This window comes from Rhizobium sp. CB3171, assembly GCF_029714265.1.
In the GTDB taxonomy this organism is placed as follows: domain Bacteria; phylum Pseudomonadota; class Alphaproteobacteria; order Rhizobiales; family Rhizobiaceae; genus Rhizobium.
This window is the reverse complement of sequence record NZ_CP121652.1, coordinates 2,049,898-2,106,013: the sequence shown is the minus strand read 5'-3', so window position 1 is coordinate 2,106,013 and position 56,116 is coordinate 2,049,898. Positions and strand designations below refer to the sequence as shown.

Genomic DNA, 56,116 nt, shown 5'->3' with positions numbered 1-56,116 from the left:
GCTGCTGGATACGGTCGGCCGCAGCCTTCATGCCCTGTTCCTGTATGAGCACGGCTTGCGCAAGGAAATAGGGCGCATAGGGCTGCTCGCGAACCGATTGATTGATGAAGGCTTCCGCATCGGCATCGCGCTGGGTGCTCGCCGTAGTGCGGACGCGATCGAAGAGGGAAGCGAGCATTTGACGTTCTTCAGGCGACATGATGGCCTCCTTGGCGATCTGTTGCTGCAAATTCCGGGCGCGATTCTCGTCGCGCCCACCTGACGTAGGATGGAATTCCGGCTTTTTCAAAGCCTCTTCAAGTTACAATTCGGTAATCCGCAACCATAACGCCATGCTTTCCCTGGCTATTCACGCCTTGCCTTTTTCCGGCATTGTTTTACGCATGGAGTCGCATTATGTGCGGTAGGATACATCTGCTGGAGACTTGCGAATGAACGACGAAGACGAACAGGAAGAAAAGACGAAAGAGCTGCCCTTGGGCAAGGACGCGGAGGCGAATCTTTTCAAATCGCGCTCGATCTTCATCTATGGCGGCATTACGCAGGAACTGGCGCAGAAGGTCTGCTCGCAGCTCGTGGCACTCGCGGCCGCCAGCGATGAGGATATCCGTATCTACGTGAATTCGCCCGGCGGCCACGTCGAATCCGGCGATTCCATTCACGATATGATCAAGTTCATCAAGCCGAAGGTCTGGATGATCGGTTCCGGCTGGGTCGCTTCCGCGGGTGCACTGATTTACGTCGCCGCCCCCAAGGAGCGCCGCATCTGCCTGCCGAACACCCGCTTCCTGCTGCACCAACCGTCCGGCGGTACCCGCGGCATGGCCTCCGACATCGAAATTCAGGCTCGCGAGATCATCAAGATGAACGAGCGCCTGAACAAGATCTTCTCGGAAGCCACCGGCCAGCCGGTCGAGCGCATCGCCAAGGACACGGACCGCGACTACTGGCTGTCTGCGGAAGAGGCCAAGGCTTATGGCCTGGTTTCGCGGATCGTGACGTCGCAGGCCGAGATTTGATCTGACGGCTCTTTGCTCAGTCAAAGCGCCCTCGTTTGCCCAAAGGCAGGCGAGGGCGCTTTTGTGTTGGCGCTATTTCTCGTCCCGCGATACCAGCGGCGCGCCGGGTAAATAAAGCGAAATCGGCCTGATCTCATAGACTGCCGTCGGATTGACGCGTCGGAGGTCGCGCGCGGCTGCGACCGCTGCCTCTAGCGTTGGAAAATCCACGACATAGAAGCCCAGCAATTGCTCCTTGGTTTCAGCAAAGGGGCCGTCCGTGACGATGCCGGCACCCTTGCCCCGCAGCGTCACGGCGCGTTCGGTCGGGCCAAGCCGCGCGGCCGGTCCCAGAGACTTTTCCTGAACGAGGCGATCATTCACCTGGAGGAGTTCGGTCATCAACGCCGCATCCTCCTCCTCGGTCCAGGATTCGACCACTCCCTCTTCGTGATAGGCCAGGATAGCGTAATACATGAATCGTTCCCCCTTTACGCATCTATCGATTTCAGCCGACTGAAATTCAGAAACCTAGATGCGTTTGACTACACAAGTTTGATGTTTCGTGCGCAATACCTATTCAAGCTCTTCTGCCAATCGAGGGGCGCTCTCTGGCCCGGATTGCCCTGGCGAAAATCGCCGCAATCCGTCCGCTCGAAATGCGGCTGCCCCCGTGCGTTGCCTGACACGGCTGCATTCTTTCGTCAAACTGCACTTGCACGACCGCCGCTTGTGATGCTCCATGCGCTTTCCACCGCATCCACGAGTCTCCAGCCGCCGTCATGCTCAAAGATTTTTCCGCCCAAAGCCTGTTCATGGGCTGCCTTACCGCCTTTGTCGGCTTTGCCAGCTCCTTCGCGGTCGTGCTGCATGGGTTGCAGGCGGTCGGCGCCACGGATGCGCAGGCCGCGTCCGGGCTGACGGCCCTGTCGATCGCGATGGGGCTCTGCGCCATCGTGCTCAGCCTGGCAACAAGGCTGCCGGTCAGCATTGCCTGGTCGACGCCGGGGGCAGCACTTCTGGCGAGTGCGGGCGCCATCGAGGGCGGCTTTCCGGTGGCGGTCGGCGCCTTTTTGATCTGTGCGGTGCTGATCGTGATTGCTGGCCTGTTCCGGCCGCTCGGGCACGCCGTCGCAGCTATTCCGGCGGCGCTGGCGAACGCCATGCTTGCCGGCGTCCTGCTCGGGCTTTGCTTTGCGCCTGTGAAGGCCATCGCCTTCGATCCAGTGCTTGGCCTGCCCATCATCATCGCCTGGATCGTGGTTGGGGCCTTCAAACGGCTTTGGGCCGTTCCGGCGGCGCTTGCCGCTTTTGCGCTGGTGCTGGCTTTCGGCGTGAAGGTGCCCGATGGAGCGCTGGCATCGCTTGAGCATTCGCTGATGCCGAGCCTCGAACTGGTGAAGCCGACCTTCACGGTCGCCGGCCTCGTCTCCATCGCGCTGCCGCTTTTCATCGTCACCATGGCGTCGCAGAATATTCCGGGCATCGCGGTGCTGAAGGTCCACCACTATGATCCGAAGCCCGGCCCGCTCTTTGCCGTGACCGGCCTGTTTTCGCTGTTGAGCGCACCCTTCGGCGGCCATGCCGTCAATCTTGCCGCGATCACCGCCGCCATGTGCGCCGGGCAGGACGCCCATGCCGATCCAAAGCGGCGCTATTGGGCGGCAATCACCGCGGGGGTCGTCTACATCATCCTCGGATTGCTGGCAGGCGCCGTTACCGCCTTCGTGGCACTGGCGCCGCCGATCCTGATCGAAGCTGTCGCCGGCCTGGCGCTGGTCGGCGCTTTGTCCAACTCTGCCATGAATGCTTTTCAAAAGGCGGAATCGCGCGAGGCGGCCGCGATCACCTTCCTCGTCACGGCATCAGGCGTTTCCTTCGGGGGCATCTCGGGCGCCTTCTGGGGGCTGATCGCCGGCGGATTGATGATGGCGCTGTCGCATGGGGTGCAAGTGCTCAAACGGTGAGTAAGGGGTTGCTTCTTTTTTATGGCGCGGCTATAAGCGCGACCATGAAGACGACTGGCGCAAAGATTTCCGAACAGATTGCACGTGGGCGCGTTGCCCTGCGTGACAATACGCGCGCCCTTACTTCGCTTCTTCTTCTCGGCCTTACGCGCGGTTGCCGGGTCCTTTGAGGAGCGCTCGGCGGCCGTAGAGCCCGCCCGGCCATTTGCTCCTCGCGACATATCCCCAAAATCGACAGGATACCCCGTAGCGGGTCCGTATTTGTCATCGCCAAGCCGCGTACGATCGGCTAAGACGCGGGGCAAATGACGGGAAAGGAAGAGACGAAACATGGACGCGAACAGCCATTCCCCCAAAGGCATGCCCGAGGCAGCGGTGAAATACCGCGCTTACCCGCAGATCAATATTCCCGATCGAACCTGGCCTTCGAAAACCATCACCAAGGCGCCGATCTGGTGCTCCGTCGATTTGCGCGACGGCAACCAGGCGCTGGTCGATCCGATGGGCCACGACCGCAAGGCCCGCATGTTCCATCTGTTGCTGGAGATGGGCTTCAAGGAAATCGAGATCGGTTTCCCGTCGGCATCGCAGACCGATTTTGATTTCGCCCGCTGGTGCATCGAGCACGGCAATGTGCCGGCCGACGTGTCGCTGCAGGTTCTCGTGCAGTGCCGCCCGGAGCTGATCACCCGCACCTTCGAGGCGCTGGAAGGCGCCAATAAGCCGATCGTGCATTTCTACAATTCTACCAGCGAATTGCAGCGCCGCGTGGTGTTCGCCAAGGATGTGAAGGGCATCAAGGAGATCGCGGTCGATGCGGCCAAGATGATCACCGACATGGCGGCCAAAGCGGGCGGGGGCTATCGCTTCGAATACTCACCGGAAAGCTTTACCGGCACCGAGCTGGAGGTAGCGCTGGAAATTTGCAACGCCGTCATCGAGGTGGTGAAGCCGACGCCGGACAACAAGCTGATTATCAACCTGCCGTCGACCGTCGAAATGGCAACACCGAACATCTATGCCGACCAGATCGAGTGGATGTGCCGCAATCTCGACAATCGCGAAAACCTGATCATTTCGCTGCATCCGCACAATGACCGCGGCACTGGTATTGCCGCTGCCGAACTGGCCTTGATGGCCGGCGCCGACCGTGTTGAAGGTACGCTGTTCGGCAATGGCGAGCGCACCGGCAATGTCGATGTCGTCACCATGGCGCTGAACATGTTCACGCAGGGCGTCGATCCCGAGCTCGATTGCTCGAACATCGAGCGCATGAAGGAAGTCTTCGAATATTCCAATCAGATGGCGATCAGCGAGCGTCACCCTTATGTCGGCGAGCTGGTCTACACCGCCTTTTCCGGCTCGCACCAGGATGCGATCAACAAGGGCATGAAGGCGGCGAAGGTCGCCAACCATCCGGTTTGGGAAGTGCCGTATCTGCCGATTGATCCGCAGGATGTCGGCCGTACCTACGAGGCGATTATCCGCATCAACTCGCAGTCGGGCAAGGGCGGCATCGCCTATATCCTGCAACAGGATTACGGGCTCAACCTGCCGCGCAATCTGCAGGTGGAATATCGCGAGGAGATCCAGCGCATCACCGATGAAGAGGGCAAGGAGCTGCCGTCGAGGCGCATCTACGATCACTTCATCGAACGTTACGTGACGCAGTCCGACGCTCGCATCCGCTTCGTCGATCACCACACCTTCGCCGATCCCGCGCATAAGGGCGAGCGTATCGTCGCGGCGGAGATCACCGACAATGGCGAGGTGAAGCGCATCGAAGGCCGCGGCAACGGCCCGATCGACGGCTTCATCAATGCCCTCTCGATCTATCTCGGCATTCCGATGTCGGTCGAGGATTATTCCGAGCATTCGCTGCAGCACGGCTCCAATGCCGCGGCAATCTCCTATGTCGAGACCTCCTATCCCGGCGGCAAGCTCTTCGGTGCAGGGATCAATACCAACATCGTCGCCGCTTCTCTCGAGGCGATCGTCTCGGCGGCGAACCGCGTGCTCGATATTCAGGCGAAAAAGGGCTGACTTTCAGCCGTTAGTAAGCGCCGTGAAGACAAAATCCCCTCGATATGGTCGAGGGGATTTTTTGTTTTGCCGTTCAGCGGGCTGGCCGCTGCAAACGCCGAGCTGGCCGCTATCCAGGCGCGCGCCCGAACCTAGCCACTGAGTACGAAATAGTCAGAGCGTCGATAGGACTTAGCCTAGCCATTGGTATGGCTTCGTCTAACCAAATGCAGTGCGCGGACAAACACTGCGCAGAATTGGCCGGCTCATCTCGAATTGGTACCTCTTGGTTATTGGGAACCTGACAACTAGAAGGTGAACGATCATGGACGTATATGAGGCGGTCAAGAGTCGACGGGCGGTGCGCAAGTTCACCGACCGGGATATCCCGAAGGCGGTGCTGGAGCGTGTGCTGCTTGCCGCGGCTTGGGCTCCTTCCGGATCGAACATCCAGCCATGGAACACCTACGTAATGACCGGAGAGCCGCTTGCCGAGCTCAAGAAGCGCGCGGGGAAACGCGTGGCGGCAGGCGACCCCTGGGACGAGCGGGAATACGAAATGTACCCGCACACACTGAAGTCTCCGTACCGCGAGCGTCGCTCTGCCTTCGGCCATGAACGCTACCATGCGCTCGGCATTGCGGACGGCGACTGGGAGGCAAGTCAGAGAGCTGCTTCCGCAAATTGGAATTGTTTCGGCGCGCCCGCCGCCCTGTTCTGCTATATCGACCGCGACTTGGGTGTACCCCAATGGGCCGATGTCGGCATGTACCTTCAGACCGTCATGCTGCTGCTGCGCGGCGAGGGGTTGCACAGTTGCACCCAAATGGCGTGGTCGGTGTACCGCAAGACCGTCGCGGAGATCCTGTCACCGCGCGAAGGGCTCATCCTGTTCTGCGGCATGTCGATTGGGTACGAGGACGTCACTGAGCCTTACGCCCGCACCGGCCGGGCGCCGCTCGATGAAACCGTCACGTTCGTCGATTCGACTTCGCAACGATGGGCGCAAACAGTGCGAGACGATGCATTGCTGGGTGTATGAAACGATGCCCGCACTCTGCGAAGGCTTTTGCCCGAAGCATTCGAAGTCGAAACGAAATCATGCCAACGCGCATCTACGCTTCAACAACCAAGGGGATTACGACGATGAAGTCAATTTTTCTAGGACTATTTGTGTCGGCTACGGTTTGCCTCCTCGGCACGATGTCGGCTGCGGCTGACAACACTGCACACGTCACATCGCTCATGAAAAAGGACCTTCCAAATTATCCTGGCAAGGAGGGGCTGATGATATCAGTCGAATACGGGCCAGGAGGTTCCGATCCTATTCACAAACATGACGCAAATGCATTCGTCTATGTTCTGGAGGGCTCGATCGTGATGCAGGTCAAGGGGGAAAAAGAAGTCACCCTGTCGCCTGGCGAGACCTTCTATGAAGGTCCGTCCGACATTCACGTGGTCAGCCGCAACGCAAGCAAGACCAAACCCGCAAAATTCATCGTTGTGCTGCTCAAGAACAAGGATGCTCCGACTGTCATACCCGTGAAATGACATCGGGTACCAGAGAGAAGCTCCAATGCCACCTTATTGTGCTGAGGAGTTGGCGTGAGGCGACCATTGATGATGGTCGCCTTCGTATTCTGGGTGCCGGACGGAGGCTACGGCGCGTCGACCGGCTACCCGGCATGATCCAATTAGACATCGTCGCCGATGAAGCCGCCGGATTGGTGTGCCCACAATGCGGCATAGATGCCGTTTTGCGCGAGCAGATCGTCGTGGCTACCGTCTTCGACGATCCGCCCTTCATCGAGGACGACGATGCGATCCATGCGGGCGATGGTCGACAGGCGGTGGGCGATCGCGATGACAGTTTTGCCATCCATGACACCATAGAGCGTATCCTGGATGGCGGCCTCCACCTCCGAGTCGAGAGCCGACGTCGCCTCGTCGAGCACCAGGATCGGCGCGTCTTTCAGGATGGCGCGGGCAAGCGCGATGCGTTGCCTCTGTCCGCCCGATAGCTGGACGCCGCGCTCGCCGACATGGGCGTCGTAGCCGGTGCGGCCTTCGCGATCCCGGAGAGTTGCGATGAAGCCGCTTGCGGCCGCCTTGTCCGCCGCTGTTGCAATCGCGCTGTCGGAGAAGCGGGGGTCGCCATGGGCGATGTTGTCGCGAACCGAGCGGTGGAGCAGGGCAGCGTCCTGGGTCACCATTCCGATTTGTCTGCGCAGGCTCTCCTGGGCGATCCCGCGGATATTCTGTCCGTCGATTTCGATGGAGCCTGCTTCCGGATCGAAGAACCGCAGAAGCAAGTTGACGAGCGTCGACTTGCCGGTGCCTGAGCGGCCGACAAGGCCGACCTTTTCGCCGGGTTCGATCTGCAGTGAAACGCCGTTCAGACCGCCATTGCCCTTGCCGTAATGATGCGTCACGGAGTTGAAGGTGATGGCGCCGCCGCTGACCATGAGCTGGCGAGCATCGGGTTCATCCGTAATGGCGAGCGGTTGCGCCATGGTCAGCAGCGATTGCCGCATGGCGCCGAGATGGCCGAACAGGGACGAGACGGCGTCGAGCATCCATTCCGCCATGCCAGTGATGCGGAAGCTCAAGGCGAGCGAAGCAGCAATCAGGCCGAGCGGCGCGCTGCCGGCCTGCCAAAGGATGACGGCATAGCCGACCAGGCCGACGATAAGAAAGCTGCCCAGGAACAGCATGCTCGAATTCACCATGACTTCGAGCTTTTGCACGCGCACAAACTTCCTGCGGGCAGCGGCGAAGCGCTCCCGCCCTTCACGGTCTTCTTCGGCCGCATTGGCAAAGAGCTTTATGACATCGATATTGGCGTAGGTATCGACCAGCATGCCCGTCAGGGAGGCATAGGCGCCTTGAAACTCCTCGGACGCCCGGCGGAGCCGCGGTATGACAAATGCCATCAGACCCAGGTAGCAGCAGATCCAGACGAGCAACGGCCAGATGAGACGCAGATCGATCGAAGCCATGAGCCATAGCGAGCCGGCGACATAGATCGTGACGAACGACAGCGTATGCAGCACCGCATAAGCCGCTCCGGTCGCAGAGTTGCCGATGTCGCGCACCTGGCTGGCGATGCGTCCGGAAAAGTCCTGGCGGAACCAGCCGACGGATTGCCGCAGGACATGGCGATGTGCCCGCCAGCGGAACAGGGTCTCAGCATTCGGCCGAAACGCGATGTCGTCGAGGCTTTCCCTGACATAGCCGGCGAACGGCCGCCCGATCAGCACAAGGGCGGCGGCGGCCAGCAATTCGGTGCCGTGGGACGCCCAAAGTTGATCCGGGCGAGCGGCCGCGAGAATGTCCACGAGCTGGCTGGTATAGCCGATGAGCCAGATCTCGATCGCCGCACCGATGACGGTCAGGGCAAGGCTCATTGCCATGACGAAGCGGAACGGGCGCAGGTTGCTTTTAAGATACCGCCATGAATCCGACGGCGGGTTCAGATCATCATAATACTGGAATGGATCGACGAGCTTTTCAAAGCGACGAAACATGAGTGCCCTCCAGGGGCGGGAGACAACAATTTGATGGATGGGCCGAATAAGCAGCCCTTCACGGCACTGCTTTTCAGCGGTGGTTTCCTGTGCCGTGAGTTCTCATCAAACGCTCTCCTTTGAAGTCGCTTGGCGGTTCTATAACGCATGATGGTGCTGATGTCAGCAGAAATGGCGGAGAAATCCATACGGGCGCCTCTCCGTGAAACTCGCGAAGCAGTTGACCCGCTATTGTCCATTAAGCTGAATTTCGGGGAGGCTGAGTGACGTGATATTTTAGACGACCGGCAATCCTATCGGGGGGAAGTCATGCCACGTCTTGCCAATCTCTATTTCAAGACAGCCATCATCTTTCTGATCATCGGAATTGGAATAGGCCTGAAAATGGCAATCACCGAGGATCACAGCGTCATCGGCGCTCATGCGCATGCCAACCTTCTCGGCTGGGTGACCATGGCGCTCTTCGGCGGCTACCACGCACTGAACCCGCAAAAGGCGGAAAGACGGCTGGCGATGATCCAATATTACATCTACACGGCCGGCGTCGCAGTCCTTGTGCCGGCACTGTATCTCATGCTTCTCGGCAATATGGCGATGGAGCCGATCGTTGCAGCAGCGTCGATCGTGATCTTCATTGGCGTTCTGTTGTTCGCCTTCATCATCTTTTCAAGCGAGCAAGCCACCAGGACGATTTCGCCGGCGCCGTCTCGCTGATCTTGCGAACGAGAGACGGCAGGGGAAATCAGCGCCGCCGTCTCTTCGCCGTCAGGATTTTTGCCCGGAAAGTTCCTCGCGCCGCTTCAACAGGCGTTCGAGCTCCTCTTCCTGTTCGGCAATGCGCTCCGATGCGAGCTCCTCGTCCGCTGCGCCGGAATATGCGGCGGCCTGTTCGATCAACTCGCGAAGATTTTCTCTTATTGCCGCGATGCGCTCGTCAATCTCCGGGATGGTCAGCAGAATGTCGGACATGATCGATCTCCAGAATGCGCCCCATCGGACGAAGCCTCCGGGTACGATTGGCGGATGGATTGTATTCCCGGCTGAACGGAAGTCGCAAGCAGCGCCAGCGGATCAGCTCAAATTTCCGACGATACCCGGTCAGCGATCTGGTCGAGCATCGCGTCGGAGGAGGGGCCTACGACGGCATAAGCGGTACCGCTGCGATGCCAGGATACGATGCTCACGTCATCCTTGATGGTCTCGTCAAAATTGCCGTCGCCGGCGACGCCTTCATCCTTCATGAAACAGATGGCGACGACATCGCCGTCGAGGTCTTTATAGATCAACTGGCCGACCGGTTTGCCGTTGGCAATGAACATGCGTGCGCCTTGGAAGACCAACCCGTCGGCGGCAAGATCTGGTATATTGAATTTCACGCCCACAGTGCCCGTTAGCCATTTGCTGATCTCGTCGACCTCGGTTGCCTGTACTTCGACGATATGGCGGGGTTGATGCGCATAGATGCGGTGATAGGCGGCGATATCGTCGAGCCATGTGCGGTTCGGCGCTGGTGAGGCCGGGGCCGCAGCGGGTGCGCCGGACGGCTGCATGCCGACGAGATAGCCGATGCCGCCGCCGACCACGAAGAGGATAAGGGCGGCAGCGAGCGCCTGGCGACCGGTCGGAGCAAGCTTCAGGGATGGCCGGGAAAGGCGAGGGGCGGGCTCACGCGCCTTCGGTGCCTGCGCGCTTTTGATGGAGCGTACCAGCGCCAGCGGCACCGGCTCCTTCAGCACCTCGTCAAAAGCCTTGCGGCCGACATCGGAACCGTGCTTCAGCTCATCGAAAATCCGCCGCGCTTCCGGATCGGAGGCGATGAGCCGTTCCAGCTCCTCCTTCTCCTCGCGACTCGTCTCGCCGTCCATAAAGGCGGACAGGCGAGTTTCGAGTGGCATTTTTTTCATATCCTGCAATGCTAAAACCTTCGCGGCGAGCGGCTGTGACCTTGAGTAGCGAGGCGAAGGCGGGCACCGGAAAGCCGGGACGCTACCGTCGACACGGAAATGCCAAGAATGTCGGCCGTCTGCTTGTAGCTATGCCCTTCGACATCGACGAGCAGGAAGACACTGGCAAGTCCTTCGGGCAAAGATGTGACCATCTGATGCGCTTCGCTTGCTTCGACCGGATTGGCGCGCATGCCCGGCGCTGCCAGTTCGCCTTGTTCCAGCGCGCCACCCTTGGTGGCAGACCGCAGCCGATGGCGTCGGGCCTCATCCACCCATTGATGGCGGGCCATGGTGTAGAGCCAGCTTTCGAGCCGGCCGTCATTGTTCCACAGATGGAATTTCGCAATGCCGCGTTGGCAAACGCTCTGCACGAGTTCGTCGGCGTCGGTCAGATCGCCGGCCAGTGTCAAGGCGAAGCGCCGGAGCTTCGGCAGAAGGCCGACCAGATCTCGTCTGATGTCGATGGCGGCTACCGGCGTAGGCATTGTCTTTCCACGGAGACGTTGGGGGTTGGAGAGCTGCAGGCGTCATCCGGCAAAAGACGGCTTTTCTTTCGAAAAAAGCTAACTGAGCCGAAGGATCGTTCTGTGTTGGTATGAACCATTTTCGTGCCGTTTCGCAAGTCTTCAAAAAGTGGTTGTGCGCTTCATCTCCACTTCTCACGCGATCTTGAGGAATGGAGTGCGCGCACCTCTCAATAGCTGATTTGACCATTCAGCGATTGCAGCAGCGAGCGATAGGCCCAGGTGTTCTCACCGCCGCGATCGCGGATTTCAACAAGTTGCACGCGCGCCGCCTGAACATCGCCCTGCTCGAGCAGCGCCTGGCCCATGTAGGAGCGCGCGAGGATGTAATTCTCATCGCGCTGCAGGGCCTTGCGATAATACGTCATGCCGAGCTCCATGCGGCCGGCCTTGCGGTTGGAATAACCGAGATAGTTGAGAATGCGGGGATCGTCCTGGTTCTTGGCAAGCTTCAGGACGGTGATGGCGTTGTCATACTGGCCGGCATAGGCGAACTCGCGTGCTGCCTGGAAAAGCTGATCGTCGTTAAAACCGCTTTTCTGCGGTTTCACGCATTCCTTTTTATCCTTGTCCCAGACTTTGCCATCCGTGCATTTGGTCGTGGTTTTGGTCTTCGGCGGCGGTGCTGTCTCGTCGCTCTCTGAGCCGGCGGCGAGGGCCTGCAGGCTGGCGCCAAACAGAAATCCCACGGCAAGCGCGGTCACGGCGGAACTCTTCATCGCTACACCAAAGCCCATCATATCCCTCCCGAAATTCGATGAGAGAATTGTAGCTCCGGATATTCGAAAACGCCACCGAAACGACAAAGTGGCATTCACAAAATGCCACAGATTATCACGCCAGGATATTGACGCCTTGGTCCTCTACATCGTCACCCCGGCCATTGAGACTGAAGCGCTCGGCCTTGAGCTCCCAGGCGCCAGGATGGCCATCAATGGTGAAGAGATTGTAGGCAGCGGCCGGCTTCAGCCCGCCGGGACCTTGCGAGGCCGATGCAATACCGACGACCGGCACCGGGCCGGTGTGCCCCCTCAGCCAATGCAGCGTGTTGAGATGCGTGTGGCCATGCAGGACCAGTTCGGCGCCGCCTGTCGAGACGACGGCGGCAAAACGGCGTATGCCGATCATGCGCTTATAGAAGCTGGTGGCGCCGCGGATCGGCGGGTGGTGGATCATCACCACGCGAAAAAGGCCGGCCTCGCCGGCGGCGCGCAGCATATTCACCGTTTCGCGCGCCTGCCGGGCCGAATAGAAGCCGCTGGCCGCAAAGGGAGGCGTTGCCACTGCCGTCGAGCAGCCGATCAACGCGACACGGTCGCGAATACGCAAATAGGGGAAAATGCGCCGGTCTTCCTGCCATTCGGCAGGCGCATGGTCGCCCTGGACATAAGGATACCAGGCGCGCATGGCCTTTTCGTAGGAGCCGGGCACATAGGCATCGTGGTTGCCGGGCACGACGGAGGTGAAGGCAGGATCACCAAGCGTCTTCAGCCATTCCGCGGCGGTGCGGATCTCGATGCCGCTGGCGAGATTGACGAGATCGCCGGTCACGGCAAGATGATCGGCCTGCTTCGACTTGATGTCCTCGAGCAGAAGATCGAGCGTCCCGCCAAAAAGATGCTTGCGCCGGTTCCGGTGCCAGTTCACAAATCCGGTAATGCGTTTGGAGGCCAGTTCTCTGATCGAAAGCCGTGGCAAGGGGCCCAGGTGAACGTCGGAAATATGCGCGAGCTTGAACATGAGATGAGACATAGCTCAGTCTATTGTCAAAACAAATACATCGGTTTTTCGGTGGTGGATCACAACGCCGGAGCCGGGGCATGAAGGACAGCAATGCTCCCGACGAAGCCCGCAATTGGCGGGCCAAGCTGTTCGGCAGAATGCTGCACAGCTATTTCGTGCTCACCCGCAGCATGACCATGGGCGTGCGTGCGGCCTGTTTCGACAGGGAGGGACGGATTTTCCTGGTGCGGCATTCCTATGTCGCCGGCTGGCACATGCCGGGCGGCGGTGTCGAGCGCCACGAGACAGTGGAGCAGGCGCTGGCGAAGGAATTGCGGGAAGAGGGCAATCTGGTGATATCGGGCCGGCCCCAGCTGTTCCACGTCTATTTCAACAACCACATCAGCAAGCGCGATCACGTCGTCTTCTACCGTGTAGAGGTCGAGCAGACCGTGCCGCGCAAGCCGAATCTCGAGATCGTCGAAAGCGGCTTCTTCTCGCTCGACGCCTTGCCGCCGGGGACGACCAAGGCAACCTATCGGCGGCTGAAGGAGCTGGAGGGCGACGCGCCGCCCTCGAACTATTGGTAGCCTTGCCTCAAGCTGCCTTTGCCAGCCGTTCGCGAGCATGCGGGCGGTCGAGATCGAGGTCGGGACCTACGGGGACGATTCCGGTGGGGTTGATCGCCCTGTGGCTGCGATAATAGTGGGTCTTGATGTGCGCAAGATTGGTCGTCTCGGCGACGCCGGGGACCTGGTAGAGGTCACGCAGATAGCCCGAGAGATTGCGATAATCCTCGATGCGGCGGATATTGCATTTGAAGTGGCCGACATAGACGGCGTCGAAGCGGGCGAGCGTGGTGAATAGCCGCCAGTCGGCCTCGGTCGGCCGGTCGCCGAAGAGGTAGCGGCTTCCTTCTAAGCGCTTGTCGAGCATGTCGAGGGTTTCGAACAGGCGTCGGACATTTTCCTCATAGGCTTCCTGCGTAGTGGCGAAACCAGATTTGTAGACGCCGTTGTTGACCGTGTCGTAGACGATATCGTTCAAAGCATCGATGTCGCTGCGAAGATCCATCGGATAGAAATCACTCTTCGAGCCCGTCAATCCATCGAAGGCGCTGTTGAACATGCGGATGATTTCGGCTGATTCGTTGTTGACGATCGTGCCGGTCTGCTTGTCCCAAAGGACGGGAACGGTAACACGGCCGGAATAATGCGGATCGGCCTTGACGTAGACTTCCCAGAGCGTCTTTGCGCCGAAGAGGTGATCGACAGTACCACCATCCGGGCCTTTGAACTCCCAGCCATTTTCCAGCATCAGCGGATCGACGATGGAAACAGAGATCAGGTTTTCGAGCTTCTTCAGCTTGCGGAAGATCAAGGTGCGGTGCGCCCATGGGCAGGCGAGCGACACATAGAGATGATAGCGGCCGGCCTCGGCCTTGAAGCCGCCCGTGCCGCTCGGACCGGGCGCGCCATCTGCGGTAACCCAGTTGCGAAACTGCGAAGCTGCGCGCTTGAAATGACCCTTCGTTTCCTTCGTGTCGTACCAGATGTCATGCCAGACGCCGTCAACCAACATGCCCATTTACTCTATCCTTTCGGAGATCCTGTCGAAGAACTTGATCCGGAAGATACGGTATGGCCGCGGAATTTCGAGACGGCAAACGATGAACAGTGCGTTACAGACATGATGCGGAGAGTGCGAAGCGGCTTTCGGATAAGATCATGCGTCAATATCCAGGCGCTCGCATTTTGCATTGGACGAGGCGGGCATTTCCTGCTATCGGGCTTGTCACACTTTGAGGACCACTTGCCATGGAAGCAATCAGAAGCCTGCGACGACGCCGATGATCCCGAACGCTCGACAAGCGTTTTCGAGAACCATCCCGTATGTCCATCTGGTTTCTTTGGTCTAATGCACAAGCACGAACTGGTCTACCTCACTGAGGACGCGTCGCATGACGCTGTCATCGAACACATCAACGAAGAAGCATTCGGCCCCGGCCGGTTCACCCGCGCCGCAGCGCGGATTCGCGAGCAGGGGCCGCATGACCGCTCGCTCTCCTTCATCTGCGCCGATGACGGCGAGACGATCGCTTCTGTCCGGATGACGCCGGTGCTGGCCGGTTCGGTCAAGGGGCATCTGCTCGGACCGCTCGCCGTCCGGCCCTCGCACAAGAACCAGGGTATCGGCCGCGAACTCGTGCGGATCGCCGTCGAAGCCGCCAAACGCAAGGGGTCGGAAGCCGTGATCCTGGTGGGCGATCCGCCCTATTACGGTCCGCTCGGCTTCGAGAAGGTCGCTTACAATGCGCTCGCCTTTCCGGGGCCGGTCGATCCCAACCGGGTTCTCGTCGTGCCGATCGCCGCCGATACGCATGCGCGACTGGCGGGCACGATCGCCTGGCGTGAGGCGGATATCCCGGTTGCTGTCTCCGATGAGATGGATGACGACGAAGATTTGCCGCTGACGGCAATCGCGGTTTAAGCTTCTACAAAAACAAAGCCTACCGCCTCGTTTCCATCAGCGGGGCGATAGCTTTTTCTGCAAAAAGTAACGGCTGCGGCCGATAGGAAATTCCGGCAGTTCGCCGAAGATGGTGTAGCCCTGCCGCTGATAAGCCCGTAGCGCTTGCGGATTGAAGGTGTCGATCCAGGCGCCTTGGCACCCGCGGGCGATCGCCTCCGTCTCCGCTGCTTCCAGCAGCTTTCCCGCCATGCCTTGACCGCGCAGCGTTTCCGGCACGAACAGCCAGGCCGTGAACAGCCAGCCCCAGGCCGTATAGCCCGAGATGCCGCCTATGGTCTTGCCGCTTTCGTCGCGGATCAGGACGGCGAGCGCGCGGCGCCTGGAAGGGCCGACATCGGCGGCGTTGAAGGCCGTCAATCCTTCGCCGATTGCCGCAAGTTCGCTTTCTGACGGAGTATCGGTCACATCGAGTTGCGGCATCTATATTCACCGTCCTTCGCGCCACCACATGGCGGAGAAGGCGAAGAGGAGGGCGGAAAGACCAGCGAAGCCCGCAAAGAGCGGCAGGTTATTGACGCCCTTCAAGACGGTTTCATCGGTCATGCGGATGGTCAGGCGTTGGTTATCGGCGATGCGAACGGCGCCGCGCACCGGCAGAATCGGCGGCACCGTGACGCCGCCTCCGGTGCTCGCAACCCGAGCGACAAGCCCCTTGGTCTTTTCCGCCAAGGGCTTCAACGTTTCCGTGGTCGAGATCATCGCCTTGAATTCCGGCGCATCGACAGCGCCGACATGCACCAGCGTCGAGAGATTGCCGCTGGTGATTTGGTAAAGGCCGATTTCGTCCATGTGCTTCTGGGCCTGGTAAAGACCCGGCTGTGCCTGTTTCAACTGCAGGGTCTGCGTCTTGCCGGAGGGTGCTTTGACGGTGACGGGGCCGGGATCGTCGCCGATCGTCTGGCGGGTAACTTCCAGCACGCGGCCGGCGGCGCTTGCCGTCAGGGCCTCTTCCTCCAGGGCCGGTTCCTTCAGCAGCCAATGGGCGATGCGGCGATAGAGCGACACATGCGGTCCGCCACCTTCGTAGCCGCGGGCCCAGAGCCAGCCTTCATCGGAGAGCAGCATGGCGACGCGGCCCTGGCCGACGCGGTTCAGAACCAGCAGCGGGTGGTTGTCGGCGCCGACCATCACGGTCTGGCCCTGTGGCTTCTCGACATCGACGCTGCGGAACCAGCGTCCCCAATGCGGCGGCTCGGTGTCCGATCCATCCAGACCGCGCGTGACCGGATGCTTGCGGCCCTGTTCCGACAGGCGCGGATAGAAGGGCTTCTCGATCATCTGACCGGTCGGCTCGGCTGGGAGCACGGAGGACAGCGGTGTGAGCGCGATCGAATTGCCGGCTGCGTGCTCGGGGCCAGCAGCAACCAGCAACGCGCCGCCGTTTTCGACATATTGGGCCATGTAGTCGTAATAGATCGTCGGCAGGACGTTGGGGCGGTCCTGGTAACGGTCGAAGATGATCAGGTCGAAAGAGGTGATCTTGTCGACGAAGAGTTCGCGCGTCGGGAAAGCAATCAGCGACAACTCGTTGATCGGCGTGCCATCCTGCTTATCCGGCGGACGCAGGATGGTGAAATGGACGAGGTCGACGGAGGCATCCGACTTCAGAAGATTGCGCCAGGCGCGCTCGCCGGCATGCGGTTCGCCGGAGACGAGCAGCACGCGCATGTTCTGGCGGATGCCCTCGATCAGTTGAACGGTGCGGTTGTTGATGGGCGTCACTTCGCCCGGCACTTCGGCGACGGCGAATTCCAGCACACTGTTACCGGCGCGCGGCACCTTGAAGCTGAAGGGTGTGTCCTGGCCGGGCGTCGCCTGCAGCGTGGCGATCTCGTCGCCGTTCATTCTCACGGTGACGGCCGCGGTGCCGCCGGGGCTCTTGCCATCATCGACGACACGCAGCACGAGCTGCTGCTCGTCGTTGACGATGCCGAAGCGAGGCGCGCGCACCACCTCTATGCGCCGATCGAACTCATCCGGCTTGCCGGTGATCAGCCCGTGGATCGGCGCGTCGAAGCCGAGTGCCTGATTGACGCCGGGGATATCGTGGATCTGACCGTCGGTCAGGAAAATAGCGCCGCCCACGCGTGCGGGTGGCACATCGGCGATCGCCGAGGACAGCGCCGCGAAGAGCCGTGTTGAAGGTGACTCGGATTCGGCCGGTTCACGCACCTCGACAATACGAGGCTCGATGCGCGGGAATTGCGCCAGCCGGTCTTTCAGTGCCTCCAGAGCATCGTCGGTCATCTTGATGCGTTCCGGCGTTTCCTGGCTCGGACTGCGGTCCACGATGACGGGGACGATGGTGGAGAGCTGGTCGCGATCCTCCTGCATCAGCACGGGATTGGCAAGGGCGGCCAGCAAGGCGAATGCCGCCAGCGCACGGATCCAACTGCCGCGCATGCGCCGGTAGATCGCGAGTGCGGCGATGCCAAGCGTCAGCACCGCAAGGGCGGCGAGAACGGGCCAGGGCAGGAAAGGGGCGAAACCAATATTCATCTTACTGCCCCAACCGTTCCAAAATGTCCGGGATGTGCACCTGATCAGACTTATAGTTGCCGGTCAGCATGTACATCATGATGTTGACGCCGGTGCGGTAGGCATATTCGCGCTGTGTCTCGTCCGGCGGCACGGTCGGCAGCAATGGAATGCCGTTGTCGTCGGTCGCCCAGGCGCCGGCAAAGTCGTTGCCGGTGATCATGATCGGGGTCACTCCGTCCGAGGAGGAGACCGCATTGCCGTCGCCGCGCGTATCCTGCCGCGCCTCGATCCAGAGCGGGCTGTCGGCATAGCGGCCGGGAAAGCTGGACAGCAGATAGAAGGATTTGGTGAGCACGTGACCTGCGGGCACCGGCTCCAGCGCCGGAATGTCGAGATTGGCGAGGATCGCCTGCAGCCGCTGGCCATTCGGGCTCGGCGTCGTGTTGTCGCCCATCGTGTCGATGGCGTCGCGCGTGTCGAAAAGCACGGTGCCGCCATTGCGCATATAGGCGTCGATACGGTTGATGGCATCGTTGGACGGCATCGGCGCGGTGGCGGAAATCGGCCAATAGATGATGGGATAGAAGGCGAGCTCGTCCTTGGCGAGATCCAGGCCGACAGGCGGTCCCGGCTCCAGAGTCGTGCGGTAGGTGAGGAAATCGGAGAGGCCGGCAAGTCCGCGCTCGGATGTATGATCGACGTCGGATTCGCCGGTGACGACATAGGCAAGATGGGTCTTGTCGAGCCGCGAATAGATGGTCTCGTCGCCGGGTTTGGAATCGTCGGCCCAGGAATTCGTTGGATGCAGGAAGGCGGCGGCCGAGATTGCCAGCAACAGCACGGCGGCACCGCCGGCGATCGTCTTCGGTGATTTCCGAAGGCGCGGGAAGGCACCGTTCATGAAGAGCACGATGAGGCTGTCAGCCAGAAGCACCAGGAAAGCGATGGTGAAGAGGATCGGCTTGGCCGACCAAGCCTCGCCGCCGATCAGCCCCTCGCGCGCCACGGATACGCTCGCGCCGGAGGCATTCAGCGGCCGGAGTTCTGCGCCGTCGGGTAGGACGTTGAGCGCGGTAAAGCCTTCCTCCGAACCGTAGAGGCCGGGCGGGTTGTCGAAGTTGGCAGCGATTGCGCCTTTGTTGTTCGGATCGAGCGGGCGGGCGTTGCCGGTCTCGCTGGTCAGAACGCCCTTGGCGGTCAGCAGCCGGAATGGCGGCAGGGCTTCGCTGGTCTTCGGCGCGCTTTCGGTCGAGGTGACGCCGCCGGAGCGCGAAAGCTGCACGATACGACGCAGCATCTCGACAAAATCACCTGAGATCGGCAGATCGGACCATTGCGGTTCAGCGCTGACATGGAAGAGGACGACGCGACCGGCCTGCATCTGCTTTTCGGTCACCAGCGGTGTTCCGTCGGCGAGGCTTGCCCAGGTGCGTTCGGCAAGATCGGGTGTCGGCTCGGCCAGCACCTGCCGCTTGATGAGGACGTTGGTCGGCTTCGGCATGCCGGCGAAGGGGCCGAAGGAGGGAAAGTCGGCAAGGGGCTGCGGTTCGGCCCAGGAGAGTGCGCCGCCGAAGGTGCGTTCGCCCTGGCGCAACGTCACCGGCACCAGCGGGTCCTCGGCGGGAGCGGCGGCAAGGCGCGGTCCGGCGAAGCGCACCAGCGTGCCGCCATTCTGGATCCATCGCTGCAATGGCGCGTAGCTTTCCTGCGGCAGGCGGCCGACATCGGCCATGATCATGACGGAGGGATTGCCGGCAAGCAGCTCGGGGATCGATTTTGCCACATCCGCGCTATTCGGCTGGATCAGATCGGCGTAGGGCTGCAGGGCGCGCTGGATGTAATAAAGCGGCGACAGGATCGGCTGGAATTCGTCGGCGGTCTGCCCGGACAGCAGCGCCACGTGGCGGCGCTTGAAACCATCGTCGAGCAGATGCACGGCGCCGGCGCTTGCGTGGCGGTCGATACTAATACGGGCAAAATCATTGCGCATTTCGAAGGGGGCGGCGATGGTGCCTGTTGCGACCGTCTGGCCACCGGCGAAATTCAGCGAACCGGCCGCGATCGGCCGTCCCTGATTGTCGAGTGCGCTGAGCCCCAGCCGGAGCGGGCTGCTGCCGTTCAGCCGCGTTGCCGTGACAGTCATGTTGTCGGCGGCGTTGGTGGCGCCGGTGATGGCCAGCACTTCGCTGCCATCGCCTTCGATCAGGCGCAATTCGCTGGGCTCCAGGGCGGCGAGCTGGTTGACAATATCGTCCTTGTTCTTGCTTTCGGTGCCGTCGGAAAGGAAGGCGATCGTGCCCGGCTTGGTGCCGTTCAAAGCAGCCTTGATCGCCTGGGCGACGCGTTGGCGATCCGGCACCAGCGGCCTTGCATTGGCCGCGTGCAGCTTGTCACGGGCGGCGGTGGCAGCGCCAGGCGTCGTGTCGTTGCTCTTGTCTGCGGTGAAGGCGATGGAGACGGGGATGCCCTTGGCGTCGGCGTCGTCGATCAACGCGTCGGCCGTCTGCACACGGCGCTCCCAGTCGGCAGCGCTCGCCCAGCTATTGTCGATGACCAATACCAACGGTCCGTCGCTCGACAGCGTATTGGTGCGCGGATTGAACATCGGATTGGCGATGGCGAGGATGACCAGAGTGGCAAGCACCATACGCAGCAGGGTCAACCACCAGGGGCTGCGCGCCGGCGTTTCCTCGCGCTTCAGGATCGTTGCCAGAATACGCAGCGGCGGAAAGACTTCCGCTCTTGGATGCGGCGGTGTCAGGCGCAGCAGCCACCAGATCGCCGGAAGCAGGATCAATGCGCCAAGGATAGCCGGGGAGGCGAAAGCGAAGGAGAGCGCGCTCATGGCTGCCCCCCAAGCGTCGCCTTGGCGGGCATGCCGGAGAGATACATATGCACGGCGACCAGCGCTTCCGATGTCAGCCGGTCGGTGCGGTGGCTGACGAAAGTCCAACCGAGATGGCGCAGTGATTGGCCGAGATTTTCGCGGCGAGCGAGATAGGCGCGCTGGTAATCTTCCCGCAGGTTTTCCGCCCGGCCCGCCACTAGCTTCGTGCCGTTTTCCGGGTCGGTGAATTCGGTGCGGCCGCTATAGGGGAAGACCTCTTCGGCCGGGTCGGCGACCTCGACCACATGGCCGCGCAATCCGCGGCGAGCCAGAGGCCCGATCCGGCCCATGACGGTGTCGGCATCGTCCAGAAAATCGCCGATCAGGACGATATCGCTCCAGCCACGGATCATGCTGGTCTGCGGCAGACCGCCTTCGAGCGGGGTGTGCATCAGGGCCGCTGCCAGGCGCTCGGCGGCGTTGCGGGTCGCAACCGGCTCCATGATGCCGGGGCAGCCGATGCGTTCGCCGGACCGGGAAAGAATTTCCGCCAGCGCGAGCATGAGGACGAGCGCGCGGCCTTCCTTCGAAACATGGCCGTAGGTCGATTTATACATCATGGAAGGCGAGAGATCGGCCCAGAGCCAGATCGTGTGAGCGGCCTCCCATTCATGATCGCGGATATAGGTATGATCGTCGCGGGCCGAGCGGCGCCAGTCGATACGAGACAGGCTCTCGCCTTCGGTATAGGGGCGGAACTGCCAGAAATTTTCGCCGATGCCGCGCTTGCGCCGGCCATGCCAGCCGGCAATCACGGTATTGGCGATGCGCTTGGCTTCGACAAGGCAATCCGGCACGAGGGCAGCACGGCTGCGGGCTCGGGAGAGGGCATCATTGCCTGGGGTCGGGCTGACGATCTGTCCGATGGATGCCACGCGCTATACTCTCCTCGACACCCTGGTTACGATCTCGACCGCTTGACCAGCCCTGCAATCACATCCCGCACCGACATGCCTTCCGCACGGGCGGCGAAGGTCAGAGCCATGCGATGTTCCAGCACAGGCTCGGCCAGGGCCTGCACGTCGTCGAGCGACGGCGCAAGCCGGCCTTCATACAGCGCGCGGGCGCGGGCGCAGAGCATCATTGCCTGGCCGGCGCGCGGGCCAGGGCCCCAGGCGACGTGCTTGTCAGTCGTTTCATTGCCTTGGCCGGGGCGCGCGGAACGCACCAGCGACAGAATGGCGTCGACGACGCCGTCGCTGACCGGCATCTGGCGGATCAATTTCTGGATTTCCATCAGGCGCGTGGCATCGATCACGGCACGCGGCGTCGCTTCGCTGAGGCCGGTGGTTTCCAGCAGGATCTTGCGTTCGTCGGCAAGCTCCGGATAATCGACATCGACCTGCAGCAGGAAGCGGTCGAGCTGTGCTTCCGGCAGCGGATAGGTGCCTTCCTGCTCCAGCGGGTTCTGGGTTGCGAGAACGTGGAACGGCGCAGGCAAATCGTAACGCTGCCCGGCGATGGTGACATGATACTCCTGCATCGACTGCAGCAGCGCCGATTGCGTGCGCGGCGAAGCGCGATTGATCTCGTCAGCCATCAGCAATTGCGCGAAAACCGGGCCCTTGACGAAGCGGAAGGAGCGGCGGCCGGTCTCATCCTGGTCCATGACTTCCGAACCGAGAATATCCGATGGCATCAGGTCCGGCGTAAACTGGACGCGATTGGCGGCAAGGCCGAGAACGGCACCGAGCGTGGTCACCAGCTTGGTCTTGGCGAGGCCCGGCACGCCGACGAGCAGCGCATGGCCGCCGGCCAGCACGGCAAGCAGCGTATTCTCCACAACGCTCTCCTGGCCGAAGATGACCTTGGAGACCTCGGCACGGATGGAGGCGATATCTTTCAGCGCCTGTTCGGCGGATGCAATGATGGCCTGGTCGTCGAGGCTCGTTTCGGTCGATTTGATCATGCCCATTTGCATCTCCAACGGCAGAAAAACGGTACGCGCGATTCGCAGACCTTACACATTTGCCCCATAATCAATAGAACCTATCGTTATGAAGACGGCTGACAAGCGCGTTTCGAATGACTATCTCGTGAGAGAGGGCCGTATTCGTAACTAAGCACAAACCGGGACGGAAGAATGGCAACCGAGGAAATCAGAGGGGCGAGCGATGCGGCAAGTTTGGCTGCGCTGATTTCGCGCGCGGCCGGCGATGCCGGCGCACGCAAGAAGAGCCTGCCGCCCGTCGATCGCTGGGAGCCCCCGTTTTGCGGCGATATCGACATGGAAATCCGTGGCGACGGCACCTGGTTCTATATGGGAACGCCGATCGGCCGTGCACCGCTGGTCCGGCTGTTTTCAACGGTGCTGCGCAAGGATGCGGATGAAAAGACCTATCTCGTCACGCCGGTGGAAAAGGTCGGTATCCGCGTCGTCGATGCGCCGTTCATCGCTGTCGAAATGAGCGTGACCGAGCGCGAAGGCAAGCGGGTACTGACATTTCGAACCAATGTCGGCGACGTTGTCGAGGCGGGCAGGGAACATCCGATCCGTTTCGTCATCCGTGGCGAGAATGACGAGTTGAAACCCTATCTTCACGTCCGCGGGCGGCTGGAGGCGCTGGTGACGCGCGCGGTGATGTATGATCTCGTCGAACTCGGCGAGACCGTTGTGATCGCCGGGCGCGAGATGTTCTGCGTGCGCTCGGGCGGTACGATCTTCCCGGTCATGCCGGTTGCCGAACTGGATGCCTTAACGCGATGAGCGAATTTCCGCTTTATTCCGCCGCCGAATTCCGGCGCCGCGCGCTCAATCAGAGCGGCGGTCCGGTCGAGCTTGCCTGGCGCGACCATGGCGACCACGCGCTCAATCCGGATACTACCTTGCAAGTCGAAGGCCTGAAGCTGCGCGACGCTGCGGTGCTGGTGCCCGTGGTGGACGATGGCGACGACGCCAGTGTCATCTTCACGCTGCGCACCTCGACATTGCGCAAGCATTCCGGCCAGATCGCCTTTCCCGGTGGTACTATCGATCCGGAGGATGCGTCGCCGGAAATGGCAGCGGTTCGTGAGGCAGGTGAAGAGATCGGATTGGCGGACGTCTTCATCGAGCCCGTGGCTCGATTGCCGCATTATCTGGCTGCGACCGGTTTCCGCATCACGCCAATCCTCGCCGTGGTCAAGCCTGGCTTCGAACTGGCGCTCAATCCCACAGAGGTGGAGGATGCTTTCGAAGTCCCGCTCTCCTTCCTTATGAATCCCGGCCATCACGTGACCGACAGCATGGTTTGGCAGGGGATGGAGCGGCATTTCTATCGCATGCCCTATGGTCCGCGCATGATCTGGGGCATTACCGCCGGCATTGTCCGCACGCTTTACGAAAGGCTTTATTCATGACCTCCATTGCCGGCGAGGCCTGGTTCCAGGACGGAGCGCTGCAGCGGGTGCTGGCGTTGTTGAACGGCGATGGCGGCGAGGGGCGTGTCGTCGGCGGGGCAGTGCGCAACAGCCTGCTCGGGCTGCCTGTTGCCGATATCGATATCGCCACGACTCTGCTGCCCGAGGCTGTCGTCGAGAGGGCCGTTGCCGCCGGCATCAAGGCAGTGCCGACGGGCATCGCACATGGGACTGTGACGCTGGTCGTCGATGGAAAGCCTTTCGAAACCACGACCTTGCGGCGCGATATTGAAACCGACGGCCGGCGTGCCCTGGTGGCATTCAGCGATGATTGGCAGGCCGACGCCGAGCGGCGCGATCTCACGATCAACGCGCTCTATGCTTCGGCCGATGGCGAAGTCGTCGATATGGTCGGCGGGCTCGCCGATCTGGAGCGCCGCAATATCCGCTTCATCGGTGATGCGGCGACGCGGATTGCCGAGGATCATTTGCGGATCCTACGTTTCTTCCGCTTTTTCGCGCATTACGGCAGTGGAAGACCGGATGCGGGCGGACTTCGCGCCTGCGCGGCCGCGCGGTCGAAGATCGCGACGCTTTCTGCCGAGCGTGTCTGGTCGGAGATGAAAAAGCTGCTTGCGGCCAAGGATCCAGGCCGAGCGCTGCTCTGGATGCGGCAGGTCGGAGTTTTGACCGAGGTGCTGCCGGAGACCGAGAAGTGGGGCATCGACGCCATTCCCGCACTCGTCGCCACGGAACAGGCACTCGGCTGGGCGCTCGATCCGCTGCTGCGGTTGGCAGCCATCGTGCCGCCGGATGCCGCGCGGCTGGCAAAGCTTGGCGAACGACTGCGGCTGTCGAAGGCGGAAGCGGCCTATTTGCAGGACTGGGCGAATGCGCCCGGCATCAAGGACGATGTATCCGAAGCGGCCTTCGATCGCCTGCTCTACCGCCACGATGCATCCGGCATTGCCACCCGGCTGAAGCTGGCGCTTGCAGTTGCACGGGGCAAGGCGGAAGGCGATTTCGGGGAGATGGCGCGCGCCGCACGGCTCGGCAAGTTGCTGGAGCGGACGGCCCGGTGGAAGAAGCCGGTCTTTCCGGTCAATGGCGGGGATGCGCTGGCCGCAGGCGTGAGCGCAGGGCCTCGGGTCGGCGAGATCCTGGGTAAACTTGAGCAACAATGGCTCGACGGCAATTTCGCCATGAACCGGGCGGCTCTTCTCGCCCGGCTCAAGGAATTGACCGAGTCCTGATGTCTGTTGATCAGGCGGCGCTCGCCTCGTCGCGAATGCGGGCCTTGATGTTGTCGACCATATTTTCGCGGATGATCGTCTCGCCATGGGCGTTGCGCATGTGCTCGACAGCGCGGCGAACCACTTCGGCATCGTCATTGGCGCGCGTGTGCCAGTCACAGCCAGGTACAAGTGTACCACATTCGAACAGTCGCATATCTGCCTCCTGATATTTTGACGCCATGAAAGACTTCCAGCCGAACGGCGGCTTGAAGGTCAAAACGCAAAAGGTGGGGAAAGGTTTCGGACGTCCGGCAGGGCCTCCACCCTGCCGGACGATTACTTCCCGGATATCAATCCGGCATGGCCCAGGATTTGAAGCAATCCGAAGATTGATACTTCGGAACGGGCGCTTGCTTTGCTGGGCGGTCGGATACGATGCGTGCCACATCGCTTGGCGACTTGCCAGCCAACTGCATTCTGACCTGCTCGATGAAGCAGGAGAGTGGCAGATCCGACCCGCTTCTAACCCTCATGTCCTCAGCCAGCCGGACGACGAAATCCGGCGTATCGACTGTGCGCGAAAGCTTTTGTTCCTTCGCGGCTTCTGCCACTTGATTCTGTACTGCCATTACAACCTCCTCCGATTGAAACGAGCATTACCTAACCTCGGTACTCCTCCGAACTAATTCAAGATTTTTCTGATTTAGCATTTGCCATTCTATGGCCAGCGCACGACGGGTGGCAAGGACGATAAGATCGACTCCACGTTGCCTCCTGTCTTTAGCCCGAATATTGTACCCCTATCGTAAAGTAAATTGAACTCCACATAGCGCCCGCGACGAATTAATTGTTCGTCACGATCTTCTTCGGACCACACGTCATTGAAATTCGAGCGCACGATCCGTGGGTAGACCATGGAAAATGCGCGCCCGACATCCCGCGTGAAGGCGAAATCCGCGTCCCAACCGCCTGCCTCCTCCCCAGAGTGCAGCCAGTCAAAGAAAATGCCGCCGATGCCGCGCGGTTCATTGCGATGCTTCAAATAGAAGTAATCGTCGCACCAAGTCTTGTATCGCGGGTAGTCTGCAACCGTATGACGGTCGCAAACAATCTGCATGGCGCGATGGAAGAGGACGCTGTCGGGGTCTTCCTGTGTGCGCCGCCGGTTGAGCACGGGCGTCAGGTCGGCGCCGCCGCCAAACCAATGGCTGGTCGTCACCACCATGCGCGTGTTCATGTGCACGGTCGGTACGTTCGGGTTGACGGGGTGGGCGATCAGCGACAGGCCGGAGGCCCAGAAGCGCGGATCTTCCTCTGCACCCGGAATCTGGCTGCGGAAATCGGGCGAGAATTCGCCATAGACGGTGGACGTATGAATGCCGACCTTTTCGAAGACGCGGCCCTCCATGATCGACATACGTCCGCCGCCGCCTTCGCCGTTCTCTCTCAGCCAGTCCTTGGCGACGAAACGCCCCGGCTCCTGGTCCGAGAGGGGGCCGGCAAGCTCGTCCTCCAACTGTTCGAATTGCGCGCAGATCGCGTCCCGCAGGCTTTCAAACCAGCCCTTGGCCGCTTCTTTCTTGTCTTCGATGTCTTCGGGTAGTCCTTTGGGAAGTTCCGGTCGTTCCATGTATGCTCTCCGGCGGGGCGGGCCGCCAGGAGCCCGCGATTCACGTAATGTCGATTCCCGGTCTGAATATCAGCATCATCGCATCGTCACCAGCGCGCTGGGCTCGCCGGAGAATCGACTCGCAAATTGCCAAATGCGGTATTATCTTCCCTCTCAAAGGCGAGGTTTCACGATGAAAATACCCGGACCGCCGCCCCTTGACGGGTTGAGACGCAGGATTTCACGTTATCGGCAGGAAAAGCCTACCGGCGGAAAAGGTGATTTTGTCCGCGAGACTTTTTGTCTCAGTCGCCCGGAAGCGCGGGCCAAGGCCCGCGAGTGGTTCGATGAATTTCCGAAAGCCGCCTATTGGACCGAAGTCGAAAGCTGGCGGCAGGTGGAAGGCGATCGCATCGAATTCACCATGCGGCGCCTCCCGTCAGCCGATTGATATCAGGCAGTCGAACGCTGGCAATTGATCATCCACGGCACGCCGAACTTGTCGACCAGCATGCCGAAACGCTCCGCCCAGAAGGTTTCATCGATCGGCATGGTAACCGTGCCGCCCTCCTGCAAAGCCGCAAACAGCTTCTCCGCTTCTTCCGGCCTGTCGATTTGAACGGAGACCGAGAAACCGTATTTCCTGCCGGTTTCACCTGGCCTGCCGTCCGAAGCCATCAAGACAGCGTCGCCGACCGTCAGCCGCGCATGCATGACTTTATCGCGCCAGTGCTCCGGCGTTTGGCTCGCCACATTCGGATGGCTGTAGTCCATGACGGTGAGCTCGCCGCCAAGGCATCGATGGTAGAATTCGAGAGCTTGCCGGCAATCGCCGTCAAAGATCAGATAGGCATCCAGACGCATGACGTTTCCTCCATGTGTCATTTGCGAATGTTCTACAGCATAGGCTTCTAAAGTGGCGATAATGCAATGACGAGAAATTTTCTGTATTGTTGAACGAAATCAAAGCATAAGGGACGGATTTTTCTTCCGTTTTCGATCTTCGCGTTCGCCGCAACCGGCTACTGCGTATTTCGCAACCGGCTCTCGATCAGCAGCCCGCTCTCATCCAGGATCGGATGCGCTACCGAGACGATGTGGGCATTGATGCGCTTCAGGTCGCGCAGCATGTCGAGATGCAGCGAGCTGGTCTGCAGGCTGTCAACGCGGCCGTCGCGCAGGCGTTCGAGATGCCGCTCGGAGGATTGTTTCTCCAGCCGGCGGACGTCGACCTTCACCTCCATGAGCTGGCGGGCGAGGTTGAAATCGCGGGTGACGAAGATCGTCTGGGCGATACGCAGGTTATCGATCGTCAGGTTGAGGAGGCTCTGCAGCTCCTGATAGCCATCGCCAGAGAAGGTCAGGCCCTTGCCAATCTTCTTGGCAACCTGTTCGGCGAGACCCTTCTCGATGATGTCGCCGATATGTTCGAGGTTGATGGCATAGTCGATAATGACGATCGAGCGGCGGCCGTTTTCGTCGTCCAATCCCTCGCGCCCGAGCTTGGAGAGGTAGATCTTTACCTCTTGCTGGATCCGGTCGACGCGCTTCTCCAGAACCGCGATTTCCTTCAGCGGAGCAAGATCGTTGTTGTTGAGCGCGTTTTCCGTCCGGATCAGCATGCGCTCGATGAGGTCGCCGACACCCAGAACCTCGCGCGTTGCGCTGGCGAGCGCGATGACCGGCGTGTTCAGGGCGTGCTGATCGAGAAATTTCGGGCCGTCGTCGGCTCGCGGATCGTCGGCCACAATCCGCCGCATCATCTTCGACAAGAAGGACGAGAAAGGCCAGGCGCAGATCGCGAGGGCGATGTTGAAGAGCAGGTGAATGTCGACCGGTAGCTTGGCAGGCGAAAAATGCAGGGCCTGCATCCACGCGCCGATATAGCCAGCAAAGGGCAAGACGATGAGGCAGCCGATGGTGCGCACGATCAGATTGCCGAGCGTCACCCGCCGCGCAGTGGCGGGGCCGGAGAGGGTAGCAATGACCGGTGGAACCGCGCCGCCGAGATTGGCGCCGAGTACGAGCGCGACGGTCAGGGCTGGGGAGAGAATGCCGGTCGAAGCGAGAGACAGGATCAGCACGACCACGGCAAGACTAGACGACGAGAGGAAGGCGAGCACGGCCGAAAAGATCAATGCCACGGGCAGAGCGCCGTCCAGCAGGCCGATAAAGGCGCCAAGCGCCGGCGATTGCCGCATCGGTGCCGTGGCGAGGCTCAGCAATTGCAGCGACAGAAGCATCAAGCCGATGCCGATCAGTGCCGCACCCGCGCCCTGTTTGGTGGTGGACGAGCGGCGATAAAGCACGATGCCGATGAGAATGATCAGCGGCGATAGCCATTCGATGCCGGTCGCGACGATCCAGGCCGTCACCGCGGTACCGACATTGGCGCCGAGCAGCACGATCTGCGCCATGCTCGGCAAGACGAGTTCGCGCTCAACGAAAGAGGCAATCATCAGCGCCGTTGCGGTCGAGCTCTGCAGCGCGACCGTTGCCACGAAGCCGGCGGTGAAGGAACGAAGCCCGCCGCGCGTGCTGCTGGCAAGGCCGGTTCTGAGCTTGGCGCCAAAGGCGCGTGAAACACCATCCTTCACCTGTGCGAGGCCGAACAGCAGCAAAGCAACGGCCCCGAACAAATTGATCATCACGACGGTGGATTCCATTTCGCCTTTTTAATGTCTTTCTCATGCCGTCATGTTTTCAATGATCGTCGGAAGTCGGACGGAAGCTACTGAAAAGGCATGAATTTCAGTGCTTGGGAACGACTGGTGAGCAGCAGCAATTTTGCTCGCCGGCTAATGATTATATGTCTCCGGTGGCTCGCGGTTCAACACTGCGAACGACATATCTGACAATATTTGCGGGGCGCCTGATTTTAATGCGGCTTCGGCGGCTGCATTTCACCGGATCGGTCGGCTTGCCTCGGCGGGATGTCAGGCAACGTTCTTTCAGAGAAGGCTTCTTTCACCTTCTTGATCGTTGCGGGGCGACGCGCCGGGCGCTCCGAGGACTGCGGGACGGCGGTTTCCGTTGTCGAGGCATTCGATGCCTCCCGCTCGGCCACGACATGTAGGGCCGGCGCCGCTTGAGCCTCTTCCGAAATCGCGGTCGTGGCCAAAATCTCTTTGAGCACTGTGGTGACAGGCAAATGGCCGGCCAAGTCCGTGTTGGTGTGGTGCCAGGCATGCGGAATGCGCTGATCGGCCGGAATGAATGGCCTGGAGTTCATCTCGCCGAACCAGTCCCATTCGCCGATGATATCGACGACGTCGGAAAAGATCGGCGGCATGGCGATGCGGGCGCCGATGGTGACGATCTTCAATATCTTCGCCAATGTCGCGGCCCTGGCCTCATCCTGCTTGCAGAGATCGTGAAGGGCGGCCGAAATGACCAGATTGCCTTTCGAGTGGCCGGCCAGGAGGCGGAAGGAGAAGCGAGGATCGGCAAGAAGCGCTCGCACAGTTCTTGTGTCGAGGCTGGAGCGCGAAGCCGCTTCGTCGTCATTCTTGTCGGTGACCCCGAATTTGGGTCGTCCGGCAAAATCGTCCAGCATTTCGAAGACGGGCCGCAGGCCTCTCAGATGGCCAAAGAAGAAATGGCCGCCAAATGCCTCTGTGACGATGTCAGCCAGACCATATCCTGAAACGACGATGGCGACCGGCGCGCCGATGGCGTCGGCGACATTGCGGGCGAAGGCAGCAGCACCAAGGGCGGAGCCGCCAATGCCCGCGACGGCCAGCGCTTGGGCGTGGGTGCCGCCCCGAAGTGCGAACTCCTCAAGCGTTTCGCAGAGAGTTATCGCAGCACCGCCGCTCGGCGGCACGATCATGATCGAGCCTTCGGCTGCAAGCGAACCGCTGATGTAGAAGGCCTCTTCCGGGGTGATGACCTTGACGTCATAAAACAGGGCATCGAGCGCAGTGTTGCGCTGGCGCAAGGCTTCCAGAGTGAGATTGCGTAGCGGCGAGCGCTGCAGCCGTTCAGGGAGACTGAGAGTGCGCGCGAATTGAGTAAGGGTGAGGGTGAATGCCGTCTGGAACATGGGTCACCTCGCCAGAGCTGCCGTTAGGTAAAGCACTTCCAGGAGAAAGCTTCTCACACTTTACCCGACGTGCCAACGGCAATTGGCCACTGCAGCGTTCAGATTTGCCGCGACATTTATGACCAGTTTGTCTGCCGCAGTGCCTCGCCCGAAATCATCGCTGCAGACATGGCGACATTGATGGAGCGCTGTCCAGCGACCATCGGGATCAGGATGCGACCATCGGCCTTTTCGTGCACATGATCGGGCACACCGGCGCTCTCGCGGCCGAAGAGCAGGATGTCGTCTGCCCGAAAGGTGAAATCCGTATAGCGTTCGCCCGCCTTGGTGGAGGCGAGCACCAGACGCCGCCTGCTTTCCGCCCGCCAATCCTCGAAACGTTCCCAATTGACATGTCGCGTCAGCGTGACGGTGGCGAGGTAATCCATGCCGGCGCGCTTGAGATTGCGATCCGATATGTCGAAACCGGCTGGCTCGATGATATCGACGCCAAGGCCGAGGCAAGCGGCGAGTCGAAGGATCGTGCCGGTGTTGCCGGGAATGTCGGGCTGGTAGAGGGCGATGCGCAGCGAAGTCATAATCTGCAACTAACGAAATTGCCGGGCGTTGTCTTCGCCTTTTGTCGAATCCCTTATTTCTGTGATGTCTTCATCAGCAGAATTGAAGATTTCAGGCGCGTTTCCAGGCACATTTCGCTTTCCAAAGCGATTAATGCACGGTAAAAGAGAACCGCTCTACAACTTGCGACATAGGAGGCTCAGATGAATATTTTGTTTGTGATGATGCGCCTCCGAGCCGTGGCCGCGCGGCCATGATGCGGGCGCTTTAAAGCGCGTTTTTGCAAGTTTCCCCTTTTTTGATTCATTGCGCGGCCGATATGGCCTCGTTCTTTCATCACCCGGCCACCATATCAGTCCGCGATCCCTTTAGACGCGGAAGCGGTGGCCGAAGGGCCTGAGTCTTTGGAGCATTTCATGTTTGGCTGGTTCGAGCAGCGACTAAACCCTTTTCCGAGCGAAGTGCCGCACGTTCCGCCGCGGGGTCTCTTTGCCTTCTGCTGGCATTATACCAAGCCGGCCGCGCCCTGGCTCATCGCCATGGCCATTCTCACCATGCTGATCGCGATCGGGGAAGTGGCTTTGTTCCAATTCCTGGGCGATATCGTCGACTGGCTGTCGCATGCGGACAAGGCGACATTCCTGCAGACGGAGTGGCATAAGCTCTTCTGGATGGGCGCGATGGTGCTGGTCGGTCTGCCGCTCGCGGCGGTGCTCGATTCCATCATCATGCATCAGGTGCTGCTCGGAAACTATCCGATGATTGCCCGCTGGCAGATGCATCGCTTCCTGCTGCGCCACAGCATGACCTTCTTCGCCAACGAGTTCGCCGGCCGCGTCGCCACCAAAGTGATGCAGACCTCGCTTGCCGTGCGCGAAGCGGTGATGAAGATCCTCGATGTCTTCGTCTATGTCGTCACCTATTTCCTGTCGATGATCCTGGTCATCGCTGCGGCGGATTGGCGGCTGATGCTGCCGATCCTCGCATGGCTCCTGATCTATATCGGCATCGTCAGCTATTTCGTGCCGCGACTGCGCAAGATCGCAGCCGCCCAGGCGGATGCGCGCTCGACGATGACGGGGCGGGTGGTCGACAGCTATACGAACATCGCGACGGTGAAGCTGTTTTCGCATGCAGGCCGCGAAGAAGGCTATGCCAAGGCCGGCATGAGCGAATTCCTGCAGACCGTCTACGGGCAGATGCGCAAGGTGACGCTGTTCTACATCGCGGTCTACGTCAACAACTGCGTGGCCTTGTTCGTCATTTCGGCGCTGTCGATCTGGTTCTGGCTGAGCGGCTCGATCTCGATCGGCGCGATCGCCATCGCCATCGGGCTTGCGATGCGCGTCAACGGCATGTCGCAATGGATCATGTGGGAAGTCTCGGCACTGTTCGAGAACATCGGCACGATCTATGACGGCATCGAGATGCTGACGAAGCCGCATGACATCGTCGACGTGCCGGCCGCACCCGCGATCACGGCCAAGCAGGGCGCGATCCATTTCGATCATGTCCGCTTCCACTACGGCAAGGCCAATGGTGTCATCGAAAACCTGACCTTCGATATCCATGCCGGTGAGAAGGTGGGTCTCGTCGGCCGCTCCGGCGCCGGCAAGACGACGCTGATGAACCTGCTGTTGCGTTTCTACGATCTCGAAAGCGGGCGCATCACCATCGATGGCCAGGATATCGCCAAGGTGAGCCAGGACAGCCTACGTTCGCTGATCGGCGTGGTGACGCAGGATACGTCGCTGCTGCACCGCTCGATCCGCGACAACATCGCCTATGGTCAACCGGAGGCGACCGATGCGGAGGTGATCGAGGCGGCCAAGCGCGCCAATGCCTGGGAGTTCATCGAAGGGCTGACGGATATGCAGGGTCGCAAGGGGCTCGACGCTCAGGTCGGTGAGCGCGGCGTCAAGCTCTCCGGCGGCCAGCGGCAGCGCATCGCGATTGCCCGCGTCTTCCTGAAGGACGCGCCGATCCTGGTGTTGGACGAAGCGACCTCGGCGCTCGATTCCGAAGTGGAAGCGGCGATCCAGGAAAACCTCTTCGCGCTGATGCAGGGCAAGACGGTGATCGCCATCGCCCACCGTCTGTCGACATTGACCGAGATGGACCGCCTCATCGTCCTCGACAAGGGCCGCATTATCGAGACGGGCACCCATCACGATCTGGTTCAGCACGGCGGTATCTATGCTGACCTCTGGAGCCGGCAGTCCGGTGGGTTCCTGGCGGACCACGAAGAGGCCGAGGCGGCGGCGGAATGAAAAAGAGGGGCGGGCTTCGGGCTCGCCCTTTTTGTTTCGGGTAGTTCGCGTCGTTATGTGGAACTGCCTCGGGTGATCTTTGTTGTTTCTTATCTATTGAGAACAATTAAGAGATGTGATGGCCTCATCCAGCTGTCCGCGAATGCTTATCAGTTGCTGCACAATCGCCATTGACTGGATCGCCTCGCCATTTCGACAACCCGGATATCGATGGTCTGAGATCACGTACAGTATTGGGTTTCGAGACAATTCGCGTTTATTACCTTGTCCGAGGTGAAACCCTCGTCGTCGTACGCGTCTTGCATGGGCGGCGTGACTTGCAAAGCATTCTGGATGTCGACGACAGGGCGCCGTGAATCGTAGCGCTTTCCCTACGTCAAACATGACAAAAATATAAGATTCCATCACGCCTACTTTCCTTTGCACCCCAGGCGAAACCACCTATATCGCTGGGATGCTGATCCGTTCCGTCTATCGCCTGTTCGAAACCTGGATTGATCCCTATTACCGCACTGGCGACCTGCGTCCGCCGCGGTCGCTTTGGGCTTTCATCTGGTACTATGTCGGTCAGGCGAAGGGGCCGTTTCTGGCGATGGCGGCGCTCGGTGGTGCAGTGGCGGTGCTGGAGGCGGCGCTGTTCTGGTTCGTAGGGCATCTGGTCGATATCCTAGACAAGGTGCAGCCGGGAGCGGGCTGGGCAGGGTTGCTTTCCGGCCATGGCGGCGCGCTGCTTGGCATGGTTTTCGTCGTGCTGGTCGTCCGCTTCGTGGTGGTCAGCCTCGGGGCGCTGGTCGAGGAGCAGGTCGTCGTACCCGGCTTCCTCAATCTCGTGCGCTGGCAGGCCTATGTGCATGTCGCGCGCCAGTCGGTGAGTTTCTTCCAGAATGATTTTTCCGGCCGTATCGTCACCAAGGTCTGGTCGGCGGGGCAATCGACCGGCGATCTCGTCGTGTCGCTGCTGCAGGTGGTCTGGTTCATCATCATCTATGCCGCCTCGACCATAGCGCTGGTCGGTGGGCTCGATTGGCGCCTGGCGCTAGTGATCGCGGTCTGGATCTGCATCTTTTCGCTGCTTGCCCGCTATTTCGTGCCGCGCATCCGGCGTCATGCGCGCAACGCTGCCGAGGCGTCCTCGATGCTGAATGGCCGCATGGTCGATGCCTATGCCAATATCCAGACGTTGAAGCTCTTCGGCCGCGAAGAGCAGAACGACGACTATATCCGCAACGGCTTCGATCGCTTCCAGGCCGCCGTCATGCCGTTCACGCGGCTTCTGACCGGCGTGCGCTCGTCGCTGGCCCTCCTGTCGGGCGTGATGATCACGACGATCGCGGCGCTTGCCATCCATCTCTGGCTTGCGGGCGAAATTTCCACCGGCGGCGTCGCCTTCACGCTCAGCATGGTATTGCGGCTCAACATGCTCTTCGGCCGCATGATGGCGCAGTTCAATGCGATCATGCGCAATCTCGGCACGATCCAGAATTCCGCCGAGATGGTCTCGGAGCCGATCGGCCTCGTCGATCGGCCGGGCGCAAGGGATCTGCAGATCGTCCATCCGGAAATTCGCTTCGAGCACGTGACCTTCCACTACGGTCGCGGCAGTGGCGTCATAGACAATTTTTCATTGACCGTTCGTGCCGGCGAGAAAGTCGGCATCGTTGGTCGCTCCGGTGCTGGCAAGACGACACTCGTCAATCTGCTGCTGCGCTTCTACGATCTCGAAGGCGGACGCATCCTGATCGATGGACAGGATATCGCCGCGGTCCGGCAGGAATCGCTGCGCGGCGAGATTGGCATGGTGACGCAGGATACCGCGCTGCTCAATCGTTCCATCCGCGACAATATCCTCTTTGGTCGTCCGGAGGCGAGCGAGGAACAGATGGCGCAGGCGACCCGACGGGCGGAGGCGGATACGTTCATCGCGACGCTGGAGGACCAGAAGGGCCGCACGGGCTATGCCGCCCATGTCGGTGAGCGCGGCGTCAAATTGTCAGGCGGCCAGCGCCAGCGTATCGCGATTGCCCGCGTCATGCTGAAGGACGCGCCGATCCTGGTGTTGGATGAGGCGACCTCGGCGCTGGATTCCGAGGTCGAGGCCGCGCTGCAGTCCAATCTGGAAGCATTGATGGAAGGCAAGACGGTGCTTGCGATCGCGCATCGCCTGTCCACCATTGCCAAGCTCGACCGGCTGATCGTCGTCGACAAAGGCAGGATCATCGAAGAGGGTACCCATGACGAGCTGATTGCCCGCGGCGGCCTCTATTCCGAACTCTGGGCGCGCCAGTCGGGCGGCTTCATAGCAGCCGAGGCCGAGTAGGCTGTCACCAAAAAATGTCGGGCAGCTCTCCGGATAAACTTGCGCAAAATCAAAGAGCTATTTTGAAACGCTGAACTCCGTCATCAAACCAAAATGGTTCGATCCCATGGCGTCCGTTATCTGCTGCACGGATTTCAGCCGCAGCGGCGCGCGCGCGAAGACATGGTCGATGGAAATGCCATAGGCGCCGGCCATGATCGGCCAGGTGGCGGGTTCTGGAAAGGTGTGACGCAGACCGGTGTCGTTCAAGAAGCCTCGCATATCGGGCGCAATGACCGAAGCGTTGAAATCGCCGGCGACGATCAACGGCCCTTGAATATCTTTCAGGATCGGGCCGAGTATATCTAACTCTATTCCATGAAACTCGTCGAAATAGGGTTTGCTGAGATGGGCTGAGACAAAGTTAACCGGCTGACCATCCATGTCGATGGTCGCGAGAACGAAGCGATTGTCCCAAAGGCTGCCGAGGCTGTGCATGACCTGCGTCTGGAATGGGCGCTTCGATAGCAGCAGGGAATCGCAATCGCTCGTCATGATGCCGCAGCCGATGCGGTTGGGATAGACGGCGGTTATTCGCTTCATCTCCGATTGGATCGGGCCTGCCTCGAAAATCTCCACGACATCGGCCTTTGAATTGACAATGAGGTCCGCAATCCGCGCGCCGTTTTCGAAATTGCTGTCTTCGATGTTGAAGGAGAGCAGGGTGAAGCTCTTGCTCGCATCGGCCGCTGCCGGCGGGTTGAGCGGAGGGGAGGCAGCAAATTCGCGCAGCATCACCACCGAATGAACCGCAAGCCCGACACCAACCGCCACCAGGAAAACCGCATACCAATGCCGCTTGAAGAGGAGGGCGAGGAGGGCGAGCCCGATGCCGAAAAGGCTGATATGGGTCTGAAGGCTTTCGAAAAAGGCGAGCAGCCATACATCGGTAACATAACGCGCCGCAAGGATGGCCAGTGCCAGTGTAGCAAGGACGCATAGAACGCAGTAGATCGTGTGTCTCATGGTCATGTCCTCAGCCATATCTCCAATGGCTCATAGAGCGGCGGCGCAGCATAAAGGCGCATAAGTCGCTCCTTAAATCCATTCGGATTTAAGGAGTAGGAAGCAAAGCTTAGTATAGATCGGCGGTCAGCATGAGGTTGATTGTGTTGCGCTGCAGCATTGGAGTCGATGTTTATTCCGCTATGCGATGCGAAAATCTATTGTGCGAATCTCGCGGAATTTCATGTGCTTACGTCCGTTTGATTAACGGCGCGGATTTAAAGAGCGGCACTCACGGCCAAATAGCGCAGTTTTCCCGCGACATTGTGCCCGCACCCCTTGCCAAGACTGGACATAATTTGCGATCAAGCTTAGAACGCGGCGGGTTACGGAGGAATCTATGGCGGAATTATGGTCGCGTTGATTCGCCGGCAGTGAGGGGGTACCGCGGCGTCAAGCTGCGGGTTTTGCGGATGAGGATGGTCCAGCCTTGAGCGAGCACATTACGACGAATGAAACTACGGGCGAGCCTACTCGCCGAGATTTCCTTTATCTGACGACGGGCATGGCCGGCGCAGTGGGCGCAGTCGCCGTTGCCTGGCCGTTTATCGACCAGATGCGGCCGGATGCCTCGGCGCTCGCTCTTGCTTCTATCGAAGTCGATGTCTCGAGCCTGGAGCCCGGCATGTCGATGACCGTGAAATGGCGTGGTAAGCCGGTTTTCATCCGCAACCGCACGCAGAAGGAAATCGATGACGCGAAGGGTGCGCAGATCTCCGATCTGAAGGATCCGAACGCCCGCAATGCCAATTTGCCGGCGGATGCGCAGGCGACCGATGTCGCGCGTTCGGCCGGTGATGGGAAGGAAAACTGGCTTGTCATGATCGGCGTCTGCACGCATCTCGGCTGCATACCGCTCGGTCAGGCGGGGGAATACGGCGGTTGGTTCTGTCCCTGCCATGGTTCGGTCTATGATACCGCTGGTCGCATCCGCCATGGGCCCGCGCCGCAGAACCTCGCTATTCCGGTATATGCGTTTACCGCAGAAAAAAAGATCAAGGTCGGTTGAGGGGGAGCTGAATCATGAGTGGTCATTCGTCTTACGAGCCATCAACGGGGCTCGAAAAATGGGTCGACGCGCGGCTGCCGCTGCCGCGTATGGTCTATGACAGTTTCATCGCCTATCCGGTCCCGCGCAATCTGAACTATGCCTACACGTTCGGCGCCATGCTGGCCGTCATGCTCGTTCTGCAAATCCTGACCGGCGTCGTTCTTGCCATGCACTATGCGGCGGATACGACAATCGCCTTCAATTCGGTCGAAAAGATCGTTCGCGACGTCAATCATGGCTGGCTGCTGCGCTACATGCATGCCAACGGCGCGTCCTTCTTCTTCGTGGCGGTCTATCTCCACATAGCCCGCGGCCTTTACTACGGTTCCTATAAGGCGCCTCGCGAAATCCTCTGGATCCTCGGCGTGATCATCTATCTCCTGATGATGGCGACGGCTTTCATGGGCTACGTTCTGCCCTGGGGTCAGATGTCCTTCTGGGGCGCGACCGTTATCACCGGCTTCTTCTCGGCCTTTCCCTGGGTCGGCGACTGGATCCAGACCTTCCTGCTCGGCGGCTTCGCCGTTGATGATCCGACGCTCAACCGCTTCTTCTCGCTGCACTACCTGCTGCCGTTCATGATCGCGGGCGTGGTTGTCCTGCACATTTGGGCGCTGCATGTGACCGGCCAGACGAACCCGACCGGCGTCGAAGTCAAGTCGAAGACCGACACCGTGGCCTTCACACCCTATGCGACGCTGAAGGATGCGCTCGGCGTGTCTATCTTCCTGCTGGTGTTCGCCTATTTCGTCTTCTATCTGCCGAATTTCCTCGGCCATGCCGACAACTACATTCCGGCCAATCCGCTGAAGACGCCGGCCCACATCGTTCCGGAGTGGTACTTCCTGCCGTTCTACGCGATGCTGCGTTCGATCACCTTCAACATCGGCCCGATCGACTCCAAGCTGGGCGGCGTTCTGACGATGTTCGGCGCGATCATCGTGCTGTTCTTTCTGCCTTGGCTCGATACCTCCAAGATTCGCTCGGCGGTCTATCGTCCTTGGTACAAGCTGTTCTTCTGGCTGTTCATCGCTGATGCCATCCTGCTCGGCTGGCTCGGCTCGCAGCCGGCGGAAGGCATCTACACGACGGCTGCGCAGTTCGCGACGCTGTTCTACTTCCTGTTCTTCCTCGTCGCCATGCCGGTCCTCGGCCTGGTGGAAACACCGAGACGCATTCCGAATTCGATTACGGAAGCGGTTCTTGAAAAGCAGAACGGCAAAACAGCCGCTCCGGTTGAAGCATAACCGGCGACGATAGAGGAAGAGAACAATGAAAAAGCTTGTTGCCGGCCTTCTGTCGATCGCCCTCATCGGTGGCTTCGCGACCGTTGCCGCTGTTGCCGCGGAGACCAAGCCCGCCGCCGAAGCTGCGACGCCGCACTATCCGCTCAAGGAGCCGAGGGAGCAGCACTGGACCTTCTCCGGTCCCTTCGGCTACTACGACAAGGGGCAGCTTCAGCGCGGCCTGAAGGTCTATACGGAAGTCTGCTCCGCCTGTCATTCGATGAAGCTGGTTCCTTTCCGCACGCTGGAAGAACTCGGCTATTCGGAAGCGCAGGTCAAAACCTTCGCGGCCAATTACGAAGTACAGGACGGTCCGAACGCCCAGGGTGAGATGTTTACCCGTAAGGCGGTTCCATCCGACCACTTCCCGCCGCCGTTCCCGAACGATGAAGCGGCGGCTGCCTCGAACAATGGCGCGGTGCCGCCGGACATGTCGCTGCTTGCAAAGGCGCGTGAAGTCGAACGCGGTTTCCCGCAGTTCATCTTCGACATCTTCACGCAGTATCAGGAAGGCGGGCCGGATTATATCTACTCGCTGCTGACGGGTTATGAAGAGCCTCCGGCTGGCTTCACGGTTCCGCAGAACTCGCACTACAACCCGTATTTCGATGCTGCCGCGACCTTCGCCATGCCGAAGCCGCTCTCCGACGGCCAGGTCACCTATGACGATGGCTCGCCGCAGACGGTCGATCAATATGCAAGGGACGTCTCATCGTTCCTGATGTGGGCTTCGGAACCGCATCTCGAAGCCCGCAAGCAAACCGGCTTCATGGTTATCGTATTCCTGCTGATCTTCTCGGTGCTGATCTATCTCACCAAGCGGTCGGTCTACGCCAAGGCCGGCGCCCACTAAGCGGCGCGGCCGTATAATCAGAGAAGGGCGGCCTCCAAAGGCCGCCTTTTTTGTTGGTATCGTGCACGGGTCTTGATAGGGTGCGGGCCGGCCCTGTCATAGCCTGAGAGTACATATTTCATGAACACTATCGCTTCGGAGCTTGCCGCCAGCATCCGCTCCATTCCGGATTATCCGAAACCCGGCATCATCTTCCGTGACATCACCACGATGCTTGGCGATGCCAGGGCGTTTCGCCGTGCCGTGGATGCCCTCGTGCATCCCTATGCCGGCACCAAGATCGACAAGGTCGCCGGCATGGAAGCACGCGGTTTCATTCTGGGCGGCGCGGTGGCGCATCAGTTGTCGGCCGGCTTCGTGCCGATCCGCAAGAAGGGCAAGCTGCCGCACGATATCGTGCGCATCGCCTATAGCCTCGAATATGGTGTCGATGAGATGGAGATGCACCGCGATGCGGTCAATCCCGGCGAGAAGGTGATCCTGGTCGACGACCTCATTGCCACTGGCGGTACCGCCGTCGGCGCCACCCAATTGTTGCGCCAGATCGGCGCCCAGGTCGTCGCCGCCTGCTTCGTCATCGACCTGCCGGATCTCGGCGGCCGCAAGAAGCTGGAAGCGCTCGATGTGCCAGTTCACACCCTGGTGGAATTCGCCGGACATTGAGGAACAGCATGCCTTCGCCTCTAAAAGAGGGCGAGGGCGTTTATTCGAACTCCAGCACGGTGCTCTCGAATCGCAACACCGCCGTGCCGTGCTGGTTGGTTCCGTCGCAAAGGATGGTGTTGAGCGTCCAGCCGGGGCGTGAGCTCAGTGGGCGGCTGGCGAGCAAGGTAACTCCGTAGGTGACCGTGTCGCCGGCAAAGACCGGGCGAAGCCATTGCAGCTTCTGGATACCGGGCGAAGGGCCGAGATTCGGCGGTTTTCTGCCTTCGGCGTGGAGGCGGGCGGTTTCGCTTTTCCAATAGTCGACGAAGGTGCGCATCCAGACCGAGCAGGTGTGCCAACCGGATGCGCAGAGCCCGCCGAACAGCGTGTGTTTGGCCGCTTCCGCATCCATGTGGAAAATCTGAGGATCGAAGCGCGAGGCGAAACGGACGATGTTTTCGGCCGTGAACGTATGGCTGCCGATCTCGGCGCGTGCACCGATCGGATAAAGCTCCGTCATCTTCATGCGGAAGCCTCCGCGGGCAAACGCATGCGGATCATCGTCGCATTTTCGCCGAGGCAAACCAGCTCGCCACGCTGATTTTCCACCTCATGGCGGAATTTGACGATACCGATGCCGGGGCGGGAGCGCATGGCGCGGGATTCGAGCACGATCGACCGGCCCGACAGCGTATCGCCCGCCAGCACCGGCTTCTTCCAGTCCATGAAGTCGATACCCGGCGCGCCTTCGGCCTCGGTGTTGAGCAGATAGCTGTCGGTCATCATGCGCATGAACATTGCCGAGGTGTGCCAGCCGGAGGCGGCGAGCCCGCCCAGGATGCTGGCGCGGCCGGCAGCTTCGTCGAGATGCATCGGTTGCGGATCGAATTCGCGCGCAAACTCGACGATCTCTTCGGCCGTCACTTGTTTCGGGCCGAGCGGAAACATTTGTCCAGCCTGAAAATCCTCATATGTCAGTTTTGCCATATCCGTCACCGGCTTCCTCATCCCGTTCGTGCGCAATCGCATGGGAAACGGCAATGGCGCAAGCGTTTTCATGGTCGCGACAGGAAAAGGGGTGCGGCGAAAGGTGTGCTTCGCAGCCCTTGATTGTGCAGCGACGATGTGATGAGGCTTGGCAACAGCAACACCACGCAGGAACAGACATGAGCGATCTCAAGACCGCGCTGGAAGGCGCCGCCGGCGAGGGGATCATCTCCTCGGATCAGGCCAGCAGGCTTTTGCCTTATCTGGCCGAGCGAAATATCGGCGTCAAAGCGGCTGCCGTCAGGAATGATCTTTCGCAGCCTCGCGAAGACGATGTTGCCAATCCGCTGGAGGACAGCGAAGCGCCGCGTTTCATCCGCGGCTTTCATGACGTGCTGATCACCATCGGCATCATCGTCCTGCTTTCCGGCTTGTGGGGGCTCGCCGGCTACTACGCGACGCTTCCGGCCATCATCATCCTGGCCGAAATCCTGGTCCGTCGCCAACGTCTGGCACTGCCCGCCGTCGTGCTGACGATCGCGTTGATCCATTGGACCTTCTCGGTAACCGTGATGTATTTCGGCATGCAAAATGCCGGCAGCCCGAGCCTCATGACCTCTTGGATCATGATCGCCTTACCGTTCCCGCCGCTGCTTGCGCTGTATTATTGGCGCTATCGCGTGCCGCTGTCGCTGGCGATGCTGCTCTTCTCGCTGTTCGCGCTATTGCTCGCCGGCGTTTTCTATCTGATCGGTCTTGCTGCCGGCGTATCGAATGTCGTCTTGAATTATCCGCTGCCGTCGTTCGGCATCATGTTTGCGGCCGCGCTCGGGGCGTTTGCCGTGGCAATGCGCTTCGATCTTAGCGATCCCGGCCGCAGGACGCGTCGCTCGGATGTGGCTTTCTGGCTGCATCTCGCGACGGCCCCGGCGTTACTTTACACGGCGATCTTGCTGGTATTTCAGCTTGAGGCAGGCAATAGCGGCACGTTCTTCTTTGCCGGCATGGAGCATGGCGGCTATGTGCAGGCGCTGACCATCGTCGCCATTGTGGTGGTCATGATGCTGATCGGCCTGATCATCGATAGACGTGCTTTCGTGACCGCAGGGTTGATGTCACTCGGCGTCGCGATCGGCGCCATTCTGCGGCAGAATAATGCCGGGCTCGACAAGGTCAGCTTCATCGTGCTGATGATCGTCGGCTTGATCGTGCTGGTGATCGGCGTCGGCTGGCCGCATCTGCGCCGCGCTGTCGTCCGGCTGCTGCCGGCATCGGTCCAGGGAAAATTGCCGGCGCTCCGGTGAGGCCGGCAATCCCGTCATGCCTTACGTGTTGAAGCGGAAATGGATGACGTCGCCGTCCTGGACGACGTATTCCTTGCCTTCGTCGCGCGCCTTGCCGGCTTCCTTGGCGCCTGTTTCGCCGTTGTAGGCGATGTAGTCGTCAAAGGCGATGGTATTGGCACGGATGAAGCCGCGTTCGAAATCAGAATGGATGACGCCGGCGGCCTGTGGAGCCTTGGTGCCCACTTCGATCGTCCAGGCGCGCGTTTCCTTGGGGCCGACGGTGAAATAGGTGATGAGGTGCAGCAGTTTGTAGCCGGCGCGGATCAGCCGGTCGAGACCGGCTTCGTCGAGGCCGAGAGCGGAGAGGAATTCCTTGGATTCGTCTTCCGGCAACTGCGCGACTTCCGCTTCGATGGCGGCGGAAATGATCACCACTTCGGAATTCTGTTCCTTCGCCATGGCGGCGACGGCGGCTGTATGCTCATTGCCGGTTGCGGCGTCGGCCTCGGCGACGTTGCAGACATAGAGGACCGGGTGAGAGGTCAGAAGGTTCAAGCCCTTGAGGATGCGGGTTTCCTCAGCGTCGAGCTTCGACAGCAGGGTGCGCACCGGCTTGCCTTCGTTCAGCAGTTGGAGCGAGGCTTCCATGATCGGCAGCATCGCCATGGATTCCTTGTCCTTGCCGGTGGCGCGCTTGCGCGTCTGCTCGGTGCGGCGCTCCAGGCTCTCGAGGTCGGCAAGCATCAGCTCGGTCTCGATCGTCTCGGCGTCGGCGACCGGATTGATGCGGCCTTCAACGTGGGTGATGTCGCTGTCTTCGAAGCAGCGCAGCACATGGACGATGGCGTCGACTTCGCGGATATTGGCGAGGAACTGGTTGCCCAAGCCTTCGCCCTTCGATGCGCCGCGCACCAGGCCGGCGATGTCGACGAAGGAGATGCGCGTTGGGATCAGCTCTTTCGACTTGGCAATGTCGGCAAGCTTGCGCATGCGCGGATCGGGGACCGCCACTTCACCCGTGTTCGGCTCGATCGTGCAGAAGGGATAATTCGCTGCCTGCGCCGCCGCGGTCTTGGTCAGCGCATTGAACAGAGTGGACTTGCCGACATTTGGCAATCCGACGATACCGCATTTGAAACCCATGGCACCTTGTCCATATCTTGAAAAACTTTGCTGTGCGTATGGGCGAAGGGCCGTTGCGGGTCAAGCCTTGCACGGCGTATGCGCTGTTTTTCTGTAGAGAAGGATGGTCAGAGGAGCCCAGCGATTGCGGTGGCGGCACGATGCTTGCTGCGTGTGGGCGAAGCTGCTGTTCACGGTCGATTGATCTGACCGCCCTTCCGAAAACGTTGTTTTCCTTGAATGCTTGGTTGCGGTGCAGTATAAATTGCCCATCAGCCACAAATTTCTTTTCCCTGTCATCAACGGTGAGCCCGATGAGTGACAATGATGTCATCCTAAAACCCAAGACTAAGACGAAGCCGAAGCTCGATCGGCCGAAGCTTTATAAGATCATTCTCGTCAATGACGACTACACCCCGCGTGAATTCGTCATCATGGTGCTGAAGGCCGTGTTCCGTATGAGCGAGGAGACCGGCTATCGCGTCATGATGACCGCGCATAAGCTTGGCACCTGCGTCGTCATGGTCTGCGCCAGGGATATTGCTGAGACCAAGGCGCAGGAAGCGATCGATCTGGCGAAAAGCGCCGGCTTCCCATTGATGTTCACCACCGAACCGGAAGAATAGGCGCGGGCGGCGATATATCAGCCGGCGGCAGAACGCCGGATCTGGAAGCCTGTCTTGTCCTGTGAAAAGCCGCAATTGGCGTAGAAGCGCAGCGTCGCCGGATCCTTGGAGCCCGTGAGCAACATTACCTTGTAGCAATTCTTCTCCCAGGCCGTCGCGACGGCCGTTTCGATCAGCGCCCGAGCATGGCCGCGTTGGCGACGATCGGCATGGGTGACGACGTTTTCGATCAACGCATAGGACGCGCCGCAACGCGTCAGGTTGGGGATGACGACCAGCGTGACCGAGGAAACGGCAAGGTCGCCTTCGAAGCCGACGAAAATTGTCATGCCCGGATGGGCAGAGATCGCGGCGAACCGATCCTCCGCAAATCCGGAATCCATATCGGGATCGTCGTGGTTGAGATGGCGGTAGAGAGCTAGCAGCGGCGGCAGGTCGCCGGCTGTGGCCGGGCGGATGACAATACCCGCGGCCCCGTCTCCCGCTGCCTCAGCCATTTCAATCGTCCTTCTTGCCGAACATTCTCTTCAGCATCTCGGCCATCGGGCCGCTCTCAGGCATTCGTGGCTGGTTGTGACTGCGGGCCTGATGGATGTGCGATTTGGCCACGGCCTTCTTTTCCGGCTTCGGCGTCTCTTCTTCCGCCTTACCGCCGAGGGCAAGGGTGATCTTGTTCATGAGCTGCGAATCTTCGCCGCGCACCAACATGTCGGCATTGTCGGCGAGCGCGTCGAATAGAGGCTCGAGCCAGCTCCGGTCTGCCTTGGCGAAATCGCCGAGCACATGATTGTGCACCAGCTCCTTGACGCCGGGATGACCGATGCCGAGACGCAGCCGCCGGTATTCTCGGCCGCAATGGGCGTCAATCGATTTGATGCCGTTATGGCCGCCATGGCCGCCGCCGGTCTTCAGCCGCGCCTTGCCGGCCGGCAGATCGAGTTCGTCGTAGATCGCCACCAGGTCGGAAGGCTCCAGCTTGTAGAAGCGCATGGCCTCGCCGACGGATTCGCCGGAAAGGTTCATGAAGGTCTGCGGCTTGATCAGCAGAACTTTCTGGCCGCCGAGTTCGCCTTCGGCAATTTCCGCCCTGAATTTTTTCGACCAGGGCGAAAAGCTGTGGCGGCGGTGGATCGCGTCCACGGCCATGAAGCCGATATTGTGACGGTTGCCTTGATATTTGGCGCCGGGATTGCCGAGACCCGCGATAAGAAGCATTGCGCTTCACCCCTTGGAAAATGCTGATGCCCTTCACCACAGGGAATTGGCGGCAAAGTCAAGGCGGCAACCTCGTCAGTTGCCGAGGTTCAGGCCGTACTTCAGGAATATCTGCTTCTGCGTTCCGTCGGCGATCAGCTTGTCGAGCGCAGCCTGCATCTTCGTCAGAAGATCGTCCGGGAAATCCTTCTGGCAGGCGATCCCCATCGGCTGTTCGGAGAGGACGGTGACCTGTTCGACCGCGTCGCCTTCCTTTTTCAGCTTGTCAAAATAGAGGACGGAGATCGGCATCAGGTCGATACGGTCACTCATAAGCTTTTTCAGCGTCGCGCGGAAATCGGCGCCGACATCGATCCGCGGAAAGTTGGCTTGCCGCAACACAGTCTCGGTATAATCGCCCCGCCATGTGCCGACGAGATAGTTCCGAGCTTCGTCGAGCGTGTCGGCGGTTACGGGGGACCCGGTATGCTTGATCAGAACATTGCGATCGATCAGCAATGGCTGAACCCATTTGAACAGCTTGTCGCGCGCGTCATTGTGAGCGGTGACAAATACGCAGGTCATCGGTACCGTCAGTGCCTGATTGTAGGCGCGCGCCCAGGGCAACACATCGATCGAATAGTCGATGCCGATGTCGGTCATTATCTTCTCCACCTGCTCGACGGCCGCGCCCATTGGAGTCTTGCCTTCGCGATAGTTGAAAGGCGGATATTCCTCGGTGGTGAAATTGACGGTTTCGGCTTGGGCCGCGTGGAGGCCGCTGAGGGAGGACAGGCTGAAAAATACCAGGAGCAGCAGTTTTCGCATGTAGTTCCTCGTTTCTCTATGATGCTTGCGCTACGGGGGTGAGGTAGTCAGCCTGCGGTCCCGCAAGCGCCTTCATGAGATCGTTCGGATGCTGCGGCCGGTGGAACAGGTAGCCCTGGCCATAGTCGAGGCCCATGGCGCGCAGGGTTGCGCACTCTTCCTCGGTCTCGATGCCTTCCGCAATAACGGTGCAGTTCATCTTGTGCGACAACGTCGTGATGCTTTCGACCAGCATGCGGCTCTTAAGGCTGACATCGGAGGCAGTATCGTTGATCGCGCGGACGAAGGATTGGTCGATCTTGATGATGTCGACAGGGAAGCGGTTGATATAGCTCAGCGATGAGTAGCCAGTGCCGAAGTCGTCGAGAGCGATGCGGCAGCCATAACGGCAGATCTCGTTGATGACCGTGCGTGTCTCCGGATTGTCGTCCATCAGCACGGCTTCGGTGATTTCGACGACGATACGTTCCGGGCGGATATCGTGGCGGGAGAGCAGGGCCGCGATGCGCATCGGCAGGCCAGACTCGAATTGCAGCGGCGAGAAATTGATGGCGAGGTAGGTATTCTGCATGCCGTCGAGGCGTGAGAGACGGGCGAAGTGGGAAATTGCCTTTTCCATGATGCGGTTGCCGATGCGTATGATCGAGCCGGTCTCCTCGGCAACGTCGATGATCCGGGCCGGCGGCAGGATACCCTTCTGCGGATGATGCAGCCGCATCAGCGCCTCGAAGCCAGCGATGGAGCGGTCATCGATATTGACGATCGGCTGCAGGTGCGCTTCGAACCAGTCGTCGCTCAGGCCGCTTTCGATATGGCTCTCCAGCTCGGCACGGCGGCGGGAATCGTCCAGCATGCTGTTGTCGAAGATCTGCGCGCCGTTCTTGCCGTCGCGCTTTTTGGCATACATCGCTATATCGGATTTCAGCAACAGTTCTGCGGCGTTGGCGGCCTGGCGTGGGTAGATGGCAATCCCGATGCTGGCGCTGAGGCGGGCATCGCCGCCGAAAGGCGTCTCGAAGACTTCGGCGATGCGGGCCGCCATATCGAATGCTCTTTTCTCGGCATCTTCCGCTAGCAGCAGGATGGCGAATTCATCGCCGCCGAGACGGGCGGCGATGTCGCCTGGGGTCAATCGTGCCTGCATGCGCGAAACCAGTTCGCGTAGCGCCGCGTCACCGGCGGCATGGCCCATGTTGTCGTTGATCCATTTGAAGCGGTCGAGATCGACGAAGAGGCAGGCGAGCTCGCGCTTGCGCAGATCCGCCTCGTTGATCTTCGCATCGAGTGCCGTCTCGAAACCTTGACGGTTCAAAAGGCCGGTCAGATGGTCGGTGATTGCCTGGCGCAGGTTGCGGTCTTCGGACTGCTTGAGGTCGGTGACGTCGGTCATGACCGAAAGCGTAAGGCCATCCTGGATGGCCGTCGTTTCGAGGATCAGCACGTCCATGACCCGGTCATCCCGGCACTGGAACTTCACCGTGACGTCGAGACGGGCAGCGCTGTCGAGACGGCTGCTCTTGCGTTCGGTGTATTCCTCGCGCGATTCCGGCAGGACCAGGCTTGCGAATTTACGTCCCAGCACATCGGCCCGACCATAGCCTGTAGCGGCGAGCCAATAGTCGCTGACGGCGGCGATGCAATCGTCATCGTCGAGCGAAAACAGCATGGCCGGCGTCAGATTGTAGGTGTCAGTGGCGCGGCGGTGGGCAAGCTTCAGTTCGGTTTCTTCGCGCTCCAGCTTGCTCTGCATGTCGTTGAAGCTGCGGGCGAGGCGTCCCATCTCGTCGTTCGACTGCCAATCTACGTGATGGCGCGAGCCGAGTCGCCGGGTCGCCTCGACCGCGTGGGTCAGCCGCATCAGCGGCTGGATGATGAAGATGCGGTTGCCGATGAGGGCGGCGCCGAAGACGGTCAGGACGGCGAAGATGAAGATCGAGATGAAAACGATCTCCTCGTTCTTCAAGCCGTCGAAGAGACCGAGAGCTGGGTAGTAGACGGTGATGGTGCCGAGATTTTTCGCGCCGTCCACGCCGTTGTAGATGATCGGGCGGGCGATGGATTCCAAGAGGCCCTTGTAGGACCTCGGGATGGTGGATTGGGTAACGTCGAGCTGGCCGGAGACATCGCGGACATTGACCTTGACGACCGCGCCCTCGGCGACCGTCGTCGCGCTGATCTGGGTGACGCTGTCCTCATCGAGGTCCCATAGTGGCTTGGCCAGCGCCTGGGCATTGGCGACGAGCAGGACGGAGATATGGTCTTTGATTTCCTTTTCGGCGCGTTCGGACGAAAGGAAAAGGAACAACACGAAGAGCGGCGCGACGAAAACCAGCAGCGCGCCGCAGACGATCGCGAAAAACCTGTTCTCGACGGAATGGCTCATAGTTCCGCTTGCTCCCCAGTCGTAGACCGGCTGATCTTAGGGCTGGGCCTTTCTCTACAACTCTTTCGCGTAAACTTTCACGAATTTGTTAAATGTTGCTGAAACCGCGGGGTTAATGGATTTAAATAGAGTATTGATTTCAAAAATTATTAGATTTCTTATTTCTTTTATTAGAATCTATACATGAAAAACCCGCCGTCCCCAAGGGGAGGCGGGTCTGAATGTGTCGCGATAAAGAGGCCGATTAAGCGTTGGCTTCTTCTTCGCCGCCTTCTTCTTCGTCGGCAAGACCGGCAGCCGGAGCGGCGATCGTTGCGATCGTGAAGTCGCGGTCGGTGATGACCGGGGATACATTCTTCGGCAGGGTGATATCCGAGATGTGGATGCTGGCACCAGCCTTGTGACCGGACAGATCAACAGTGAAGAATTCCGGGATCGCATCGGCCGGGCAGTGGACTTCGACTTCGTGGCGAACGATGTTCAGCACGCCGCCAGCCTTGAGGCCCGGGGACTTTTCGTGGTTTTCGAAGTGAACCGGGATTTCAACGGTCACCTGGGTGTTGCCGGAGACGCGCAGGAAATCGACGTGGACCGTGAAGTCGCGGACCGGATCGAGCTGGTAGTCCTTCGGCAGAACCTTGATCTTCTTGCCGTCGACGTCGATCGTCGCGATCGTGGTGAGGAAACCACCGGCATGAATGCGCTTCGTCACCTCATTGGTGTTGAGAGCGATCGAAATGGGGGCCTGCTTGTCACCATAGATGACAGCGGGAATGAAACCGTTGCGGCGAAGTTCACGGGCGGACCCCTTACCAACCCGTTCGCGCGCCTCGGCCTTGAGCTCGTAGCTTTCCTGGCTCATGGCTATTCCTTTCGAGGTTATTTGGAGAGTTCATCCGTTCATGCGAACCGGGTGAACTGGAGGAGGGCAAGCCCAGCCTCATCCGCGTTGCCTCCAAGGGTGTCTACGCGGACGCGTGGCGTATAATACAAAGAGGTCGGCGGCGCAAGCATCTCTGGAGAAAGCGCATCTGTGATGACATTGCAACTCATGATAAAGAGCCGACGATGCTATTTCTATCAATGGCTTGACATATACCCTCGGCCTCTTCAACAGTCGAATCCAATCGATCAGCGTCAAAGGGAAAGGTCGGGTTATGCGCCCCAAGGCTATCGCCGCCGCCGCAGTTTTTTCCATCGGTCTCACGGCCGTTTCGCAGGCGGCCGACGTCAATGAGCAGGGCGCGAAGGAGCTGCGCAATATCTTGACGCATTCGCTCTCGCGCGATCTCGCCCGCAGCGGTTTTGTCGCCGTCAAACCGGCCGGCGATCAATATGAGATTACCTACGATCTCGCAAAATTCTTCGACAAGGTCAATTCCGGCGCGTTTTCCGTCACCGGCTTGAAGCCGCTCTCGCTGTTCGCGCAGCCGCTCGATCAGGGCAGATGGCATCTGAAGGGCGACAACAGCGTTGATATCTCGGTTCATTCGCCTGCGTCCGACCTTACCTATTCGGTCGCATCCAGCTCCGTCGAAGGCATTTTCGATCCGGCGATCGAGATGATGCGCTCGATGCAGGTGAAGAGCAGCGGCGCCAAGTTCTCCAGTATCGGCAGCGGCAAAGATGCCGGACGTAAGGTGGATGCCACCATCGAGAGCGCATCCTTCACCCATGCGGTGACCGACAGTACCGAGGCCGGCAAAGTGGACCTGCAATCGCAGGGTATGCTGCAGCATTTCAGCGAACAAACTGCTGCACCCGGCGCGCCATCCGTTAACCTCAGCGCTGACAGCATCGACGTCAAAGTGACCGCGACGAGCTTGCCGGTGAAGGAGTTGCGTGAGCTCATTCGCTTCTTCGTCCAGCACATCAAGGCGAAACAGTTATCGGAGAGCGGCAGCAAGAAGTTCGAGGAACTGGTGCGCCGCGCCTTGCCGGTATTCGGCTCGCTGAATGAGACGGTGACGCTGAACAATGCGCTGTTTGCGACCGATAAAGGGAAGGTCGGCGTTAAGAGCTTAGACTATAGTTTCAAGATGGATGGTCTGACAAAGGCCTCCAACATTAATTTCGGTGTGCGGGCGGAACATTTCACGCCGGACGCCGATCTTATTCCGCCAGCTTATGCGGCTTTCCTGCCCGAGACGGTCGATGTGCAGCTCGGAATTCCCAACATCAACTTCGATGGTCTCGTCGACACGGTTCTGGAAGCCGTGGCGGAACGCGCCACGCCGATCTCGGGCGAAGCATTGAAGCGCACCATGTTCCCGAGCGGCTATGGGACCCTCGAATTCCCGAGGATCAGCGCGACTTCCAGTGTTTATGACGTTGAGGTTTCCGGCGCGTTGAAGGGTTCCACGAAGCACCATGCAAGCTATTCGCTGCAGGCGACCATTCTTGCACGCAATTTCGACGGGACCGTTGCCGCCATTCAAAATGCTGCAAAAACGGACCCGCAACTAAACAGCGTTTCCTTCAGCCTGCTGGCCGCCAAGGGCTTTGCCAAGACCGATCCGGATGGCCGTCTGCGCTGGGACGTCACGATGGATGAAAATCGGACCGTCACGGTGAACGGGCAGGTGATGAAGGCTCCCTGACGCCACGTCCAGCTTGCAAGCCGGGGGGCGGGCAGCGTCATCATTCAATTGAGAATCACGTTTAGGGTTTTCCCGCTTTCAAATTGTTTTTCCTAGCATCACGGGGGTGAATTATGCGTTTTAAAACAGTTGCCGCTGCGGCAATATTCGCCGTTGGTCTGGCCGGCGCCTCGCAGGCGGCCGACGTCAATGAGCAGGGAGCAAAGGACCTGCTCGGCAACCTGACGCATTTCCTGCCCGACGATCTCGTTAAGAGCGGCTTTATTGCTGTGACGCCGACGAGCGGTCACTATGAAATCACCTATGACCTGCAGAAATTCTTCGACAAATTGAACGTCACCGGTTTCGACATTACCGGGCTGAAGCCGTTGATCGCCCTTGCGACACCGCTGGACAGCGGCCTGTGGAACATCGAGGGGAACAATGCGATCGACGTGACGGCGCGTTCGAAGCCGGGCAGCAGCCCAGATGCAGAGTTCCGTTATGGGGTGGCATCGTCCAGTTTCACGGGCGTCTTCGACCCTGCTATCCACTATGTTCGCTCGATGGACGTGAAAGGCAGCGGCATCACGCTCGCCACCAAGATGACTGACAATGGTGTGGAGAAAAACGATATCACGATCGATGGTATCAACTACGCGCTCTCGTCATCCAGCAGCGGCGAGCCGGATAAGCTCGACCTCCAGATGATCGGAGGCCTGCAATCCTTCCAAGACAAGGTTTCTTCCGATTCTGCGACGCTTGGCGAATTCAAAATCGGGGCGATCGATTTCAAGGCCAGTGCGACCAAGCTGCCGCTGAAGGCGCTGAACGAGATTTTGCGCTTCGTCTCCGACCACAAGGACACAAAAACCCTGTCCGACAGCGAAAGCGCGGCGCTCAAGGCATTGCTGCGGAACGCGATGCCGATTGCCGACTCGTTCGAAGAGTCGGTCTCCGCCAAGGATATTTCCGTGACGACCCCGCTCGGCAATGGCGGGCTGCAGCAGGTGGGTTATTCGTTCAAGATGGCCGGGCCGGCCAACGCGGTGAATGCCGATTTCGGTATGCGTGCCGAAAAGCTGACCCTGGCCTCCGGCCTGGTGCCCGAGGACTATGTCGCCTTTATTCCCGATGCCGCCGAATTGCAGATGCAAGTTCCCAACCTGAATTTTACCGCCCTGTTGGATGTCCTGCAGCAGGCCGATTTCAGCAATCCCGAGGGTACGCCCTCCGTGGATGAAAAGTTGCAGCAGGCCATGTTCCCGGACGGAACGATGACGATCAATTTTCCGAAAATCAGCGCGGCTTCGGGCCTTTACGACATTGAGGCTTCCGGCAGCATGCGCGGTTGGTTGAACGAAAAGGACCGTGTCGCCTTGAAGATGACGGTGCTTGCCCGCGATCTCGACAAGACCATTTCTGCCGTTCAAGACGCCGCGAAGACGGAACCGGACCTCAATCAATTGTCCTTCGGTCTGATGATGGCCAAGGGGTTTGCAAAGACCGATCCCGACGGTCGCTCGCGTTGGGAGGTCAACATCGCCGAAGACGAGTCCGTGACGATCAACGGACAAGTCATCAAATAAGCCGCCCGAATTTCAGAATGCGACCATGTTTGTCTTAAAGCCGCTGGCCCAACGCTCGATTTCGCTTCTGTGGGCCGGCCAGGTGTTGGCGGCAACCGGCTCCGAGTTCTACATGGTCGCCGTCGTCTGGATTGCGGCGGATTTCATCGGTCGTGACGCGGGTTATGTTTCTGCCTTGCAGTCAGGCGCGCTTCTCTTCGGCAGCCTGTTTGGTGGCATTCTGACGGATCGCTGGCGGCACAGCACGACGATGATCTCGGCCGACGTCCTGCGTGCGGTTCTCTTGTTGGTGCTGTCCGTTGCCGGTCTCATGCATTTCATGAGCCTGCCGCTGTTGATGGTGCTCGCCGGATGCATTGCCTTGCTGACCTCCGCCTTCGATCCGTCGTTGCAGGCAACGCTTCCGACCATCGCGGTCGATCCGGACATTCGTCATGCGACCAACGGATTGTTCGACGCGACGAGGCGCATGGCCCGGATCCTCGGACCCAGCATGATTGCACTGGTCAATGGTTTTCTGCCGAAATCGCAGTTCTTCACGGTGACGGCGGCGACCTTCCTGCTTTCGGCTTTCGCCGTTTGGATGGCCGTCGCCAAATTACCGGCGGCGCCCCGGCGGCGCGAATTCTCGGGGACGGCGGCGGTGATCGACGGCGTGTTGGGCGGGTGGCGGATGGCGCGGGGCCATGCCGCCATACTCTATGGCCTGTTCACGAACCTGATGGGTAATATCGCCTGGGCGATGGGCATTCTGCTCGGAATGATCCTGCATCTGCGCGAGACCAGCGCCGATCCCTTGACTAATTACAGCCTGATGATGACGGCCTACGGCGTCGGCAACGTGACGACCAATCTCATCCTCAGCAACATAAAGCCGCGCAGACCGGTCGTTTGGATCATCGCGGCAAAGCTGATTTTTGGCGCCGGTGTCTTCCTGCTGCCGCTGATGCATGATCGTCTATGGCTCATGGTCGTCGCGTGCCTCGCTGCCATCAACGGCCCGTTCGAGAATCTTGCCATGCTGCACCTGATGCAGACGCGCAGCGAACCCCATCGCCTAGTGCAGGCCTACCGCTTGCTGATGTGCGCGATCTTCCTCGGTCTTTTCCTGGCCTATCTCATGTCGCCCAGCCTATTTGCCTGGTTCGGCATCGGCCCATCGATCATGGGCGCCGGTGCGGCTGTCTTTGTCGCCGGGCTTGTTGGCATAGGGCTGCTTGTCTGGAGGCAAAGCCATCCGGTCGATGCGAAACCCGCATGAGAAGAGCCGGCCGGCCTTAGACCGGCGTGCGTTCATTTGAGCGCACAAAGGTCGCTCTAGTCTTCTGAATCCAGAGCATCCTATCCGCCCCAAGGTGATTCCACCTGAAAGCGGGATGCTCTAGTCGAACAGGCTCGAAACCGATTCTTCCTGGCTCGTGCGATTGATGGCTTCGCCGATGAGGCCCGCCGCGGAGACCACGCGGATATTGTGGGCGGAGAGAACAGCCGTTGTCGGCTGGATCGAGTCGGTGATGACGAGCTCGCGCAGCTTCGACGAGGTGATGCGGGTGACTGCGCCGCCGGAGAGAACGCCGTGGGTGATATAGGCGGTGACGCTTGCCGCGCCCTGTGCGAGCAGAGCGTCGGCCGCGTTGCAGAGCGTGCCGCCGGAATCGACGATATCGTCGATCAGCAGGCAGTCTTTTCCTTCCACGTCGCCAATGATGTTCATCACTTCGGATTCGCCCGGGCGATCACGGCGCTTGTCCACGATCGCCAGCAGACAGTCGAGACGTTTGGCAAGGGCGCGGGCGCGCACGACGCCGCCGACGTCGGGCGAGACGACCATGACGTTGCTGATGTCGTAATTTACCTTGATGTCACGGGTCAGGACCGGAACCGCATAGAGGTTGTCGGTCGGGATATCGAAGAAGCCCTGGATCTGGCCGGCATGCAGGTCGAGCGTCAGAACGCGGTCGGCGCCGGCCTCGGTGATCAGATTGGCCACCAGCTTGGCCGAGATCGGCGTGCGCCCGGAGGCGCGACGATCCTGGCGGGCATAGCCGAAATAGGGGATGACCGCTGTAATGCGCCGCGCCGAGGAGCGCCGCATCGCGTCGATCATGATCAACAGTTCCATGAGGTGGTCGTTCGTCGGAAACGAGGTCGGCTGGACGACGAACACATCCTCGCCGCGCACGTTTTCCTGGATTTCGACGAAGATTTCCTGGTCCGCGAAACGCCGGACACTGGCCTTACCCAAGGGTACATTGAGATAATTGCAGATCGCTTCGGCGAGATGCCTGTTCGAATTGCCTGCGAAAACCTTCATTTTGGCCCGCCTGTTACCAACCTGATAGCCGCGCTTTTAACCGCCTCGCTCTCGAATGCAAGGGGCTACAGCGCAATAGCTTTCATATTTCTGAAAAGCTTGTGGCTATCCACCGCGGGAGTCGCGCCAGGAATTGAAATCCGACATGGTTTCCGTGGCGATTTTTTGCATGACGGAGGGCGGGATGGCGGCCCACGGGTCGCCGCGCTTCAGCGGTGCACTTTCCGATCCCTGGATTCGGTGTAGGCGGGCGCCGCTGTTGTCGAGAACATCCCAGACATAGGTGACGGAAATCTGCGGTCCGTCCTCGAAGGCGGATAGATAGCCCTTCAGGATATAGCTGGCACTGG

At 60.1% G+C, this 56,116-nt stretch carries 55 protein-coding genes (2 of these 55 running past the window's edge); 23 read left to right on the top strand and 32 right to left on the bottom strand.

The window, feature by feature from the left end; all coding sequences use genetic code 11:
* On the bottom strand, positions 1–199 hold the start of the coding sequence (locus tag QA648_RS10340) for a DUF2076 domain-containing protein (RefSeq protein ID WP_283046701.1). 584 nt of this gene lie to the left of the window's left edge; only the first 199 of its 783 coding nucleotides appear in the window; it begins with the start codon at positions 197–199; its stop codon lies beyond the left edge, outside the window.
* 232 nt (positions 200–431) lie between these two features.
* Here QA648_RS10340 and QA648_RS10335 point away from each other — a divergent pair, with 232 nt between their 5' ends.
* Positions 432–1,019, top strand: a complete 588-nt coding sequence (locus QA648_RS10335) for an ATP-dependent Clp protease proteolytic subunit (protein ID WP_104823783.1) — start codon at positions 432–434, stop codon at positions 1,017–1,019.
* A 72-nt stretch (positions 1,020–1,091) separates the two neighbouring features.
* Here QA648_RS10335 and QA648_RS10330 read toward each other — a convergent pair whose 3' ends face one another.
* A complete protein-coding gene (locus QA648_RS10330) occupies positions 1,092–1,475 on the bottom strand; it encodes a YciI family protein (protein WP_283046698.1) in 384 nt (127 codons plus the stop codon).
* Between the two features lie 305 nt (positions 1,476–1,780).
* Here QA648_RS10330 and QA648_RS10325 point away from each other — a divergent pair, with 305 nt between their 5' ends.
* The 4 genes from QA648_RS10325 (at position 1,781) to QA648_RS10310 (ending at position 6,538) form a co-directional block, all read left to right on the top strand.
* A complete protein-coding gene (locus QA648_RS10325) occupies positions 1,781–2,965 on the top strand; it encodes a benzoate/H(+) symporter BenE family transporter (RefSeq protein ID WP_283046696.1) in 1,185 nt (394 codons plus the stop codon).
* Positions 2,966–3,295: 330 nt separating this feature from the next.
* The gene (leuA, locus tag QA648_RS10320) at positions 3,296–5,008 is read left to right on the top strand and encodes a 2-isopropylmalate synthase (RefSeq protein ID WP_104823779.1); all 1,713 of its coding nucleotides are present in this window, start codon (positions 3,296–3,298) and stop codon (positions 5,006–5,008) included.
* Positions 5,009–5,312: 304 nt separating this feature from the next.
* On the top strand, positions 5,313–6,029 hold the full coding sequence (locus QA648_RS10315; protein ID WP_104823778.1) for a nitroreductase: 717 nt from the start codon (positions 5,313–5,315) through the stop codon (positions 6,027–6,029).
* Positions 6,030–6,133: 104 nt separating this feature from the next.
* Positions 6,134–6,538, top strand: a complete 405-nt coding sequence (locus QA648_RS10310; protein ID WP_283051295.1) for a cupin domain-containing protein — start codon at positions 6,134–6,136, stop codon at positions 6,536–6,538.
* A 143-nt stretch (positions 6,539–6,681) separates the two neighbouring features.
* On the opposite strand, the gene QA648_RS10305 is transcribed toward QA648_RS10310, so the two are convergent.
* On the bottom strand, positions 6,682–8,514 hold the full coding sequence (locus QA648_RS10305; protein WP_283046691.1) for an ABC transporter ATP-binding protein: 1,833 nt from the start codon (positions 8,512–8,514) through the stop codon (positions 6,682–6,684).
* A gap of 309 nt (positions 8,515–8,823) precedes the next feature.
* On the opposite strand from QA648_RS10305, the gene QA648_RS10300 reads away from it, so the two are divergent.
* On the top strand, positions 8,824–9,228 hold the full coding sequence (locus QA648_RS10300) for a hypothetical protein (RefSeq protein ID WP_283046689.1): 405 nt from the start codon (positions 8,824–8,826) through the stop codon (positions 9,226–9,228).
* Between the two features lie 51 nt (positions 9,229–9,279).
* Here QA648_RS10300 and QA648_RS10295 read toward each other — a convergent pair whose 3' ends face one another.
* From QA648_RS10295 to QA648_RS10275, 5 genes are all read right to left on the bottom strand, one after another.
* On the bottom strand, positions 9,280–9,483 hold the full coding sequence (locus tag QA648_RS10295) for a hypothetical protein (RefSeq protein WP_104823775.1): 204 nt from the start codon (positions 9,481–9,483) through the stop codon (positions 9,280–9,282).
* 107 nt (positions 9,484–9,590) lie between these two features.
* On the bottom strand, positions 9,591–10,409 hold the full coding sequence (locus tag QA648_RS10290; RefSeq protein ID WP_283046687.1) for an anti-sigma factor: 819 nt from the start codon (positions 10,407–10,409) through the stop codon (positions 9,591–9,593).
* Between the two features lie 20 nt (positions 10,410–10,429).
* Complete coding sequence (locus QA648_RS10285) at positions 10,430–10,945, bottom strand: RNA polymerase sigma factor (protein ID WP_104823773.1); 516 nt, start codon at positions 10,943–10,945, stop codon at positions 10,430–10,432.
* A 209-nt stretch (positions 10,946–11,154) separates the two neighbouring features.
* The gene (locus QA648_RS10280; RefSeq protein ID WP_245463987.1) at positions 11,155–11,703 is read right to left on the bottom strand and encodes a hypothetical protein; all 549 of its coding nucleotides are present in this window, start codon (positions 11,701–11,703) and stop codon (positions 11,155–11,157) included.
* Between the two features lie 115 nt (positions 11,704–11,818).
* Entirely contained in the window at positions 11,819–12,736 is a 918-nt protein-coding gene (locus QA648_RS10275) for a metallophosphoesterase (protein ID WP_283046684.1), read from the bottom strand.
* Between the two features lie 68 nt (positions 12,737–12,804).
* Here QA648_RS10275 and QA648_RS10270 point away from each other — a divergent pair, with 68 nt between their 5' ends.
* A complete protein-coding gene (locus QA648_RS10270; RefSeq protein ID WP_104823771.1) occupies positions 12,805–13,296 on the top strand; it encodes an NUDIX domain-containing protein in 492 nt (163 codons plus the stop codon).
* 7 nt (positions 13,297–13,303) lie between these two features.
* Here QA648_RS10270 and QA648_RS10265 read toward each other — a convergent pair whose 3' ends face one another.
* On the bottom strand, positions 13,304–14,293 hold the full coding sequence (locus QA648_RS10265) for a glutathione S-transferase family protein (protein WP_283046681.1): 990 nt from the start codon (positions 14,291–14,293) through the stop codon (positions 13,304–13,306).
* 330 nt (positions 14,294–14,623) lie between these two features.
* Between QA648_RS10265 and QA648_RS10260 the strand changes: the two genes are divergently transcribed.
* Complete coding sequence (locus QA648_RS10260; RefSeq protein WP_104825158.1) at positions 14,624–15,196, top strand: N-acetyltransferase; 573 nt, start codon at positions 14,624–14,626, stop codon at positions 15,194–15,196.
* Between the two features lie 36 nt (positions 15,197–15,232).
* Here the strand turns inward: QA648_RS10260 and QA648_RS10255 are convergent, their stop codons facing one another.
* The 5 genes from QA648_RS10255 to QA648_RS10235 are packed head-to-tail and all read right to left on the bottom strand — an operon-like array spanning position 15,233 to position 22,521.
* A complete protein-coding gene (locus QA648_RS10255) occupies positions 15,233–15,658 on the bottom strand; it encodes a GNAT family N-acetyltransferase (protein WP_104823769.1) in 426 nt (141 codons plus the stop codon).
* Between the two features lie 6 nt (positions 15,659–15,664).
* A complete protein-coding gene (locus tag QA648_RS10250; protein WP_283046676.1) occupies positions 15,665–17,737 on the bottom strand; it encodes a hypothetical protein in 2,073 nt (690 codons plus the stop codon).
* A gap of 1 nt (position 17,738) precedes the next feature.
* Positions 17,739–20,564: a DUF4159 domain-containing protein gene (locus QA648_RS10245; RefSeq protein ID WP_283046674.1), complete on the bottom strand. Its 2,826-nt coding sequence runs from the start codon at positions 20,562–20,564 to the stop codon at positions 17,739–17,741.
* Positions 20,561–21,481 (bottom strand): DUF58 domain-containing protein, encoded by a 921-nt coding sequence (locus QA648_RS10240; RefSeq protein ID WP_104823766.1) that lies wholly within the window; start codon positions 21,479–21,481, stop codon positions 20,561–20,563. The genes QA648_RS10245 and QA648_RS10240 overlap by 4 nt, the downstream gene beginning before the upstream one ends.
* 26 nt (positions 21,482–21,507) lie before the next feature.
* Positions 21,508–22,521: a MoxR family ATPase gene (locus QA648_RS10235; protein WP_283046672.1), complete on the bottom strand. Its 1,014-nt coding sequence runs from the start codon at positions 22,519–22,521 to the stop codon at positions 21,508–21,510.
* A gap of 168 nt (positions 22,522–22,689) precedes the next feature.
* Between QA648_RS10235 and QA648_RS10230 the strand changes: the two genes are divergently transcribed.
* The 3 genes from QA648_RS10230 to QA648_RS10220 are packed head-to-tail and all read left to right on the top strand — an operon-like array spanning position 22,690 to position 25,198.
* The gene (locus QA648_RS10230) at positions 22,690–23,313 is read left to right on the top strand and encodes a DUF1285 domain-containing protein (protein WP_104823764.1); all 624 of its coding nucleotides are present in this window, start codon (positions 22,690–22,692) and stop codon (positions 23,311–23,313) included.
* Positions 23,310–23,945, top strand: a complete 636-nt coding sequence (locus QA648_RS10225; RefSeq protein ID WP_104823763.1) for a CoA pyrophosphatase — start codon at positions 23,310–23,312, stop codon at positions 23,943–23,945. Before QA648_RS10230 ends, QA648_RS10225 begins: the two co-directional genes overlap by 4 nt.
* Positions 23,942–25,198 (top strand): CCA tRNA nucleotidyltransferase, encoded by a 1,257-nt coding sequence (locus tag QA648_RS10220; RefSeq protein WP_283046669.1) that lies wholly within the window; start codon positions 23,942–23,944, stop codon positions 25,196–25,198. The genes QA648_RS10225 and QA648_RS10220 overlap by 4 nt, the downstream gene beginning before the upstream one ends.
* A 10-nt stretch (positions 25,199–25,208) precedes the next feature.
* Here the strand turns inward: QA648_RS10220 and QA648_RS10215 are convergent, their stop codons facing one another.
* The 3 genes from QA648_RS10215 to hemF all read right to left on the bottom strand — a co-directional run bounded on the left by QA648_RS10215 (position 25,209) and on the right by hemF (position 26,810).
* Positions 25,209–25,394: a DUF1059 domain-containing protein gene (locus QA648_RS10215; protein WP_104825157.1), complete on the bottom strand. Its 186-nt coding sequence runs from the start codon at positions 25,392–25,394 to the stop codon at positions 25,209–25,211.
* Between the two features lie 136 nt (positions 25,395–25,530).
* Positions 25,531–25,809 carry a hypothetical protein gene (locus QA648_RS10210; protein WP_104823761.1) on the bottom strand — a complete coding sequence of 93 codons (279 nt, stop codon included), beginning with the start codon at positions 25,807–25,809 and terminating at the stop codon, positions 25,531–25,533.
* 89 nt (positions 25,810–25,898) lie between these two features.
* Entirely contained in the window at positions 25,899–26,810 is a 912-nt protein-coding gene (hemF, locus tag QA648_RS10205; RefSeq protein WP_283046667.1) for an oxygen-dependent coproporphyrinogen oxidase, read from the bottom strand.
* A 172-nt stretch (positions 26,811–26,982) separates the two neighbouring features.
* Here hemF and QA648_RS10200 point away from each other — a divergent pair, with 172 nt between their 5' ends.
* Entirely contained in the window at positions 26,983–27,240 is a 258-nt protein-coding gene (locus tag QA648_RS10200; protein WP_104823759.1) for a hypothetical protein, read from the top strand.
* A 2-nt stretch (positions 27,241–27,242) separates the two neighbouring features.
* Here QA648_RS10200 and QA648_RS10195 read toward each other — a convergent pair whose 3' ends face one another.
* From QA648_RS10195 to QA648_RS10180, 4 genes are all read right to left on the bottom strand, one after another.
* Positions 27,243–27,653 carry a VOC family protein gene (locus QA648_RS10195; protein WP_283046664.1) on the bottom strand — a complete coding sequence of 137 codons (411 nt, stop codon included), beginning with the start codon at positions 27,651–27,653 and terminating at the stop codon, positions 27,243–27,245.
* 158 nt (positions 27,654–27,811) lie between these two features.
* Entirely contained in the window at positions 27,812–29,455 is a 1,644-nt protein-coding gene (locus tag QA648_RS10190) for a Na/Pi cotransporter family protein (RefSeq protein ID WP_260303071.1), read from the bottom strand.
* A gap of 212 nt (positions 29,456–29,667) precedes the next feature.
* Positions 29,668–30,834: a hypothetical protein gene (locus QA648_RS10185; RefSeq protein WP_283046661.1), complete on the bottom strand. Its 1,167-nt coding sequence runs from the start codon at positions 30,832–30,834 to the stop codon at positions 29,668–29,670.
* 116 nt (positions 30,835–30,950) lie between these two features.
* The gene (locus QA648_RS10180) at positions 30,951–31,412 is read right to left on the bottom strand and encodes a tRNA (cytidine(34)-2'-O)-methyltransferase (protein ID WP_283051292.1); all 462 of its coding nucleotides are present in this window, start codon (positions 31,410–31,412) and stop codon (positions 30,951–30,953) included.
* 396 nt (positions 31,413–31,808) lie between these two features.
* Between QA648_RS10180 and QA648_RS10175 the strand changes: the two genes are divergently transcribed.
* Together QA648_RS10175 and QA648_RS10170 are read left to right on the top strand one after the other, a co-directional pair.
* Positions 31,809–33,662, top strand: coding sequence for an ABC transporter ATP-binding protein (locus tag QA648_RS10175; protein WP_283046659.1), 1,854 nt, complete (start codon positions 31,809–31,811; stop codon positions 33,660–33,662).
* A 454-nt stretch (positions 33,663–34,116) separates the two neighbouring features.
* A complete protein-coding gene (locus tag QA648_RS10170) occupies positions 34,117–35,979 on the top strand; it encodes an ABC transporter ATP-binding protein (protein ID WP_283046657.1) in 1,863 nt (620 codons plus the stop codon).
* A gap of 57 nt (positions 35,980–36,036) precedes the next feature.
* On the opposite strand, the gene QA648_RS10165 is transcribed toward QA648_RS10170, so the two are convergent.
* Positions 36,037–36,984 carry an endonuclease/exonuclease/phosphatase family protein gene (locus tag QA648_RS10165; RefSeq protein ID WP_283046655.1) on the bottom strand — a complete coding sequence of 316 codons (948 nt, stop codon included), beginning with the start codon at positions 36,982–36,984 and terminating at the stop codon, positions 36,037–36,039.
* A gap of 469 nt (positions 36,985–37,453) precedes the next feature.
* Here QA648_RS10165 and petA point away from each other — a divergent pair, with 469 nt between their 5' ends.
* From petA to QA648_RS10145, 4 genes are all read left to right on the top strand, one after another.
* Positions 37,454–38,032: a ubiquinol-cytochrome c reductase iron-sulfur subunit gene (gene petA / locus QA648_RS10160; protein ID WP_104823752.1), complete on the top strand. Its 579-nt coding sequence runs from the start codon at positions 37,454–37,456 to the stop codon at positions 38,030–38,032.
* Positions 38,033–38,046: 14 nt separating this feature from the next.
* Positions 38,047–39,321, top strand: a complete 1,275-nt coding sequence (locus tag QA648_RS10155; RefSeq protein ID WP_104823751.1) for a cytochrome b N-terminal domain-containing protein — start codon at positions 38,047–38,049, stop codon at positions 39,319–39,321.
* A gap of 25 nt (positions 39,322–39,346) precedes the next feature.
* Complete coding sequence (locus QA648_RS10150; protein ID WP_104823750.1) at positions 39,347–40,213, top strand: cytochrome c1; 867 nt, start codon at positions 39,347–39,349, stop codon at positions 40,211–40,213.
* A gap of 120 nt (positions 40,214–40,333) precedes the next feature.
* Positions 40,334–40,876 carry an adenine phosphoribosyltransferase gene (locus QA648_RS10145; RefSeq protein ID WP_104823749.1) on the top strand — a complete coding sequence of 181 codons (543 nt, stop codon included), beginning with the start codon at positions 40,334–40,336 and terminating at the stop codon, positions 40,874–40,876.
* A gap of 40 nt (positions 40,877–40,916) precedes the next feature.
* Here QA648_RS10145 and QA648_RS10140 read toward each other — a convergent pair whose 3' ends face one another.
* Together QA648_RS10140 and QA648_RS10135 are read right to left on the bottom strand one after the other, a co-directional pair.
* Positions 40,917–41,384, bottom strand: a complete 468-nt coding sequence (locus QA648_RS10140; protein ID WP_283046652.1) for a MaoC family dehydratase — start codon at positions 41,382–41,384, stop codon at positions 40,917–40,919.
* A complete protein-coding gene (locus QA648_RS10135) occupies positions 41,381–41,845 on the bottom strand; it encodes a MaoC family dehydratase (protein ID WP_283046650.1) in 465 nt (154 codons plus the stop codon). The genes QA648_RS10140 and QA648_RS10135 overlap by 4 nt, the downstream gene beginning before the upstream one ends.
* A 179-nt stretch (positions 41,846–42,024) precedes the next feature.
* Here QA648_RS10135 and QA648_RS10130 point away from each other — a divergent pair, with 179 nt between their 5' ends.
* The gene (locus QA648_RS10130; RefSeq protein WP_283046648.1) at positions 42,025–43,149 is read left to right on the top strand and encodes a hypothetical protein; all 1,125 of its coding nucleotides are present in this window, start codon (positions 42,025–42,027) and stop codon (positions 43,147–43,149) included.
* 21 nt (positions 43,150–43,170) lie between these two features.
* Here the strand turns inward: QA648_RS10130 and ychF are convergent, their stop codons facing one another.
* On the bottom strand, positions 43,171–44,274 hold the full coding sequence (ychF, locus tag QA648_RS10125) for a redox-regulated ATPase YchF (protein ID WP_283046646.1): 1,104 nt from the start codon (positions 44,272–44,274) through the stop codon (positions 43,171–43,173).
* A gap of 293 nt (positions 44,275–44,567) precedes the next feature.
* On the opposite strand from ychF, the gene clpS reads away from it, so the two are divergent.
* Complete coding sequence (clpS, locus tag QA648_RS10120) at positions 44,568–44,879, top strand: ATP-dependent Clp protease adapter ClpS (RefSeq protein WP_104823745.1); 312 nt, start codon at positions 44,568–44,570, stop codon at positions 44,877–44,879.
* A 17-nt stretch (positions 44,880–44,896) separates the two neighbouring features.
* Here the strand turns inward: clpS and QA648_RS10115 are convergent, their stop codons facing one another.
* The 5 genes from QA648_RS10115 to QA648_RS10095 all read right to left on the bottom strand — a co-directional run bounded on the left by QA648_RS10115 (position 44,897) and on the right by QA648_RS10095 (position 50,146).
* A complete protein-coding gene (locus tag QA648_RS10115) occupies positions 44,897–45,376 on the bottom strand; it encodes a GNAT family N-acetyltransferase (RefSeq protein ID WP_283046644.1) in 480 nt (159 codons plus the stop codon).
* A 1-nt stretch (position 45,377) separates the two neighbouring features.
* Positions 45,378–46,094, bottom strand: a complete 717-nt coding sequence (pth, locus tag QA648_RS10110) for an aminoacyl-tRNA hydrolase (protein WP_283046642.1) — start codon at positions 46,092–46,094, stop codon at positions 45,378–45,380.
* Positions 46,095–46,169: 75 nt separating this feature from the next.
* Positions 46,170–46,901 (bottom strand): transporter substrate-binding domain-containing protein, encoded by a 732-nt coding sequence (locus QA648_RS10105; RefSeq protein ID WP_283046640.1) that lies wholly within the window; start codon positions 46,899–46,901, stop codon positions 46,170–46,172.
* A gap of 16 nt (positions 46,902–46,917) precedes the next feature.
* Complete coding sequence (locus QA648_RS10100) at positions 46,918–49,284, bottom strand: EAL domain-containing protein (RefSeq protein ID WP_104823741.1); 2,367 nt, start codon at positions 49,282–49,284, stop codon at positions 46,918–46,920.
* Between the two features lie 244 nt (positions 49,285–49,528).
* Positions 49,529–50,146, bottom strand: coding sequence for a 50S ribosomal protein L25/general stress protein Ctc (locus QA648_RS10095; RefSeq protein ID WP_283046637.1), 618 nt, complete (start codon positions 50,144–50,146; stop codon positions 49,529–49,531).
* A 295-nt stretch (positions 50,147–50,441) separates the two neighbouring features.
* Here QA648_RS10095 and QA648_RS10090 point away from each other — a divergent pair, with 295 nt between their 5' ends.
* The 3 genes from QA648_RS10090 to QA648_RS10080 all read left to right on the top strand — a co-directional run bounded on the left by QA648_RS10090 (position 50,442) and on the right by QA648_RS10080 (position 54,713).
* A complete protein-coding gene (locus QA648_RS10090; protein ID WP_283046635.1) occupies positions 50,442–51,884 on the top strand; it encodes a hypothetical protein in 1,443 nt (480 codons plus the stop codon).
* A 113-nt stretch (positions 51,885–51,997) separates the two neighbouring features.
* A complete protein-coding gene (locus QA648_RS10085; protein WP_283046633.1) occupies positions 51,998–53,452 on the top strand; it encodes a hypothetical protein in 1,455 nt (484 codons plus the stop codon).
* 25 nt (positions 53,453–53,477) lie between these two features.
* Positions 53,478–54,713, top strand: coding sequence for an MFS transporter (locus tag QA648_RS10080; RefSeq protein WP_283046631.1), 1,236 nt, complete (start codon positions 53,478–53,480; stop codon positions 54,711–54,713).
* 120 nt (positions 54,714–54,833) lie between these two features.
* Here the strand turns inward: QA648_RS10080 and QA648_RS10075 are convergent, their stop codons facing one another.
* The gene (locus QA648_RS10075; protein WP_283046629.1) at positions 54,834–55,766 is read right to left on the bottom strand and encodes a ribose-phosphate pyrophosphokinase; all 933 of its coding nucleotides are present in this window, start codon (positions 55,764–55,766) and stop codon (positions 54,834–54,836) included.
* A 105-nt stretch (positions 55,767–55,871) separates the two neighbouring features.
* Positions 55,872–56,116: the 3' end of a hypothetical protein gene (locus QA648_RS10070; RefSeq protein WP_283046627.1), read on the bottom strand. It continues 652 nt past the right edge of the window; only the last 245 of its 897 coding nucleotides appear in the window; its start codon lies off the right edge, out of view — the gene reads right to left on this strand; the stop codon is at positions 55,872–55,874.

Bases quoted from the DNA above. Each gene is read 5' to 3' on its own strand.
- QA648_RS10260 (WP_104825158.1), top strand. From the start codon at position 14,624: ATGCACAAGCACGAACTGGTCTACCTCACTGAGGACGCGTCGCATGAC.
- QA648_RS10165 (WP_283046655.1), bottom strand. From the start codon at position 36,984: ATGAGACACACGATCTACTGCGTTCTATGCGTCCTTGCTACACTGGCA.
- QA648_RS10195 (WP_283046664.1), bottom strand. From the start codon at position 27,653: ATGCGTCTGGATGCCTATCTGATCTTTGACGGCGATTGCCGGCAAGCT.
- QA648_RS10325 (WP_283046696.1), top strand. From the start codon at position 1,781: ATGCTCAAAGATTTTTCCGCCCAAAGCCTGTTCATGGGCTGCCTTACC.
- QA648_RS10285 (WP_104823773.1), bottom strand. From the start codon at position 10,945: ATGCCTACGCCGGTAGCCGCCATCGACATCAGACGAGATCTGGTCGGC.
- QA648_RS10090 (WP_283046635.1), top strand. From the start codon at position 50,442: ATGCGCCCCAAGGCTATCGCCGCCGCCGCAGTTTTTTCCATCGGTCTC.
- pth (WP_283046642.1), bottom strand. From the start codon at position 46,094: ATGCTTCTTATCGCGGGTCTCGGCAATCCCGGCGCCAAATATCAAGGC.
- QA648_RS10170 (WP_283046657.1), top strand. From the start codon at position 34,117: ATGCTGATCCGTTCCGTCTATCGCCTGTTCGAAACCTGGATTGATCCC.
- QA648_RS10075 (WP_283046629.1), bottom strand. From the start codon at position 55,766: ATGAAGGTTTTCGCAGGCAATTCGAACAGGCATCTCGCCGAAGCGATC.
- QA648_RS10315 (WP_104823778.1), top strand. From the start codon at position 5,313: ATGGACGTATATGAGGCGGTCAAGAGTCGACGGGCGGTGCGCAAGTTC.
- QA648_RS10310 (WP_283051295.1), top strand. From the start codon at position 6,134: ATGAAGTCAATTTTTCTAGGACTATTTGTGTCGGCTACGGTTTGCCTC.
- QA648_RS10115 (WP_283046644.1), bottom strand. From the start codon at position 45,376: ATGGCTGAGGCAGCGGGAGACGGGGCCGCGGGTATTGTCATCCGCCCG.
- QA648_RS10330 (WP_283046698.1), bottom strand. From the start codon at position 1,475: ATGTATTACGCTATCCTGGCCTATCACGAAGAGGGAGTGGTCGAATCC.
- QA648_RS10080 (WP_283046631.1), top strand. From the start codon at position 53,478: ATGTTTGTCTTAAAGCCGCTGGCCCAACGCTCGATTTCGCTTCTGTGG.
- QA648_RS10150 (WP_104823750.1), top strand. From the start codon at position 39,347: ATGAAAAAGCTTGTTGCCGGCCTTCTGTCGATCGCCCTCATCGGTGGC.
- QA648_RS10235 (WP_283046672.1), bottom strand. From the start codon at position 22,521: ATGGGCATGATCAAATCGACCGAAACGAGCCTCGACGACCAGGCCATC.
- hemF (WP_283046667.1), bottom strand. From the start codon at position 26,810: ATGGAACGACCGGAACTTCCCAAAGGACTACCCGAAGACATCGAAGAC.
- QA648_RS10225 (WP_104823763.1), top strand. From the start codon at position 23,310: ATGAGCGAATTTCCGCTTTATTCCGCCGCCGAATTCCGGCGCCGCGCG.
- leuA (WP_104823779.1), top strand. From the start codon at position 3,296: ATGGACGCGAACAGCCATTCCCCCAAAGGCATGCCCGAGGCAGCGGTG.
- QA648_RS10105 (WP_283046640.1), bottom strand. From the start codon at position 46,901: ATGCGAAAACTGCTGCTCCTGGTATTTTTCAGCCTGTCCTCCCTCAGC.
- QA648_RS10250 (WP_283046676.1), bottom strand. From the start codon at position 17,737: ATGAATATTGGTTTCGCCCCTTTCCTGCCCTGGCCCGTTCTCGCCGCC.
- QA648_RS10230 (WP_104823764.1), top strand. From the start codon at position 22,690: ATGGCAACCGAGGAAATCAGAGGGGCGAGCGATGCGGCAAGTTTGGCT.
- QA648_RS10140 (WP_283046652.1), bottom strand. From the start codon at position 41,384: ATGAAGATGACGGAGCTTTATCCGATCGGTGCACGCGCCGAGATCGGC.
- QA648_RS10290 (WP_283046687.1), bottom strand. From the start codon at position 10,409: ATGCCACTCGAAACTCGCCTGTCCGCCTTTATGGACGGCGAGACGAGT.
- QA648_RS10300 (WP_283046689.1), top strand. From the start codon at position 8,824: ATGCCACGTCTTGCCAATCTCTATTTCAAGACAGCCATCATCTTTCTG.
- QA648_RS10210 (WP_104823761.1), bottom strand. From the start codon at position 25,809: ATGGCAGTACAGAATCAAGTGGCAGAAGCCGCGAAGGAACAAAAGCTT.
- QA648_RS10180 (WP_283051292.1), bottom strand. From the start codon at position 31,412: ATGACTTCGCTGCGCATCGCCCTCTACCAGCCCGACATTCCCGGCAAC.
- QA648_RS10175 (WP_283046659.1), top strand. From the start codon at position 31,809: ATGTTTGGCTGGTTCGAGCAGCGACTAAACCCTTTTCCGAGCGAAGTG.
- QA648_RS10295 (WP_104823775.1), bottom strand. From the start codon at position 9,483: ATGTCCGACATTCTGCTGACCATCCCGGAGATTGACGAGCGCATCGCG.
- clpS (WP_104823745.1), top strand. From the start codon at position 44,568: ATGAGTGACAATGATGTCATCCTAAAACCCAAGACTAAGACGAAGCCG.
- QA648_RS10275 (WP_283046684.1), bottom strand. From the start codon at position 12,736: ATGTCTCATCTCATGTTCAAGCTCGCGCATATTTCCGACGTTCACCTG.
- QA648_RS10130 (WP_283046648.1), top strand. From the start codon at position 42,025: ATGAGCGATCTCAAGACCGCGCTGGAAGGCGCCGCCGGCGAGGGGATC.
- QA648_RS10185 (WP_283046661.1), bottom strand. From the start codon at position 30,834: ATGTTCCAGACGGCATTCACCCTCACCCTTACTCAATTCGCGCGCACT.
- QA648_RS10220 (WP_283046669.1), top strand. From the start codon at position 23,942: ATGACCTCCATTGCCGGCGAGGCCTGGTTCCAGGACGGAGCGCTGCAG.
- QA648_RS10255 (WP_104823769.1), bottom strand. From the start codon at position 15,658: ATGCCGCAACTCGATGTGACCGATACTCCGTCAGAAAGCGAACTTGCG.
- QA648_RS10280 (WP_245463987.1), bottom strand. From the start codon at position 11,703: ATGAAGAGTTCCGCCGTGACCGCGCTTGCCGTGGGATTTCTGTTTGGC.
- QA648_RS10335 (WP_104823783.1), top strand. From the start codon at position 432: ATGAACGACGAAGACGAACAGGAAGAAAAGACGAAAGAGCTGCCCTTG.
- QA648_RS10095 (WP_283046637.1), bottom strand. From the start codon at position 50,146: ATGAGCCAGGAAAGCTACGAGCTCAAGGCCGAGGCGCGCGAACGGGTT.
- QA648_RS10190 (WP_260303071.1), bottom strand. From the start codon at position 29,455: ATGGAATCCACCGTCGTGATGATCAATTTGTTCGGGGCCGTTGCTTTG.
- QA648_RS10155 (WP_104823751.1), top strand. From the start codon at position 38,047: ATGAGTGGTCATTCGTCTTACGAGCCATCAACGGGGCTCGAAAAATGG.
- QA648_RS10135 (WP_283046650.1), bottom strand. From the start codon at position 41,845: ATGGCAAAACTGACATATGAGGATTTTCAGGCTGGACAAATGTTTCCG.
- QA648_RS10270 (WP_104823771.1), top strand. From the start codon at position 12,805: ATGAAGGACAGCAATGCTCCCGACGAAGCCCGCAATTGGCGGGCCAAG.
- QA648_RS10265 (WP_283046681.1), bottom strand. From the start codon at position 14,293: ATGGGCATGTTGGTTGACGGCGTCTGGCATGACATCTGGTACGACACG.
- QA648_RS10200 (WP_104823759.1), top strand. From the start codon at position 26,983: ATGAAAATACCCGGACCGCCGCCCCTTGACGGGTTGAGACGCAGGATT.
- QA648_RS10100 (WP_104823741.1), bottom strand. From the start codon at position 49,284: ATGAGCCATTCCGTCGAGAACAGGTTTTTCGCGATCGTCTGCGGCGCG.
- QA648_RS10145 (WP_104823749.1), top strand. From the start codon at position 40,334: ATGAACACTATCGCTTCGGAGCTTGCCGCCAGCATCCGCTCCATTCCG.
- QA648_RS10245 (WP_283046674.1), bottom strand. From the start codon at position 20,564: ATGAGCGCGCTCTCCTTCGCTTTCGCCTCCCCGGCTATCCTTGGCGCA.
- ychF (WP_283046646.1), bottom strand. From the start codon at position 44,274: ATGGGTTTCAAATGCGGTATCGTCGGATTGCCAAATGTCGGCAAGTCC.
- QA648_RS10305 (WP_283046691.1), bottom strand. From the start codon at position 8,514: ATGTTTCGTCGCTTTGAAAAGCTCGTCGATCCATTCCAGTATTATGAT.
- QA648_RS10215 (WP_104825157.1), bottom strand. From the start codon at position 25,394: ATGCGACTGTTCGAATGTGGTACACTTGTACCTGGCTGTGACTGGCAC.
- QA648_RS10085 (WP_283046633.1), top strand. From the start codon at position 51,998: ATGCGTTTTAAAACAGTTGCCGCTGCGGCAATATTCGCCGTTGGTCTG.